Source organism: Streptomyces sp. Q2 (assembly GCF_056820935.1).
The window spans coordinates 149,512-200,510 of sequence record NZ_JBXEJE010000019.1 but is presented as its reverse complement, the minus strand read 5'-3'; the positions used below and the strand labels follow the sequence as shown (position 1 = coordinate 200,510).

At 70.9% G+C, this 50,999-nt stretch carries 46 protein-coding genes and 1 pseudogene; 19 read left to right on the top strand and 28 right to left on the bottom strand.

Going from position 1 to position 50,999, the window contains the following annotated elements; translation table 11 throughout:
* Positions 1-167 precede the first annotated feature (167 nt).
* On the bottom strand, positions 168-1,283 hold the full coding sequence (locus ACWBNA_RS22385) for an ADP-ribosylglycohydrolase family protein (RefSeq protein ID WP_482706222.1): 1,116 nt from the start codon (positions 1,281-1,283) through the stop codon (positions 168-170).
* Positions 1,284-1,584: 301 nt separating this feature from the next.
* Here ACWBNA_RS22385 and ACWBNA_RS22380 point away from each other — a divergent pair, with 301 nt between their 5' ends.
* A complete protein-coding gene (locus ACWBNA_RS22380; RefSeq protein ID WP_482706221.1) occupies positions 1,585-2,097 on the top strand; it encodes a DUF2165 domain-containing protein in 513 nt (170 codons plus the stop codon).
* Here ACWBNA_RS22380 and ACWBNA_RS22375 read toward each other — a convergent pair.
* The 8 genes from ACWBNA_RS22375 to ACWBNA_RS22340 all read right to left on the bottom strand — a co-directional run bounded on the left by ACWBNA_RS22375 (position 2,090) and on the right by ACWBNA_RS22340 (position 10,632).
* Positions 2,090-2,659 carry a hypothetical protein gene (locus tag ACWBNA_RS22375; RefSeq protein WP_482706220.1) on the bottom strand — a complete coding sequence of 190 codons (570 nt, stop codon included), beginning with the start codon at positions 2,657-2,659 and terminating at the stop codon, positions 2,090-2,092. The genes ACWBNA_RS22380 and ACWBNA_RS22375 overlap by 8 nt on opposite strands.
* Before the next feature lie 115 nt (positions 2,660-2,774).
* Positions 2,775-5,360 (bottom strand): bifunctional FO biosynthesis protein CofGH, encoded by a 2,586-nt coding sequence (locus ACWBNA_RS22370; RefSeq protein ID WP_482706219.1) that lies wholly within the window; start codon positions 5,358-5,360, stop codon positions 2,775-2,777.
* A gap of 141 nt (positions 5,361-5,501) precedes the next feature.
* A complete protein-coding gene (locus tag ACWBNA_RS22365) occupies positions 5,502-6,347 on the bottom strand; it encodes an LLM class F420-dependent oxidoreductase (protein ID WP_482706218.1) in 846 nt (281 codons plus the stop codon).
* Between the two features lie 107 nt (positions 6,348-6,454).
* Entirely contained in the window at positions 6,455-6,865 is a 411-nt protein-coding gene (locus ACWBNA_RS22360; protein ID WP_482706217.1) for a hypothetical protein, read from the bottom strand.
* A gap of 13 nt (positions 6,866-6,878) precedes the next feature.
* Complete coding sequence (locus tag ACWBNA_RS22355) at positions 6,879-7,394, bottom strand: protease inhibitor I42 family protein (RefSeq protein ID WP_482706216.1); 516 nt, start codon at positions 7,392-7,394, stop codon at positions 6,879-6,881.
* A 92-nt stretch (positions 7,395-7,486) separates the two neighbouring features.
* Positions 7,487-7,885, bottom strand: a complete 399-nt coding sequence (locus ACWBNA_RS22350) for a hypothetical protein (RefSeq protein ID WP_482706215.1) — start codon at positions 7,883-7,885, stop codon at positions 7,487-7,489.
* 125 nt (positions 7,886-8,010) lie between these two features.
* Positions 8,011-9,600 (bottom strand): peptidoglycan-binding protein, encoded by a 1,590-nt coding sequence (locus tag ACWBNA_RS22345; protein WP_482706214.1) that lies wholly within the window; start codon positions 9,598-9,600, stop codon positions 8,011-8,013.
* Positions 9,601-9,801: 201 nt separating this feature from the next.
* Positions 9,802-10,632: an endonuclease/exonuclease/phosphatase family protein gene (locus tag ACWBNA_RS22340; protein ID WP_482706213.1), complete on the bottom strand. Its 831-nt coding sequence runs from the start codon at positions 10,630-10,632 to the stop codon at positions 9,802-9,804.
* 99 nt (positions 10,633-10,731) lie between these two features.
* On the opposite strand from ACWBNA_RS22340, the gene ACWBNA_RS22335 reads away from it, so the two are divergent.
* The gene (locus ACWBNA_RS22335) at positions 10,732-11,127 is read left to right on the top strand and encodes a nitroreductase family deazaflavin-dependent oxidoreductase (RefSeq protein ID WP_482706212.1); all 396 of its coding nucleotides are present in this window, start codon (positions 10,732-10,734) and stop codon (positions 11,125-11,127) included.
* Positions 11,128-11,147: 20 nt separating this feature from the next.
* Here ACWBNA_RS22335 and ACWBNA_RS22330 read toward each other — a convergent pair whose 3' ends face one another.
* The 3 genes from ACWBNA_RS22330 to ACWBNA_RS22320 are packed head-to-tail and all read right to left on the bottom strand — an operon-like array spanning position 11,148 to position 12,189.
* Positions 11,148-11,426 carry a hypothetical protein gene (locus tag ACWBNA_RS22330; protein WP_482706211.1) on the bottom strand — a complete coding sequence of 93 codons (279 nt, stop codon included), beginning with the start codon at positions 11,424-11,426 and terminating at the stop codon, positions 11,148-11,150.
* Positions 11,423-11,698, bottom strand: coding sequence for a hypothetical protein (locus tag ACWBNA_RS22325; RefSeq protein WP_482706210.1), 276 nt, complete (start codon positions 11,696-11,698; stop codon positions 11,423-11,425). Before ACWBNA_RS22325 ends, ACWBNA_RS22330 begins: the two co-directional genes overlap by 4 nt.
* Positions 11,699-11,748: 50 nt before the next feature.
* Entirely contained in the window at positions 11,749-12,189 is a 441-nt protein-coding gene (locus ACWBNA_RS22320) for an ATP-binding protein (RefSeq protein WP_482706209.1), read from the bottom strand.
* A gap of 201 nt (positions 12,190-12,390) precedes the next feature.
* Between ACWBNA_RS22320 and ACWBNA_RS22315 the strand changes: the two genes are divergently transcribed.
* The 7 genes and pseudogenes from ACWBNA_RS22315 (at position 12,391) to ACWBNA_RS22285 (ending at position 21,864) form a co-directional block, all read left to right on the top strand.
* The gene (locus tag ACWBNA_RS22315; protein WP_482706208.1) at positions 12,391-13,245 is read left to right on the top strand and encodes a helix-turn-helix domain-containing protein; all 855 of its coding nucleotides are present in this window, start codon (positions 12,391-12,393) and stop codon (positions 13,243-13,245) included.
* 10 nt (positions 13,246-13,255) lie between these two features.
* Positions 13,256-13,438 (top strand): DUF397 domain-containing protein, encoded by a 183-nt coding sequence (locus ACWBNA_RS22310; protein WP_482706207.1) that lies wholly within the window; start codon positions 13,256-13,258, stop codon positions 13,436-13,438.
* 18 nt (positions 13,439-13,456) lie between these two features.
* A pseudogene (locus tag ACWBNA_RS22305) lies at positions 13,457-13,851 on the top strand (nitroreductase/quinone reductase family protein).
* Between the two features lie 174 nt (positions 13,852-14,025).
* Positions 14,026-15,237 carry a lipase family protein gene (locus ACWBNA_RS22300; protein ID WP_482706206.1) on the top strand — a complete coding sequence of 404 codons (1,212 nt, stop codon included), beginning with the start codon at positions 14,026-14,028 and terminating at the stop codon, positions 15,235-15,237.
* A complete protein-coding gene (locus tag ACWBNA_RS22295) occupies positions 15,234-17,456 on the top strand; it encodes a VMAP-C domain-containing protein (RefSeq protein WP_482706205.1) in 2,223 nt (740 codons plus the stop codon). Before ACWBNA_RS22300 ends, ACWBNA_RS22295 begins: the two co-directional genes overlap by 4 nt.
* Positions 17,457-17,466: 10 nt before the next feature.
* Complete coding sequence (locus tag ACWBNA_RS22290) at positions 17,467-18,414, top strand: AAA family ATPase (protein WP_482706204.1); 948 nt, start codon at positions 17,467-17,469, stop codon at positions 18,412-18,414.
* Positions 18,415-21,864 (top strand): SAV_2336 N-terminal domain-related protein, encoded by a 3,450-nt coding sequence (locus ACWBNA_RS22285; RefSeq protein ID WP_482706203.1) that lies wholly within the window; start codon positions 18,415-18,417, stop codon positions 21,862-21,864.
* Positions 21,865-21,978: 114 nt separating this feature from the next.
* On the opposite strand, the gene ACWBNA_RS22280 is transcribed toward ACWBNA_RS22285, so the two are convergent.
* From ACWBNA_RS22280 to ACWBNA_RS22255, 6 genes are all read right to left on the bottom strand, one after another.
* Entirely contained in the window at positions 21,979-23,430 is a 1,452-nt protein-coding gene (locus ACWBNA_RS22280; RefSeq protein WP_482706202.1) for an aldehyde dehydrogenase family protein, read from the bottom strand.
* The gene (locus tag ACWBNA_RS22275; RefSeq protein WP_482706201.1) at positions 23,427-25,157 is read right to left on the bottom strand and encodes an N-acyl-D-amino-acid deacylase family protein; all 1,731 of its coding nucleotides are present in this window, start codon (positions 25,155-25,157) and stop codon (positions 23,427-23,429) included. The genes ACWBNA_RS22280 and ACWBNA_RS22275 overlap by 4 nt, the downstream gene beginning before the upstream one ends.
* 94 nt (positions 25,158-25,251) lie before the next feature.
* Complete coding sequence (locus ACWBNA_RS22270) at positions 25,252-26,370, bottom strand: LLM class flavin-dependent oxidoreductase (RefSeq protein ID WP_482706200.1); 1,119 nt, start codon at positions 26,368-26,370, stop codon at positions 25,252-25,254.
* Positions 26,371-26,492: 122 nt separating this feature from the next.
* Positions 26,493-27,239, bottom strand: a complete 747-nt coding sequence (locus ACWBNA_RS22265) for an SDR family NAD(P)-dependent oxidoreductase (protein WP_482706199.1) — start codon at positions 27,237-27,239, stop codon at positions 26,493-26,495.
* 9 nt (positions 27,240-27,248) lie between these two features.
* Positions 27,249-28,178, bottom strand: coding sequence for a TIGR03619 family F420-dependent LLM class oxidoreductase (locus tag ACWBNA_RS22260; protein ID WP_482706198.1), 930 nt, complete (start codon positions 28,176-28,178; stop codon positions 27,249-27,251).
* 7 nt (positions 28,179-28,185) lie between these two features.
* Complete coding sequence (locus ACWBNA_RS22255; protein WP_482706197.1) at positions 28,186-29,418, bottom strand: amidohydrolase family protein; 1,233 nt, start codon at positions 29,416-29,418, stop codon at positions 28,186-28,188.
* Between the two features lie 200 nt (positions 29,419-29,618).
* On the opposite strand from ACWBNA_RS22255, the gene afsR reads away from it, so the two are divergent.
* Both afsR and ACWBNA_RS22245 read left to right on the top strand, forming a co-directional pair.
* A complete protein-coding gene (gene afsR / locus ACWBNA_RS22250) occupies positions 29,619-32,684 on the top strand; it encodes an SARP-family global regulator AfsR (RefSeq protein WP_482706196.1) in 3,066 nt (1,021 codons plus the stop codon).
* A 221-nt stretch (positions 32,685-32,905) separates the two neighbouring features.
* On the top strand, positions 32,906-33,106 hold the full coding sequence (locus ACWBNA_RS22245) for a hypothetical protein (RefSeq protein ID WP_482706195.1): 201 nt from the start codon (positions 32,906-32,908) through the stop codon (positions 33,104-33,106).
* A gap of 154 nt (positions 33,107-33,260) precedes the next feature.
* Here the strand turns inward: ACWBNA_RS22245 and ACWBNA_RS22240 are convergent, their stop codons facing one another.
* Entirely contained in the window at positions 33,261-34,859 is a 1,599-nt protein-coding gene (locus tag ACWBNA_RS22240; protein ID WP_482706194.1) for a FadD3 family acyl-CoA ligase, read from the bottom strand.
* 97 nt (positions 34,860-34,956) lie between these two features.
* Between ACWBNA_RS22240 and ACWBNA_RS22235 the strand changes: the two genes are divergently transcribed.
* From ACWBNA_RS22235 to ACWBNA_RS22225, 3 genes are read left to right on the top strand one after another with little or no spacing between them, the layout of a single operon-like run.
* Positions 34,957-36,114 carry a lipid-transfer protein gene (locus tag ACWBNA_RS22235; protein WP_482706193.1) on the top strand — a complete coding sequence of 386 codons (1,158 nt, stop codon included), beginning with the start codon at positions 34,957-34,959 and terminating at the stop codon, positions 36,112-36,114.
* 3 nt (positions 36,115-36,117) lie between these two features.
* Positions 36,118-36,537, top strand: a complete 420-nt coding sequence (locus ACWBNA_RS22230; RefSeq protein WP_482706192.1) for a Zn-ribbon domain-containing OB-fold protein — start codon at positions 36,118-36,120, stop codon at positions 36,535-36,537.
* Positions 36,516-37,307, top strand: coding sequence for an enoyl-CoA hydratase/isomerase family protein (locus ACWBNA_RS22225; RefSeq protein WP_482706191.1), 792 nt, complete (start codon positions 36,516-36,518; stop codon positions 37,305-37,307). Before ACWBNA_RS22230 ends, ACWBNA_RS22225 begins: the two co-directional genes overlap by 22 nt.
* Positions 37,308-37,314: 7 nt before the next feature.
* Here the strand turns inward: ACWBNA_RS22225 and ACWBNA_RS22220 are convergent, their stop codons facing one another.
* From ACWBNA_RS22220 to kbpA, 3 genes are all read right to left on the bottom strand, one after another.
* A complete protein-coding gene (locus ACWBNA_RS22220; RefSeq protein WP_482706190.1) occupies positions 37,315-37,857 on the bottom strand; it encodes a hypothetical protein in 543 nt (180 codons plus the stop codon).
* Between the two features lie 88 nt (positions 37,858-37,945).
* Positions 37,946-40,303, bottom strand: a complete 2,358-nt coding sequence (afsK, locus tag ACWBNA_RS22215) for a protein serine/threonine kinase AfsK (RefSeq protein WP_482706189.1) — start codon at positions 40,301-40,303, stop codon at positions 37,946-37,948.
* Between the two features lie 190 nt (positions 40,304-40,493).
* Positions 40,494-41,231: an AfsK-binding protein KbpA gene (gene kbpA / locus ACWBNA_RS22210; protein ID WP_482706188.1), complete on the bottom strand. Its 738-nt coding sequence runs from the start codon at positions 41,229-41,231 to the stop codon at positions 40,494-40,496.
* A 134-nt stretch (positions 41,232-41,365) separates the two neighbouring features.
* On the opposite strand from kbpA, the gene ACWBNA_RS22205 reads away from it, so the two are divergent.
* Positions 41,366-42,001, top strand: a complete 636-nt coding sequence (locus tag ACWBNA_RS22205) for a TetR family transcriptional regulator (RefSeq protein ID WP_482706228.1) — start codon at positions 41,366-41,368, stop codon at positions 41,999-42,001.
* 93 nt (positions 42,002-42,094) lie between these two features.
* Here the strand turns inward: ACWBNA_RS22205 and ACWBNA_RS22200 are convergent, their stop codons facing one another.
* Both ACWBNA_RS22200 and ACWBNA_RS22195 read right to left on the bottom strand, forming a co-directional pair.
* Positions 42,095-42,565: a nitroreductase family deazaflavin-dependent oxidoreductase gene (locus ACWBNA_RS22200; protein WP_482706187.1), complete on the bottom strand. Its 471-nt coding sequence runs from the start codon at positions 42,563-42,565 to the stop codon at positions 42,095-42,097.
* Positions 42,562-43,746: an acyl-CoA dehydrogenase family protein gene (locus ACWBNA_RS22195; RefSeq protein WP_482706186.1), complete on the bottom strand. Its 1,185-nt coding sequence runs from the start codon at positions 43,744-43,746 to the stop codon at positions 42,562-42,564. The genes ACWBNA_RS22200 and ACWBNA_RS22195 overlap by 4 nt, the downstream gene beginning before the upstream one ends.
* 136 nt (positions 43,747-43,882) lie before the next feature.
* Between ACWBNA_RS22195 and ACWBNA_RS22190 the strand changes: the two genes are divergently transcribed.
* From ACWBNA_RS22190 to ACWBNA_RS22180, 3 genes are all read left to right on the top strand, one after another.
* Positions 43,883-45,061, top strand: coding sequence for a thiolase C-terminal domain-containing protein (locus ACWBNA_RS22190; RefSeq protein WP_482706185.1), 1,179 nt, complete (start codon positions 43,883-43,885; stop codon positions 45,059-45,061).
* A gap of 235 nt (positions 45,062-45,296) precedes the next feature.
* Entirely contained in the window at positions 45,297-45,722 is a 426-nt protein-coding gene (locus ACWBNA_RS22185; protein WP_482706184.1) for a pyridoxamine 5'-phosphate oxidase family protein, read from the top strand.
* A 26-nt stretch (positions 45,723-45,748) separates the two neighbouring features.
* Entirely contained in the window at positions 45,749-46,414 is a 666-nt protein-coding gene (locus tag ACWBNA_RS22180; RefSeq protein ID WP_482706183.1) for a pyridoxine/pyridoxamine 5'-phosphate oxidase, read from the top strand.
* 70 nt (positions 46,415-46,484) lie between these two features.
* Here the strand turns inward: ACWBNA_RS22180 and ACWBNA_RS22175 are convergent, their stop codons facing one another.
* The 4 genes from ACWBNA_RS22175 to ACWBNA_RS22160 form a co-directional block, all read right to left on the bottom strand.
* On the bottom strand, positions 46,485-47,366 hold the full coding sequence (locus ACWBNA_RS22175) for a GNAT family N-acetyltransferase (RefSeq protein WP_482706182.1): 882 nt from the start codon (positions 47,364-47,366) through the stop codon (positions 46,485-46,487).
* Positions 47,367-47,428: 62 nt separating this feature from the next.
* Positions 47,429-48,040 carry a GNAT family N-acetyltransferase gene (locus tag ACWBNA_RS22170; RefSeq protein ID WP_482706181.1) on the bottom strand — a complete coding sequence of 204 codons (612 nt, stop codon included), beginning with the start codon at positions 48,038-48,040 and terminating at the stop codon, positions 47,429-47,431.
* Between the two features lie 466 nt (positions 48,041-48,506).
* Positions 48,507-48,917, bottom strand: coding sequence for a Zn-ribbon domain-containing OB-fold protein (locus tag ACWBNA_RS22165; RefSeq protein ID WP_482706180.1), 411 nt, complete (start codon positions 48,915-48,917; stop codon positions 48,507-48,509).
* Complete coding sequence (locus ACWBNA_RS22160; RefSeq protein WP_482706179.1) at positions 48,914-49,363, bottom strand: DoxX family protein; 450 nt, start codon at positions 49,361-49,363, stop codon at positions 48,914-48,916. The genes ACWBNA_RS22165 and ACWBNA_RS22160 overlap by 4 nt, the downstream gene beginning before the upstream one ends.
* A 368-nt stretch (positions 49,364-49,731) precedes the next feature.
* Between ACWBNA_RS22160 and ACWBNA_RS22155 the strand changes: the two genes are divergently transcribed.
* Complete coding sequence (locus ACWBNA_RS22155; RefSeq protein WP_482706178.1) at positions 49,732-50,949, top strand: flavin-containing monooxygenase; 1,218 nt, start codon at positions 49,732-49,734, stop codon at positions 50,947-50,949.
* Positions 50,950-50,999 lie beyond the last annotated feature (50 nt).

Here is a 50,999-nt window from a genome sequence, read left to right as displayed (position 1 = left end):
GGCGCTCCGGCAACCGGGCGGCACGCAGCACCTCGGCTCGACGGCCGGCCGGGCGGCACGGCGGCCCGGCGGCTGAGCAGCTCGGCGCTCCGGCAACCGGGCGGCACGCAGCACCTCGGCTCGACGGCCGGCCGGTTCGGCGGCAGGGCAGTGCAGCAGCCGGTTGGCTAGGCCCTCGGGTATCTGGTCAGCCATCCCGGGGAGGCCCCGGCCGGGCCGTGGAGTGCGGGCCCCTGGGTCATCTCCATCGCGAAGTCGTCGGCCAGTTCCAGCAGTGTGGGACGGCCCTCCAGCTCGGCCAGCCAGGCCGGCGGGAGGGCCGTCTCGCCGTGCAGGGCGCCGAGCAGGCCGCCGGTCAGCGCCCCGGCGGCGGCGGAGGGACCGTCGTGGTTCACCGAGAGGCACAGTCCGTGCCGTACGTCCTCTCCCACGAGCGCGCAGTACACGGCGGCGGACAGCAGCCCCTCGGCCGTACCGCCCCCGATGAGCTCCTCGACCCGGGCCGCGTCCGGCATCCCCTGGCGTACGGCGCCGAGTGCGTGCTGCAACCCGTCCGAGACGGGCTGGTGCCCGGGTCTGACGGCGAGCAGGGCGAGTGCCCGCTGCACGGCACCGTCGAGGCTCTCGCTGCGGGCGAGCGCGTGCACGATCACGGCGTAGGCGCCGGCCGCCAGGCACGCGGTGGGATGCCCGTGGGTCTGCGCGGCACACTCCACGGCGAGCTGTACGACCAGCTGCGGCTCCCACCCCACCAGCAGCCCGAAGGGCGCGGACCGGGCGGCGGCCTCCGGACCGGCCTCGGCGGGATTCTTGGGCGCGTCCAGGGTCCCCATGGTGTCGTCGCCGAGCCCGAGGAGCAGGGAGCGGGTGGGCTCCCGGCGGGCGTACAGCCACTCCTCCCGGGCGAGCCAGCCGTCGTCCTTGCGCCGCTCGTCGGGCCCCCAGTCGCGCTGGGTGGCGAACCAGCGCAGATACGCCCGGTGCACGTCGGTGGGCGGGTGCCAGGCACCGGTGTCGCGCCGCACCTGGGCGCGTATCAGCCCGTCCACGGTGAACAGGGTGAGCTGCGTGAGATGACTGACCGCGCCGCGCCGCCCGTACCCGAACCCGAGGTCGACCAGCCCTTCCGCCCCGTACGTCTCCCGGATCTCCGCCAGCCCGAGCCCGTCCACGGGCGCGCCCAGCGCGTCCCCGACGGCCGCCCCGAGCAGGGTCCCGCGCACTCGCCCCCGGAAGTCCTGCTGCTCGGAACGCCCCCAGACGGCCCCGGTCGTCGCACCCACCAAGACCTCCCACGGCAACCGTCCAGACGTACGACAGCTCAGCACTGTAATCGAACGGAGACGGGGGGTTCAGGGGCGAATCGGTATGCCGGGAGTAACCAAAGTGATCCCATGTGGCCGGATTTCAGCCACACCATGTCATTTCGACCCGGCGGCGGGCACGCCGCACCGGATCTTGTCGCGGCACCTCAAGTGGGCTGACAACGCGGACAGTTCGGCGTCCCCGTCACGGCATACCGGCCACCGTGATTCTGGCTCAATGCGTACCGGGTGACCGAACCGTGCGGGGAAGATAACCGCCATGGCCACTACAACCTCACGCAGCACTCTCTCCCTCACCGCCACTCTTCTCACCGCCACCGTCGCCCTCTACATGCTCCTGGTCGCCTTCGGGAACATCACGGACTTCGGTACCAACCAGCAGTTCGTGCGGCACGTGCTCGCCATGGATACGACGTTCAAGGACGACGACCTGATGTGGAGAGCCATCACCAGCAAGGGACTGCAGGACGCGGCGTACGTCGCGATCATCGTGTGGGAGACGGTGGCCGCGCTCGTCCTGCTCTACGGGACGTGGCTGTGGGCGCGCGGGGACCACGCGGGTGCCCGGCGCATCTCGACGTACGGGCTGCTGATGGTCATGCTGCTGTTCGGTGCCGGGTTCATCGCGATCGGCGGCGAGTGGTTCGCGATGTGGCAGTCCGGGGACTGGAACGGGCTGGACGCGGCGACGCGGGCCTTCGTGTTCAGCGGGATCGTGCTGCTGGTGGTGAACCTGCCGCTCGGTGACGCGGGCGCCCGCTCCGCTAGCTGACCACCACGACCGTCGTCCCCGTCTCGCCGAACGTCCACAGCGCGTCCCCGTCGGCCGTCCTCATGCGGATGCCGCCTGTCTGGACGCCCTCGGCCGGCGGGGGCGGCGAGGAGCCGTCCACGGCACTGGAGAAGGCGACGTTGACGCCGGAGGCGGTGGCGAAGTAGACGATGTGCTCGATCTGCACGCCGTCCGAGCCCGTCGTCGCGTCCGTGCGGGTCCCGACCGTGTAGGTGCCCGGGGCGGGGTCGACCGTGCCCGGCCACACCGCGAACGTACGGCGGGACGCCTCGCTCGCGTCGACCAGCCAGACCCGCTTCTGCCCGACGGAGTAGACGATGCGCCGCCCGGTGCCGGACCCGTCCGGCACCGCGGTCGGCGCCGCGGACTTCGTGGGCGTGGGCTGTGTGCCCGTCGCGGAGGCGCTCGGCCTGGCGGCCGTGGCGGTGGGGTGCGGCCCCTTGTCCGCCTGTACGGTCAGGACGGAGACCGCCACGGCCGCGCCCACCGTCAGACCGGTCACCCAGACCCACGAGGGAAGCCGTCGGGCAGGCACGGGCACGCATCTCCTCAGCTACGGGACCCCACCCATCGGGGGGTCCGATCATCGTACTGTGAGCCCACCGGCCGCGGATCCCACCGGCCCCACGTCAGCCCGCCCTTCCGCTGGGCGCTGGTCAGTCCAACACCGGCAACAACTCCGGCAGGTGCCCGTCCGACACCGTCGCCGCCCGCTGCCGTTCCTCGGACACCTCGCCGTACAGGGTGGTCCGGGGCCTGGCCGGGCGGCCGGCCGTCTCCGCGACCTCGATCAGGTCCTTGACGGACTTGTAGGAGCCGTAGGAGGAGCCCGCCATGCGGGAGATGGTCTCCTCCATGAGCGTGCCGCCGAGGTCGTTCGCGCCGGAGCGGAGCATCTCGGCCGCGCCCTCGGTGCCCAGCTTCACCCAGCTGGTCTGGATGTTGGGGATGTGCGGGTGGAGCAGGAGACGGGCCATCGCCGTCACCGCCCGGTTGTCCCGCATGGTCGGGCCGGGGCGGGCGATGCCGGCCAGATACACCGGCGCGTTGGTGTGGATGAAGGGGAGGGTCACGAACTCCGTGAAGCCGCCCGTCTGTTGCTGAATGCGGGACAGGGTCCTCAAGTGCCCCAGCCAGTGCCTCGGCTGGTCGACGTGCCCGTACATCATCGTCGACGACGAGCGGATGCCCAGCTCGTGGGCCGTGCTGACCACCTCGATCCAGGTCGCCGTCGGCAGCTTGCCCTTGGTGAGGATCCAGCGGACCTCGTCGTCGAGGATCTCGGCGGCCGTGCCGGGGATGGAGTCGAGGCCGGCCTCCTTCGCGGCCGTCAGCCACTCGCGGATCGACATCCCGGTGCGCGTCGCGCCGTTCACGACCTCCATCGGGGAGAAGGCGTGCACGTGCATCCCGGGGACGCGGGCCTTCACCGCGCGCGCGATGTCGAAGTACGCCGTCCCGGGCAGGTCCGGGTGGATGCCGCCCTGCATGCAGACCTCCACCGCGCCGACCTCCCATGCCTGCTGGGCGCGGTCGGCGACCTGGTCCAGGGAGAGGGTGTAGGCGTCGGCGTCCGTGCGGCGCTGGGCGAAGGCGCAGAAGCGGCAGCCGGTGTAGCAGACGTTGGTGAAGTTGATGTTCCGCGTGACGATGTAGGTGACGTCGTCGCCGACCACCGACCTGCGGACGTCGTCCGCGATGCGGGTGAGGGCGTCCAGCGCGGGGCCGTCCGCGTGCAGCAGCGCGAGGGCCTCCTCGTCGGTGAGGCGGGTCGGGTCGTCGGCCGCCGTCGCCAGTGCCTGTCGTACGTCCGTGTCGATGCGCTGCGGCACCATGCCGGGGGCGGCCGCTTCCCGCAGGGCGCCCCAGTCGCCGTACACCTCGTCGAAGTCGTCGCGGCGGTCGGACGTACGGCCCTCGGTGTCGATGGTGCGGTGCAGGTCCGTGCGGCCGGTCGACTCGAAGACCTCCTCGGGCTCCTGCCACGGGTGGCCCTCGACGACGGCGTCCGGGCGTGCCAGGCCGGTCTCCGGGTCCGCGAGCGCCCGTACGTGCGGACGCAGCCGCGGGTCCAGCCAGGGCTCGCCGCGCCGGACGAACTCGGGGTACACGCAGAGACGTTCCCGCAGCTCGAAACCGGCCGCGGCCGACCTTTCGGCCAGCTCCTCGATCTGCGGCCACGGGCGCTCCGGGTTGACGTGGTCGATCGTCAGCGGGGACACCCCGCCCCAGTCGTCTATGCCCGCCCCGATCAGACGCTCGTACTCGGAGTCCACGAGGTTCGGCGGGGCCTGGAGACAGGCCGCCGGGCCCATGATGTGCCGGGCCACCGCCACCGTCGCCACCAGCTCGTCCAGTTCCGCGTCCGGCATGCCGCGCATCGCGGTGTCGGGCTTGGCACGGAAGTTCTGGATGATCAGTTCCTGGACGGAGTGGTAGGCCCGGGACACCTTCCGCAGCGCGAACAGCGACTCCGCCCGCTCCTCGTAGGTCTCGCCGATCCCGATGAGGATCCCGGACGTGAAGGGCACGGAGGAACGGCCGGCGTCCTCGAGCACCCGCAGCCGTACGGCGGGCTCCTTGTCCGGGGAACCGTGGTGCGGGCCGCCGGGCTCGGACCAGAGCCGGGTGGCCGTCGTCTCCAGCATCATGCCCATGGACGGGGCGACCGGCTTGAGGCGCTGGAAGTCCGTCCAGGACATCACGCCGGGGTTGAGGTGGGGCAGCAGGCCCGTCTCCTCCAGGATGCGGATGGAGATGGCACGGACGTAGGCGATCGTGTCGTCGTAGCCGTGCGCGTCCAGCCATTCGCGCGCCTCGGGCCAGCGCTCCTCGGGCTTGTCGCCGAGGGTGATCAGGGCTTCCTTGCAACCGAGGGCGGCGCCCCGGCGGGCCACGTCCAGGACCTCGTCCGGGGACATGAACATTCCGTGGCCCTCCCGGCGCAGCTTGCCGGGGACGGTGACGAAGGTGCAGTAGTGGCACTTGTCCCGGCACAGCCGGGTGAGGGGGATGAAGACGCTCTTCGAGTAGGTGATGACGCCGGGGCGGCCCGCCGCCTCCAGGCCCGCGTCCCGCACCCGGGCGGCGGACGCGGTGAGGTCAGCCAGGGCCTCGCCCCGGGCCTGGAGCAGCACCGCGGCCTCGGTGGCGTCGAGGGCGACGCCGTCCCGGGCGCGTTTGAGGGCGCGACGCATGGAGTTCTCGGTGGGGCCGGTTCCGGAGGTCGCGGAAGTCGTCATCCTTCGAGCATACGGAGGGGCTCCGCCGGTTCAGCAGGGTCGGGGGGTGTTCGTGGGGGCTGTCGTGCGTTGCCCGGTGCGGGTTCGTTGTGGCTTGTCACGCAGTTCCCCGCGCCCCTGGGCTGGTTGCCGCCACCTCGGCTACAAGTACTCGGCGTATTCGTCCAGTACCCGCAGCACCTCCGCCTCCCCGGCCGGCGGGAGCTGGACCACGACCTCCTCGATGCCCAGCTCGGCGTAGTGCGCGAGCTTGCCCGGCGAGGGGTGGACCGCGTACGGCACGATCTGGAGGGCCGCCGGGTCGCGGCCGGCGTCCGCCCAGGCCGCGCGCAGCACGGGCAGTGACTCCGACAGGCCGCGTCCGCCGATCGGCAGCCACCCGTCGGCGTACTCGCAGATGTGGGCGAACAGCTTCGGTCCCGCCGCCCCGCCGACGAGCGTGCGCGGACCGACCACCGGACCGCGCGGCTCCTGTACGGGTTTGGGGTGGGCGAAGCTCGCCCGGACACTCCCGAACTCCCCCTCGTACGCCATCGGCTCGTCGCTCCACAGGGCCCGCATCAGCGCCATCCGCTCCCGGACGAGCTCGCGCCGGGTGCGCCAGTCGACGCCGTGGTCGGCAGCCTCCTCGACGTTCCAGCCGAAGCCGAGACCGAGGGTGAAGCGGCCGCCGGAGAGGTGGTCGACGGTCGCGATCTGCTTGGCGAGGTCGATCGGGTCGTGCTGGGCGACGAGCGTGATGCCGGTGCCCAGGCCGAGCCGCTCGGTCACCGCCGCCGCCTGGCCGAGCGCGACGAAGGGGTCGAGGGTGCGGCCGTACTCGGGCGGCAGCTCGCCGCCCGCCGGGTACGGCGTGGTCCGCTCGACCGGGATGTGCGTGTGCTCGGGCAGGTACAGCCCGGCGAACCCGCGCTGCTCCAGCTCACGGGCGAGCCGGGTCGGGGTGATCGTCTCGTCGGTCAGGAAGACCGTCACGGAGATACGCATGGCCCATCTGTACCGGGTCCGCGTTCATCTGTCCATACCGACTGGTCGGCATCTTTCCGGGCGCGGCGCCGACTTGGCCCGCGACGGGCAACGCCGCATGGATCGGGTCAGTTCCGCGCGGCGCGCGCCCTCGTCAGGTGCTTCAGTTCGATGATCGTCGCGACGGCTCCCAGCCAGCGGGCCGCCGTCTCGTCGGCGGGGGCGCCGCCCGCGAGCTGGGTGGCGGCCTCCAGCCAGTCGCGTACGACCGCGGCCGCCTCGGGGCGTGGCAACGGCTCGGGCAGCTCCGTGGCGTAGGCCAGGCCGCCCGCCCGGACCACCTCGGCGAGGAAGGCCACCGAGCGCGGCTGGGTGCCGAGGCGGTCGAGGATCACGGCGGCGGCCGCGGCGCCGTCGCCGAAGAGGGCGGTGCGGCGGGGGCCGGGGTCGGCGGTGAGGCCGTAGCGCAGGAGCACGCCGACGTCGAACCCGGCCAGTTCGTCGTCGGTGTGGGACGGGTGGTCTGGGGTCGTGTTCATCGCGGGCCTCGGCTCAGCTGACGGTGACGGTGTAGGTGACCCGCTCGGGCTCGGACGGGGTGGCGGACGCAGGGGCGGACGGGGATGGGGTCGGCGTCTGCTGCTGCGTCCGCGTCGGTTCCGGGGAGGGCGCGCTGTTGCCGTCGCCTTCGCAGTTCGTCGTCTTGAACGTGCAGTGCATCAGCACGATCTCGGTGCTGCCCTTGCCGGTGGCCTCGAAGGTGAAGGTGAGGTCGCTGCCCGCGCCGGGCAGCGGCTCGTCCCCGGAGTCCGACCCGCTCTTCTCGCCCTGACTCCGGACCACCGAGGTGTCGGGCTCGGGGTCGCCCAGGTACCAGTGCTCGCGGGTGGAGGCGTTCTCCTCGACGGTGAGCGTGAAGCGCTCCCCGACCTTGGCCGCGATACTGAGGTCCTGGGTGGGGTGACTCACGGGCGCGGTGGGCTCGCCGGGCTCGGCGGACTCGTCGGTGCCCTTTCCGCAGCCCGTCGCGAGTGCGAGGAGGGTGAGGAGCGCTACCCCGGTGACCACCGACCGGCTCTTGCTCCGGCTCCGGCTCCGGCCCCGGCCCCGGGAGGTGGACGCCGTACGCATCGTTGGGTTCACAGTTCGCTTCCTTGCCCTCAGTACTGGGACAGCACCGAGGGCCGCTCGCCGAAGGTCGGCATCGTGGACATCTCGCTGTCGGCCACGCTCACGCTGTTGACCCGGGTCTCGACGAGGCCGTCGCTGCCGGAGTACGCCCCCTTGGCCAGGTGCAGCTTGTCGGCGAGCTCGTGCAGCGCGTCCTCGATCGTGCGGGCCTCCGCCGTCCAGGCCCCGATGTAGGAGTTGATCGCCTCCGCGGAGACGGCACCGCCCAGCGCGTCCGTCGCGTAGCAGGCCCGGGAGTCGATCGCGGTACGGATCGTCCCCGCGTCGTCGCCCGCCTCGTTCAGCTCTTTCGCCTGGCCGGTGAGCCCGCTCTTGTGGACCGAGAAGTCCCGCGCGGACGTGGAGTCCTGTCCAGAAGGCATCATCATCCCCCGTATCCCCCGTTGATCACGTCGGCGGGGAGGCTAACACGCGGCGGCGGAGCGGACGTTCTCGCGTCACACGCCCCGCACGCGGCTCCCACACCATCCTCAAGACGTCGCCGACCGGCGCCCTACTGCGGGACGTAGACGCTGTACGCGTCGTCGAGTTCACCGTTGGACGCCTTGCCCATGTTGCCGTTGATGAAGTCGTCCTCGCTGACCCAGGTGGTGGTGCCCCAGGGGTTGTAGATCTGGAGCATGTCGCCCTCCTGGCCGATGATGGTCATCGCGTGGGCGCCGTCGTCGCTCCTGACGTCGACCGGGACCGGCTTGCCTTGTGCGACCGCCTTCTCGACGTCGGTCAGGACCTGCCTGCGCTCGTCGGCGTTGTTCATGTCGCGGCGCTGGTAGTCGTCGCCGGTGGCGCCGCCGATGGCGTCGTCGGCGATGCGTTCCTGCCCCTCGGGTCCCATGCCGGTCCACTTCTCGCCGCCGTCGCCTACCGTGTGCAGCCGGTGCTGTTCCTCCACCAGACGCTCCCGGAAGGCGCCGGGGTCGTCCTCCTGACCGCTGGGCCCGCCGGTGAGTTCGAGGGCGTAGAGGGGGTCGACCATGGCGCGCGCGGTGACGGTGGACGAGGCCACGCAGGTGCCCTCCGAGCCGTCGCCGCCCTGGACCCACTTCTGACCGTCGAACATCTGGTCGTCGATGTTGACGCTGGACCCGTCGGGGTTCGTCCCCTCGTCCTTCAGGCTGTCGCCCTCGGTGGTGATCGGCGACAGGTGCCGCTGCAGCCACGCCGGGTCCTTGCCCTGGATCTTGAAGGCGAACTCGTCGATCTCGTCGACGCCGCGGCCCGCGGCGAGGGCCTTCATGAGATACGCCTTCTCCTGCGGGGAGGAGGCGTTCGCCATGAGCAGTTCCATCCGGGTCCGGTCGGCCGGCGGGAGGTTCTCCATGGCCCGGCCCGAGCGCTCCAGCTCGGCCGCGGAGAGGATCTCGTTGTACTCGGCCGCGCCCTTCACATTGCTGGTGTCGGCGAGCATGAGACGGTCGACCGCGGACAGTTCGTCGGTGTCCATCTTCCCGGCGCGGGCCTCCGTGGCCCACTTGTTCAGGTCCCGGGCCGCCACGCGGCAGGCCTCGCCGGCGGCGAGAACGGCCTTGCGCATCAGACCGACGCCGTAGGAGGCGAAGTGGGCGGCGTTCGCCCGGTCCCACTCCTCCTCGTCGTTCTCGCGCAACTCGTCGAAGAAGCCTTCGCGGTCGCTGCCCATCTCCGACAGCGCCTGCTGCAACTTCCCCCGGCCCTCGCTGTCCTGGCGCTGGGCCTCCGTGATCGCGTCGGCCAGGACGATGAGCGCCCGGGAACCGCCCTCGAACGCCTCCGCCATCTCCGACACCGCCCGCGACACGGCACTCACCGCGTCCGAGGCGAGGACGCTCGTGTCGCCGACCCAGACCTCCGGCAGCCCCTTGCGGGCCACCCTGTCGACCCGCTCGTGCAGGCCCATGACCTCGTCGAGCTGGTCGCGGTACCGCATGCCCAGCGATTCCAGGGTCCCCGGGTCACCCTCCGGCGGGGGCTCGGCGAACGCCAGGTCGATCAGATCGAGCAGGTCGTTCTTGCTCCCGGCCTTCAGCATCCGGTCGCTCAGCCCGGCCAGCCGCTCGGCCCGCTCGGACGCGGACTCGTCGATCCGCCTCAGGACTCCTGTCATCGCCGGCCCCGTTCCCCCGTTTTCCGCCCCCGCGGTACCGGCGCCTTCGACGCGGCTGCCCGTGCGGGGCACTGAACATGATCATGCCCGCGGGACGTTAACACGGCGCCGGGCAGGGCGCTCCGAAGCTCACACGCCGTGCACAGGGCTCCCACGCCATCCCCGCGGGGCGGGTGCCATCCGGCAGTCGGGCAGGACCGGTCAGGTGCCGAGCTCGTCCGCCGCCAGGTCCGCCACCACCGCCGCGTGATCCGAGGCCCACACCCCGTCCACCGGCCCGTCGCCCGCCCGCCGTACGTGCCGGACATGGCCCTCGCCGACCGGGCCGGGTGGGCCCACGTGGATGTAGTCGATGCGGGTCGGTGGCTCCAACACCCTTGCCGCGTACGGGTTTTCAGGGGTCCAGGTGGCGGAGGGGGCCGCCGGGTCGGCGTACTCCCAGGCGTCGAGCAGGACTTGGCCGGGTACGGCCGGCTCGGTCTTGTACCCACCGAACAGGCGGACCGCGTCCGAGTCCGGCCAGGCGTTGAAGTCCCCGGTGACGACGGGCGGGAACGGGGTGTCGCCGCGGTGGCGGGCGACGAACCTCGCGAGGGCGGTGACCTGGCCGCAGCGCACCGCCGAGGCGTGCGGGGCCGAGGTGAGGTGGGTGGTGAAGAAGGGGACGTCGTAGGCGGGGGTGGCCAGGCGGGCGTACAGGGCTGTGCGGCCGTCGGCGAGTTCGGCCGGGGCGGGCAGTGCCAGCACCGCCTGCTCGACGACCGGCCAGCGGCTGAGGACCGCGTTGCCGATGTCGACCGTGGGGTCGCCGAGGCGTTGTCGCCAGCGTTCGGGGGACGGGGACGGCGCCCACGCCCAGTGCAGGCCCAGCTCGTCGGCGAGCCACTCGGCCTGGTTCTCCCCGCCCGCGGCCCACACCTCCTGCAGACCGACGACGTCGGGGCGCAGGTCTCGCAGCACCTCGATGATCGCCTTCTGGCGTGCTTCCCAGGGGCCGAAGCGCCACCAGAGGTTCCAGGTCACGACCCGCATCCGCAGCCACCGTCCTCGATTCCCGCCGAGTGGGCGACCATTGAAGCAGCCGTGCGAACGATCCCGCCGCCCCTTCCGTCACAAGGAGCCCCACCGACGATGCCCCGCCTCGCCGACCTCAGGTTCCGCGCCGCCACGGCCTTCCAGCGCCGCGTCGGTAACCCGGTCCTGCGCCGCCTCCCCCTCCAGACGGTCCTGGAGACCACAGGCCGCGTCTCCGGCCTGCCCCGCCACACCCCGGTCGGCGGCCGCCGCGTCGACGACTCCTTCTGGCTGGTGTCGGAGTTCGGCGAACGGTCCCAGTACGTCCGCAATATCAAGGCGGATCCGCGGGTCCGGGTACGGATCCGGGGCCGCTGGCACACCGGCACGGCCCACCTGCTCCCCGACGACGACCCGGTGGCGCGACTGCGCCGGCTCCCACGGGTCAACAGCGTCGGGGTCCGGGCGCTCGGGACGGATCTGCTGACGGTGCGGGTGGATCTGGGCACCTGAGGTCAGGGCCCGGGCAGGACTCAGTCCACCACCTGTGGGTCACGGAAGTAGTAAACGACTGTCACTCCCATGCCCGGCGTGTGCGTATACACGACCGTGATCGACTCGGCTGAGCCGCGTGCGAGGGGTGTCGTGTAGGTGTACTCCACAGACGGGGGCCGCCAGCCCGGGATCTCGCGGCCGACCGCCGGGTCGCGGCCGATGGTCACGAGTGCTTCCCGGACGACTTCACGCTCCCCCTCCGTCAGGTCGCCGAACGCCTTCCTCGCAGGCTCGGCCTCCTCCAACGGTTCGTTCACGTGGGGCCGCCTCCGGTGCGCGCCTCTTCGAGGGCGGCCATGATCTCGGGCGAGTTCCTGATCAGAACCCGGTGCCGGTAGGCGCGGACCACTGCGGCGGCGCCCTCGAAGTCGTTGGTCGGGGAAGCTCCTATGGCGGCGGCCAGCTCCTCCTCAAAGCGCTCCCGGTCACCCGGAAAGCCGTAGCGGCTGAGCGCACCGCGTAGGTCGTCCACGGTCCGGATCTCGGGCAGCGGCATCGCTCCCCAGCCGTGCTCGGGCTGTGCGCTCATGGTCTGCTCCTGGTGCAAGGGCATGGCTCCACGTCTCAGTATGGCCCGGCTCACCACGCCTGTGCCCCGCCTCCGCACTCGGCCCACAGCAGCTTGCCGCCCTTCGACGCGCCGAGCTCGCGGAACACCGAGGCGCCCCACGCGCTCGCGCAGGAACGGACAAGGTGCAGGCCACGGCCGCTCTCCGCGTCCAGTGAGGGCGTCGGGCTATCCCGCTCCGAGAAGCCAAGCGGGACTCGCGGGTCCGTGTCCCATACGGCCACCCGCAGCTGGCCGGGCTCCGCCGAGCGGACGCGGAGGGCGTACGGGCCCTTGGTGTGGCGGTGCGAGTTGGTCAGCAGTTCCGCCGCGAGCAGTTCCGCGGTGGGGGTGAGCTCGGGCATCTCGTGGGCGGCCAGGATCAGCCGGAGGGCGCCCTGCGCGATACCCGGTGCGCGGGGATCGTGCGGAAGGTGCAGGGTGCAGTTCCAGGACGGCGCTACGGTGGCCATGGGAAGTCTCCGGTCGGCGAGGGGAGTTGGACGGATGCCTGGTGTCTCTGCCGTGGCGTCCCACGGTGCGCTTCCAGGTGGGGCGCCTGGTTACGAAGGCAGTGGCTTCGCAAAGATTCTTTGCGAACTTTCGAAGGATCTCGGCACTTTCTCCCTCGTGTGGGTGACAAGCTCACTGGAAGCCATGCGCGAGGAGGACTCATGACTCCGAGGCCCGCACCAACAGCCCGACGTGTCCGGATCGCGGCCGAACTGCGCAAACTCCGCGAACGGGCTGGCCTGACATCGACCGAGGCCGCCCAGGTGCTGGGCACCAGCTCGGGTCAACTCAGCAATGTGGAGTCGGCCAGGTTCGGGGTCAGCCCCGATCGTGTCCGGGCGATGGCTCACGTCTACTCCTGCACGAACCAGCCCTACATCGACGCCCTCGTCGACATGGCCGGAGAGAAGACCCGTGGCTGGTGGTGGGACGCGTACCGCGAGGTACTCCCGTCGGGCCTGCTCACGCTCGCGGAGCTGGAGCACCACGCCACGGCCATCCGCACCGCCTTCACCGCGCACATTCCCGGCATGCTCCAGACCACCGAGCACGCCCGGGAGATCTTCAGCCAGGCGATTCCGACTCCCACCCCGCCGGAAGTCGAGCACCGCGTCTCGCACCGCATCAAACGCCAGGACGTCGTGTTCCGGGAGAACCCGAATCCCTACAGCACCGTCGTCCACGAAGCCGCCCTGCACATGCGGGTCGGCGGCCGACGGGTGGCCCGTGAACAGCTCCAGCATCTGATCGACATGAGCGAACGGGACCACATCACCCTGCGCGTACTGCCCTTCGACGTCGGGGCGTTCCCGGGATCAGGCCAGTCCATCAACTACCTGTGCGGGCCCGTACCGGAGTTGGACACCGTGCAGCTGGACCAGTTCCACGGTCCCGTACTTCTGGATGGCGAGGCCCACCTGGAGAAGTACCGGCGCCTCCTGGACGTCGTCGAAGCCACGGCCCTCGGCGCGGAGAAGTCCCGGGATCTGATCCGTTCCATCGCTCACAACCTGTGAAGGAGCAGACATGCCCACTCCCCTCTGGCAGAAGTCGTCCTACTGCCAAGAAGGTGAGGCCTGCGTCCACATATCCGCCCCCTCCCCCACCACCGTCCACGTCACCGAAAGCGCCGACCCCGCCCAAGCCGTCCTCACCGCCGATCCGGTCGCCTTCGGTGCCTTGCTGAACAGGCTCAGAATGTCGAAATGATGTCCCGCCCAATCTGAGATGAAGTGCCGGGCGGTCGCGGCCTTTCAGCGCGGATTGGCAACGCGATCTTGCGCCGCCTCCCGACCCAGACCTCCTGGAAACCACCGGCCACGCCTCCGGCTTGCCCCCGCCGAAAGCGCGTGGGGGACGCCGGGTCGGGAACTCCTTCTGGCTGGTCTCCGAGTTCGCCGAACGATCCCACTACGTCCGCAAGATCAAGACAGAACCGGTTTTGGGGCCGTGTCCGGGGCCGCCGACGCACCGGATCCGCCCGCCTCCTCCCCGATGACGACCCTGTCGCCCGCCTGCGCGGCCTGCCCCGGCTGCGGACCGTGCGGGGCTGGCCCTTCTCGCCGAGGAGCAGGGTGCGGGGTGGTAACAGTTCGCCGAGGCGCAAAAGGCGGGCGATTTGACGTCAGTCGCCCCAGGTGGCGAAGGCGAAGATGACAGCGAACTCCCCTCCGAATAGGCAGACGCCAACGCCGACGTCCAACTCAACACACGCGCCTTCGGATTCACCTGCCCGGGCCCTCAACCCTGTCGTACAGTGCTGCAGGGGACAGTGGGTGGGGCAGGCGGGGGAACAGGTGACGAGCGTCGTTTTCGTGCACGGCACGGGTGTCCGGATCGAATCCTACGAAAAGTCGTTCACCCGGGTCGCCCGCGGCATGGCCCGGGCTCGATCTGACGTCGAGATGGTCCGTTGCTATTGGGGAGACACCGCCGGTGCCGTTCTGGGCCTGGACGGCGCGTCAATCCCCGTACGGGACAAGACCCGCAGTGTGCTCGACGACGTGTCTATGGACGACCCTACGACTCTCTGGGCCATCCTGCTCGCAGACCCTTCCGCCGAACTCCGAGCGTACGCTGCCGAAGCGGAGGCGAGTGGAACAGCTTCGTTCGGCTTCGTGCCAGGACGGCGGGACCCGTGGGAGGTCTTCGCGGAACGCGTTCGGACTCTGTCCACCGAAGGCCTGGACGTGTCCTCCGACCTGGCTCCGTATCTCTGCCAAGCCCTGGAGCGAGTTGCGTCGGAACTCGCGATGCTCCCGGCCGGCACGCCCGAGGATGCCGGAGTGAGCGCGGTCACGGCCAGGGCGGTCACGGCCGTCGTCCTGCGCCTGGCGGATGACGCGGAAGGGGACAGCGACCCGCTACCCGTCGACGGCGCTGACCGAGACGCCCTCACCGAACAGCTCATCGAGCTGCTTGGCGGCACTGACCGAGGCTTGGGCCGTGCCAAGGCCTCGGCGAAATGGCTCGCGGGCCAGGCGCTTCAAATGTTCTTCTGGGATCACTCGGAGCTGGCCGTCAGATATCGCCGCGGGCTGACCGGCAATTCCGTCCCGGCTACCGGCGACATATTGCGTTACCAAGCTCGTGGGACTGAGCTGCGCTCCCGTATCGCCGACACCGTGCAGAAGACCCGCGCCGCTGAACCCGACCACCCAGTGGTGCTGATCGCCCACAGCCTCGGCGGCATCGCGTGTGTGGATCTGCTCGCCATGGACCCCTCGCTGAAGGTGGACGTGCTGGTCACAGTCGGCTCGCAGGCGCCTTTCCTCTACGAAATGGACGCATTGACCAGTCTGCGTTTCGGCGAACCGCTGCCGCAGTTCTTTCCCCGCTGGCTGAACGTCTACGACGAACGGGATCTGCTCGGCTTCGTGGCCTCCAAGCTCTTCCCCGGCCGGGCCGAGGACCACCGCGTGGACACTCGCCAGCCATTCCCCTGGTCCCACTCCGCGTACTTCGCTCACCGAAAGCTCTACGACTGGCTTGCCAAGGAGCTGCCGTGACGGCGCCGGGGCCTGACTGGAGCCGCACGCATGCGTTGGTCGTAGCGGTCGAGGAGTACGCGGAAGGCGGGAACTGGTGCTTGGACGGGCCGGCACGCGACGCCGCGAACATGATCGACTGGCTCACGGGCCAGGGGATGCCGCGGGAGAACGTCCATCTGCTGGCCTCCCCCCGACCGGAGAACAAGCACCTGCTCGACGCCGTCGGACTCCCTATGTACGACCAGGTCGACCAGGCGACCATCCGGCAGCTGTTCAAGCACCGGCTCGCCGGCCTTGTCGGCGACTGGCTATGGGTCTACTGGGCCGGTCACGGTGTTCAGGCCAAGGGCAGCCATTGGAGCCTGCTCTACCCCGAAGCCCGGAGCAATGACCTGATAGGCCTTGATGCGGGAGACCTGGTGGACCTGCTCCAGTCGGACGTCCTCAACCCACGGGATTTCCGGAGAGTCGCCGTGATCATCGACGCGTGTCGGCAACCCCTGTCCGCACGCCAGCAGATGAACGCGGCCGACCCCGACCGGCTGCTAGGAACCGCGACTTTCCAGAAGGCCCGGCAGGTCTTCGCCATGCACGCCTGCGAGCCAGGCGGATTGGCCAAGAACCGTGAGGGCGAGGGTTTGTTCACCCGTGTCCTGCTCAGTGAGCTGGCCGCGGAGAACGGGAGCGACGCTGGACCGGATCTCGAAGCAGTGTGGGGTCGAGTCCGGGACAAATTCGAACGTCTGCGCGACAGTGGGGCGGCCCAGCAGATCCCCACTGTGTCAGTGCGCAACTGGGCCGGCGACAGTCAAGAGTTCACCTTCGCCACCTGGCCGCCCCTGGACGCCATCGAGCAGCAGCTCTTCTTTGCCGTTACCGCGCTGGTCGACGGCACTCCCGGCGCGGCCGCCGCGTGCGGGGCGAGGCTGTCCGAGGAACTCGGCATTACGCCCACCTCCGAGGCCGCACCCACGGCACGTGACCTCATCAGCTGGGCCCTAGGCACCCACCATGGAATCACCACACTGCTTAACGTTCTCGCTGAGACCACCGGGGGCGGCGCGTCTTTGGAGGACGCCCGCAGGACCGCATTGAAAATGCGTCCCGGCGAGTGGTTACTGCGCGCCGAGTACGACGAGTTGGCAAGACTGCTGGGGGAAGATAATTCCCCGCTCCTGCGGACCTTCGTCCGCGCAGCACACAACGAGTTGCCTGGGGTTCGGGTCGGCGACGGCAGCGTACAGGTCGTAGTGGAAGGTTTGGAAAAGCTCGTCCAGACCCGGCCGCCCAGCCCACGGCAACTGTTGCGAGTGGTCGAGCGGGTGGCTGCAGCTGTCCCGGAGCCGGACCGGGGAGCGCTGCGCGCCTGGTCGGACCGGTGCGCGGAACGAAGTGGGACCGTCCGGGAAGCCCTGCTGACCTCTCGTGCATATGCCGAGGAGCGAGCGGACGCCATCCGCCCGGCCACTACCGCTTTCGAGCACCGCATCCAGATCAAGCTCTCACCACAGACAGACAGGGATCAGCGGCGCACTTACCAGATATGGACGACACACACCGGCCATGGAGCCGAGTCTCTGGCCAAGGTGGACACGCCGAGCCTTCCGGAAGACATACGGGTCAGGTTGGATGACTTGCTCGTCGAACACGGGCGGGTTCACGAGACACTGGTCGAGTTCTTCCTGCCGTCCGACGAACTCGACCTGGACGTGCACCGCTGGGGCATCACGACCGGCACCCCGTTGGAGCGCCCGCTGGGCATGGACTATCCGGTCGTGGTGCGTCCCGCCGACGAGCGCCCGAGGCCCGTCATGCCCAACTACCGGCGGCGGTGGGGCCGTGTGGCGGCGTCGACCACCCATGACCTGCATTGGCTTCCCGACGGCCTCGGCGAGGCCCTGGATCTGCACCGGGCACTGTCGGCGCAGACGAACGCCCCAGGGGTGGTCATGACCGCCCCACCCCGCGCCGCCCCCCGCGCCCGGATGTTCGCGGTTTGTGTGTACAGCGGCATCCCGGTAATGGTGTGGCATCGCGGCGAGGAGCGCAGTACCACCAAGAGCCAACTGGAGTTGGTCCTAAGTGACGGGCACCTGCCCTCGCTCCCTCACCGGCTACGCGAGTTTCGATGCGGAAGCGACCCGGAAGCGGACCGCCAAGGCAAGCATCTCGCCCTACTCTGGGACGACCCGGACCTTCCGCTGCCGCGCCCACTCGCCCTGTCCGCCCCCATGTGAGGAGCACCGTATGACGACCGACGACTGGCGAGTGTTCCGCGGTGACGGGCAGCCACACGACGTGACATGGCCCGAGCCCCCGCCATGGCGGCGCTTCGGCGACCCTGCGGCGGTTGTCCCTGCTGAGGAGCCATTCCCGTACGTCATCGCTGACAGCGACCGTGATGTGGTCAATACTGCCCTGCACCTGCACCGGCCGCTTCTCGTCACTGGCAAGCCCGGTACGGGCAAATCCACGCTGGCGCGGGCCATCGCTCGCGAGCTGCGCCTCGGAGAAGTCCTGCACTGGCCGATCAACAGCCGCACTACCCTTGCCGACGGCCTCTATCACTACGACGCCGTGGGCCGCCTACGTGACGCCTCCATGCAGGGGCGTGAAGCCGCCGAACCAGACATTGGCGACTACCTGCGTCTCGGCTCGCTCGGCACCGCCCTTCTGCCTCACGACAAGCCACGCGTTCTACTCATCGACGAACTCGACAAGGGCGACGTCGACCTCCCGAACGATCTCCTCACCGTCTTCGAGGAAGGCCGCTACCAGATCCCCGAGCTGTCCAGGCTGAGGGACGCTCAGGTCACGGTCCGAGTCACGGGCTCTGACGAGAAGGTTCCCGTGACCGACGGTACTGTCAGCTGCAGGACCTTTCCCGTCGTCGTCATCACCAGCAACGGTGAGCGAGACTTCCCTCCGGCCTTCCTACGGCGTTGTGTACGCCTCGACCTCAAACAACCCAGCGAGGAACAACTGCGTGAGATCGTCGCGATGCACCTGGGGGAGGTCAGCCCCGAAGCGGAGCGTCTTATCGCTGAATTCCTTGACCTCCGAGACAACCGGGCACTGGAACTCGCCACCGATCAACTGCTCAACGCCGTCCACTTGCGCACAACCGGCGTGCAGATGAGCTACGAGGCTCTTCAGGAGACGATCCTACGCTCTCTGGACGAAGTGGACGCGTAAATGATCCACCGGCTGAGGGCGGTCCTGGAAGACGCCGGCATCGAGCTGTCCACCCAAGAGTTGCTCGATGTCCTGTGGTTGGCAGCCAAGGTGACCGGCCGGCCCAGTGCCAGCCCGGCACCAGCCGACGGAGTCGAGCCGCCTGCGGATTCCGGACCAGAGCACACGCTGCCCCCGGCACCCGAGGACGACACCGCGACGGACGATAAGGACGGTGACGGCTCACCTGTACAGAACGGGGAGGCCCCCAGCGGCCTGTACGCTGCCGCCGGTCCTCAGGCCGGAACCTCGATGGTGCACGCACGCACTGTCGACATGCGCGGCGTACGCGCCCTCACCTCGCCGCGGCGTTTGAGCCGTGCCCTCCGCCCGCTGCGCCAACGCGTCCCCTCCCGCCGCCTTTTCCGGCTCGACGAGTCCGCCAGCGCCGATTGGATCGCCGAGAGCAGATTGCCGGACGCAGTGCTGCGCCCGGAGCGAGAGCGATGGCTGAGCATCGCCTTGGTCGTGGACGACGGCCTGTCCATGGTGCTGTGGCGCCAACTCGCCACAGAACTGCGCAGCATGCTCGAACACCAAGGGGCATTCCGTGAAGTCCGCCTGTTCGGCCTTGACACCTCCGAAGCCGAAGACCCGGTCCTTCGTGCCCGGCCCTTCACGCCCGATGCTCCCCGACGCTCATACGGTCAGATTGCCGATCCGTCCGGGCGTACGGCAGTGCTTGTCCTTTCCGACGGCGTTGGACCCGGTTGGAGCTCCGGAGCTGTCCACCGGCTGCTGACGCGCTGGGCCCGGCGCACACCAGTAGCAGTCGTGCAACCGCTGCCACTGCGCATGTGGCCCGAGACCAGCATGCCTGCCGAACGCCTCCTGCTCCGCACGGTCCGCCGCGCCGCGCCCAACCGGACGCTGTCTGTGTCGCATCCGTTGCTACCGCCGGGTCTGCAGTCACCGTACGACGGCGTGCCGATCCCTCTGTTGGAATTGACGGAGACGCAGATTGGCGCGTGGGCGGGGCTCATGGCAAGCGAGCAAGGTAGCGCTGCACTCCCGGTCATGCTCCTGCCGACACCTTTACAACCGCCTCCCTCCGGGGCCGAGGCACCACGCTCTCCAGGCCCTGAGGAACGTGTCCGCCGCTTCTATGAAGGTGCATCTCCGGAGGGTCAACGCCTTGCCGGCTCTCTCGCCTCCGTACATCCGCTGACCCTCCCGGTAATGCGCCTGATCCACCAGGCAAGCAGCGACCATTCAACCCGCTTTCATCCGGCTCAGCTCGCCGAGGTGTTCTTGGGTGGTCTCCTGAGTCAGCGGGATCACGCTCCAGGGGAGTACGAGTTCTACCCGGGAGTGGCAGATCTCCTTTTGGACAGGGTCCGCACGGACGACGCCCTGAGCACGGTGGACCTGGTGACTGCGTTCCTGAGGCAACGCCAGGGTACGGGCCCTGACTTCAAGGCCCGAGTCACCGGTGCGGGCGGTGGCAGATCCACGGTCTCGGATCAGGCTCGGCCGTTCGCGGCGGCATCAAGGGAACTCATGTATCGACTGGGTCTGCCGGAGCCTGATGAAGCCGCACCGGAAGGCGTGGAGTCAGTGCCCAGATTGGCATACGTTTCGGATCGTGTTCTGCCGCCGCTGATCCAGGTGTTGCAACGCTTCCATGACGATGGGACCTTGCCCGGCGCAGTCCGCCAGCAGGCCGCAACGGTCTTGGCAACAACCGATGACCGAAGGGCGGAGTCCGGTTGGGATGGCGTGCGCAAAGTGCAAAGCTTGGCCACTCTGCTCGTCGCCGCCAACCTGCAACGCGAAGCGGATGAACTGCGGACGGTCGTGCGGGAACAGCTCGCCAGCCTCCTCGGAGAGGATCTGGAAACCCGTAATCTGCGAGGTCATCTCGCGCTGGCTCTGAACCGGCTCGGTGACCATGACGAAGCAGTGGAGCACTTGCGCCGGGTGGTGGAGATCTCGGCGCGCGTCCACGGCTCGGAGCACGACTACACACTTTACGCCCGCAGTTACCTTGCCGACCTGCTGCAGGCAGCGAGTCGGTATGAGGAAGCCGAGGCGGAGCGTCGACATCTGCTAGAGCTGTACGCCCGTCGACAGCGTGCCGATCCGGCTTCAGTTCTGGGGGAGAGGATCGCGCTGGGGCACCTTCTCAACGACCAAGGGAGACACGAGGAGGCACTGGCCGAATACCGGATTGCGCACGAGGGCCGCCGGCAAACTCTGGGATCCGAGCATCCCGCCACATTGACTGCTCAGCGGTGGATGGCCTTTGGACTTGATCGAGCCGGCCGAAGCGAGGAGGCCGAGACCGAGTATCGGAAAGTTGTTGGCGGTTACAGCCGGTTGCGAGGTCCCGAGAGCGAGGAGACGCTGTCCGCCCGGTCTGGCCTCGCAGGCGTCTTGCGGCACCTGGGGCGGCACGACGAGGCGGAGCCCGAAATGCGTGCGCTGGTCGCTGCCCGCGTATCCGAGCTGGGTACGGATCACCCCAAGACCATTTCCGACCATAAGGACCTGGCCATACTACTGAGTGAACTCCATCGGCTGGACGAGGCCGAGGTCGAGATTCGCCAGGTGATCAACAACAGCATTAAGGCACTCGGAAACCGCCACTGGCGAACGTTCGACGCACGGCACATTCATGCCGGGTACTTGAACGATTTGGAGCGTCACTCGGAAGCGGAAGAAGAATATCGCGCCGTCTTGGCGGACAAGGAAAACTTCACCAGCTCCGAGCTGAGCATCCTCAACACGAGAAGCCGACTCGCTCACACCCTCCGTCTCATGAAACGACATGATGAGGCCGAATCGGAGTACCGAAAGGTGGCCGAGGACAGGTCCCGCATCCTCGGCCCAAACGACGCGGCGACACTCTACGCCTGGCTCAACTGGGCGTTGTGCATAAATTCCCTGGGCCGCCACGATGAGGCCGAGGCTGAAATTCTGCGCGTATTGGGGGAACGGACCCGTACTCTAGGCGCCGATCACCAAGACACCCTGGCTACGCGAGCAAACCTCGCAAGTTTTTTGAACGATCAGGACAGGGTCGAAGAGGCCGAGACGGAATATCGGGCTCTACTGGACCTGCATACGCGCTTGGAAGGTCCGGGCGCTCTCACAACCCTACGCGTCCGCCACGCCTTGGGATTTACCCTCAACAAGCTGCACCGGTTCGAGGAAGCGGAATCGGAAAACCGTGCCACGTGGAACTCTCGGAGGCGTGCACTCGGCGACGAAGCCCCCGCCACACTCGCGACCCGGCATAACCTCGCGTCGTCCTTGCACGGCCTCGGGCGTTACGACGAAGCAGAGGCCGAGTACGAGGCAGTGCTGGAGGCACGGTCTCGCAGCCTGGGCCCGGACAAGGAGGAGACGGTGAAAACACGGAATCGGCTGGCGAAGCTACGCCAGGAACGCGACGCGGCCCACCCCTGACGAGCTCATGCCGGCAGGTTTCTCACCGACGCCGACTGCAGCCGGTGTCGTGGAGGGCGTCGGTCCACACCTCACGGTCGAGAAGATCTCCGGCCCCATCACTGCGAGCCTGCCTCACCCCGGCCACACGATCGCCTGCACCTCGCTGTACGCGTGCAGCGCGTACGAGCCCACGTCCCGACCGACCCCGCTCCTCTTGAACCCGCCGAACGGCGCCTCCATGTTCCGCCCGACCGTGTTCACGCCGACCCCGCCGGCCCGCAGTCGCCGGGCCACCCGGAAGGCGCGGGCGACGTCCGCCGACCAGACGTAGTCGATGAGCCCGTAGTCGGTGTCGTTGGCGAGTTCCACCCCCTCCTCCTCTTCGTCGAAGGGGACGACCGACACGACCGGGCCGAAGATCTCCTCGCGGGCCACGCGCATGTCGTTGGTGCAGTCCGCGAGGAGGGTGGGGGCCACGTAGAAGCCGCGTTCCAGTGGCGGCCGTTCGCCGCCCGTCACCACCACCGCGCCCTCCTTGCGGCCGAGTTCGACGTACGACTCCACCCGGTCCCGGTGCGCGGACGAGATCACCGGGCCGACCACCGTGTCCGGCTCTCGCGGGTCGCCCACCTTCAACCGGCCTGCATACGCGGCCAGTTGCTCGACGAGACGGTCGTACACCCCTCGCTGCGCGAGCACCCGTGTCGGCGCCGTGCAGATCTGGCCGCTGTAGAAGGAGAACGTCGTCCCGATGCCGGCCACCGCCGACCTGACGTCCGCGTCGTCGAAGACGACCGCCGCGCCCTTCCCGCCCAGCTCCATCAACTGGCGCTTCATCCCCCGCCCGCACACCTCGGCGATGCGCTGTCCGACCGCCGTGGAGCCGGTGAAGCTCACCATGTCCACGTCCGGGGACTCCACGGCCGCCTCCCCCACCTCCACCGACCGTCCGGAGACGACGTTCACCACTCCCCGCGGCACCCCCGCCGCCTCCAGCGCCTCCGCCATCCGGTAGACGGAGAGGGGATCCTGCGGGGCGGGTTTCACCACCACCGTGTTGCCCATCGCGAGCGCCGGGGCGACCTTGCCGGCCGGGTTGGCCCAGGGGTTGTTGTACGAGGTGACGCAGGTGACGACGCCGACGGGCTGGCGTACGGCCAGCGCGCCCATCACCGCCGCCCGCCCCATCGGCCCGGCCTCGTTGATCTGCGGCGGGATCGCCCACTCGGCGGGCTCCACGCGCGCGTAGCGCCGGAAGCGGGCGGCGGCCACGCCGACCTGCATCCCGCGTGCCGTACCCGTCGTCGCCCCGGTCTCCGCCCGGGCCAGCTCCGCGTACGGCACCAGGCGGTCCCGGATGATGTCCGCGGCGCGCGCCAGCACCGCAGCCCGTTCCTCCGGTGGCGTACGTGACCACGGCCCGAAGGCCTCGCGGGCCGCGGCGCAGGCCGCGAGCACCTGATCCCGCGAGGCCTCCGGCGCCCGGCCGACGGTCTGTTCGGTCGCCGGGTCGACGACCTCGTAGTGACCGCCGTCCGGCTCGACCCAGGCACCGCCGACGAACAGCCGCTGTCCCTCGGTCACCTGGTCGCCACCGTCCGGGTGTCACGGCCCGAGCGCAGCACCTTGCCCGGTACGGCCCCGCTCACCGCGTCGTCCCGGATCGCCTCGACCCCGTTGACCCACACGGCCCGTATCCCGATGGCCTTGGAGTCCAGCCGGGGGCTGTCTCCCGGCAGGTCGTGCACCAGGGTGGCCGTGCCCGCGGCGATGCGCTCCGGGTCGAAGAGGACGAGGTCCGCATGCCAGCCCTCCCGTATCCGGCCCCGCTCCCGCAGGCCGAAGAGCCGTGCCGGATCGTCCGTCAGCATCTTCACCGCCTGCTCCAGGCCCACCAGCCGCCGCCCGCGCAGGCAGTCCCCGATGAAGCGGGTGGTGTACGGGGCCCCGCACATCCGGTCCAGATGCGCCCCGGCGTCCGACCCGCCGAGCAGGACGTCCTCGTGCTGCCAGGTCTCGGCGCGCAGGGACCAGGACGCCGGGTCGTTGTCGGTCGGCATGGGCCACAGGACCGTACGCAGTTCGTCGGCGGCGCAGATCTCGACCAGGCACTGGAACGGGTCCTGCCCGCGTTCCGCCGCGATGTCCCGCACCACCCGCCCGCTCAGACCCCGGTTCGCCTCGCTGTACGTGTCGCCGATGACGTACCGCCCGAAGTGCGCCAGCCGCCGGAAGACGCCCGCCTCCTTGGACCCGGCGCGCTCCAGCATCTCGGCCCGGACGGACGGATCGCGCAGCTTCTCGATCCGCTCCGGGACGGGCAGGGCGAGGATCGGGCCCCACCCGGGGATGAGGTTGAGGGCGCAGAAGGTGCCCAGGGACATGTTCATCGGCGTGAGGATCGGCATGGTGAGCGCGACGACCCTGCCGCCCGCCTTCCGTGCCCGCTCGCTCGCGAGGAGCTGCCTGGGCACCCGCTCGGGGACGGCCGCGTCGATCGTGAGGACGTTCCAGTTCAGGGGGCGTCCGGCCGCCGCGCTCATCTCGGCGAGCAGGTCGATCTCCGCGTCGCTGAACTGGTCGAGACAGCCGGCGACGATCGCCTCGATCTGCGTGCCCTCGTGGTCCCCGACGGCCCGCGAGAGCGCCAGCAGTTCGGCGGGCAGCGCGTGCCGGGAGGCGACCGGCTCGCCGTCGCCGTCGGAGTGGGTGGAGGACTGGGTGGTGGACAGGCCCCAGGCGCCGGCGTCCATGGCCTCGTGGAACAACCGGAGCATCGCCGCGAGTTGCTCCTCGTTCGGCTGTCCGCCGATCGCGTCCGGTCCCATGACGTACCGCCGCAGCGCGCAGTGCCCCACCATGAACCCGGCGTTGACGGCGATCCGCCCCTCCAGGGCGTCCAGGTACTCGCCGAAGCCGTGCCAGCTCCAGGGCGCCCCCTCCTCCAGCGCGACCAGGGACATGCCCTCGACCTTGGACATCATGCGGCGGGTGTAGTCGGCGTCCTCGGGGCGGGCCGGGTTCAGGGGCGCGAGAGTGAACCCGCAGTTGCCGGCCGCGACCGTGGTCACCCCGTGATTCAGGGACGGCGTCGCGTACGGGTCCCAGAACAGCTGGGCGTCGTAGTGCGTGTGCGGGTCGACGAAGCCGGGGGCGAGGACGAGCCCGTGCGCGTCCTCGGTGGTCCGGGATTCTTCGGTGATCTTCCCGACGGTCGCGATACGACCGTCCCGTATCCCGACGTCGGCGGTGTACGAGGTCGCGCCAGTCCCATCGACAACGGACGCGCCTTTGATGACGTGATCAAGCATGAGGCTCACCTCCTGGTTCGCGGTGGGACTATCTGCCTAGGGGCGCGGGGAACTGCGCGACCAGCCCTCACGAACCCGCAGCCGCCGACGACGCTCAGACACTCCTCCGGAACCGCGACGTCCGATGCACAGGATCCGTGTCGATCTTCGGAATCACGTGCTCCCCGATCAGCCGGATCGTCTGCAACGTCTCCTCCTTCGGCACCCCCACCGGCAGCCCGAAGCTCAGCTGATCGGCCCCCGCCTGCTCCCACCGCTTGCACTGCCGGAACACCTCGTCCGGGTCCCCGCAGATGAGCAGTTCCTCCTCGATGAGGAGCTCCACGAACTCCGCGGTGTACTCGGGCAGGGTCTCCGGCCACACCGGGAACCCCTCGGGACGGGGAAACGTGTCGTGGTACCGGAACACCAGCGAGGGCAGATAGTGCAGCCCGCCCCGCACCGCGATCTCGATCGCCTCGGCGTGCGTGGGCGCGCAGATCGCGGTGGTCGTCACCATGACGTTGTCGTTGACGAAGGCGCCGATCGGCTCGGCGTCCACGACCGCCGTCTTGTACTGCTCGAGCACCCACTCCATGTCGGAGACCTTCTGCACGCTGAAGCCGAGCACCCCGAGGCCCTTCCGCGCGGCCATGGCATACGAGGGCGGCGACCCGGCGGCGTACCACATCGCGGGGTGGGACTTCCCGTACGGCTTGGGGAGCACCTTCCTCGGCGGGAGCTGCCAGTGCTTGCCCTGGAAGCCCACGTACTCGTCCTGGAGCCACATCTTCGGGAACTCGGCGATGGTCTCTTCCCAGATCTCCTTGGTGTAGTTCATATCGGTCACACCCGGTATGAACCCGAGGATCTCGTGCGAGCCGGCGCCCCGTCCGCTGCCGAACTCGAAGCGGTTCCCGGTGAGATGGTCGAGCATGGCGACCTTCTCGGCGACCTTCACCGGATGGTTGACCTGGGCCAGCGGGTTGAAGATGCCGGAGCCGAGGTGGATGCGTTCGGTGGCGTGTGCGAGGTAGCCGAGGAAGACGTCGTTGGCGGAGAGGTGCGAGTACTCCTCCAGGAAGTGGTGCTCGGACGCCCAGGCGTACTTGAAGCCCGACCTGTCCGCCTGGATGACGTACTCGGTCTCCTCCATCAGCGCCTTGTGCTCGGCCAGCGGGTCGGTCTCGGCGCGCTTGCCCACGTATCCCTGTACAAAGAGCCCGAATTCCAAGGAGGTTCACCGTCCCCGGTTCTGGTTTTCATGGTTTCCCACATGGTTTCTGACGTACCGTCAGATTTGCTTGCCGCCGACTGTGGCACCGCGGGCATGGACCGTCAATAGCTGATGAACAGTCAGACGACGCTCACGCCGGCGAGCCAGCCCCCGTCGATCACGAACGGCTGCCCCGTGATGTAGGAGGAGTCCTCGGAGCTGAGGAAGAGCGCGAGCCGGGCCACCTCCTGCGGCCGCCCGATCCGCCCGAGCGGCACGAGCTTGCGGTACAGCGCGTCCGTCGCTCCCTCGGGGGCGGCACCCGGATTGCTCATCGCGGTGTCGATGGCTCCCGGACACATGGCGTTGACCCGTATCCCCCGGTCCGCCAGCTCCAGTGCGGCCACCCGCGTGAGCCCGACGATCGCGTGCTTGGTGGCCGCGTACGCCCCCACGTACGCCATGCCCGTCACCCCGGTGTAGGAGGCGGTGTTGACGATCGTGCCCCCGTCGGACATCCGGGATGCCACGGTCCTGATTCCGAGGAAGCAGCCGACCTGGTTGACCCGCAGGACCGTCATGAAGTCGGTGAGGGGCGTGTCGAGGAGGCTGTTGAAGCGGAGGATCCCGGCGTTGTTGACGAGACCGTCGACCCGGCCATACGCCTCCACGACGGTGTCGACGGCCGCCGCCCACTCCTCCTCCCGCCCCACGTCGAGGTGCACGTACAGCGCCCCGATCTCCTTCGCGAGGGCCTGCCCCTGCTCGTCGAGCACATCCGTCACGACGACCTCGGCGCCCTCCTCGCGGAACAGCCGCGCCTCCTGCTCCCCCTGCCCGCGCGCCGCCCCGGTGACGATCACGACGCGTCCGTCCAGCTTGCCCATGCGGCCTCCTCAAAGGTGCGGGGCGATCTCGACCCCGAACGCGGTCATCTGGTCGGTGAGTTCGGTACGGCTCCGGCTGCGGAACCGGACCTGGATCTGGTCGACGCCCATCGCGCGGTAGGCGCGCAGGGACTCGGCGAGTGCGTCGGGCGGGCCGGTGAGCGTGCGGCGCCCGACGTTCCAGCTCGGGGTGCCGAGGTAGAGCGGTTCGGCGATGGCGCCGACGGTGAAGGTCCCCTGCACGGCGGCCTCTTCCCTCAGGGTCCTGATCCGCTCGATCCGCGCGGGCAGCCGTTCGCGCGGGTCGCCCTGCGGCAGCCAGCCGTCGCCCCTGAGCGCGGCCCGGCGTACGGCGGCGGGTGAGGAGCCGCCGACCCAGAGGGGGACGCGGGTCTGGGCGGGCCTGGGCCGCTGGCCGAGGTCCTGGAAGTCGTAGAACGTGCCGTGGTGTTCGGGGAACTCGTCCGGCCCGAGCGCCTTCTTCAGTGCGTCGACGGACTCGTCGAGCACGGCTCCCCGCTGCCGGAAGTCCACACCGAGCGCCTCGAACTCCTCCGGGACGTGCCCGGCACCCACGCCCAGGACCAGCCGCCCGCCGCTCAGCCGGTCGAGGGTGGCGTACTGCTTGGCGGTCAGGAGCGGGTGCCGCAGCCCGACGACGGCGACGTGACTGAGCAGCCGTACGCGCTCGGTCGCGGCGGCCAGGAAGGCGAGCGTGGCCACGGGGTCGTACCAGACCGTGCTCATCGCGGGCGCGAGCCGGCGCGGGATGGCGACGTGGTCGCAGCAGGCGACGTAGTCGAAGCCCGCCCGGTCGGCGCTGCGGGCGATGTCGAGGAGGTCGTCGGGTCCGGCGGCGGCCTCCCACGGTTCGGCGTAGAGAGTGCTCTGGGACTGGACGGGGAGCTGGATGCCGTACCGGATCATCCCTTCGCTCATGCCTCGATCACCTCGGACCGTCCCAGAGTCCGTCCGGGGTCAGTTGGAGCAGGTCGATGGCGTTCCCTCGTACGATCCGCTCCACGACCTCAGGGTCCAGGTGCCCCATCTGGGCCTCGCCGACCTCCCGTGACTTCGGCCAGGTCGAGTCGGAGTGCGGGTAGTCGGTCTCGTACAGGACGTTCCCGACTCCGATGGCGTCCAGGTTCCGCAGCCCGAAGGCGTCGTCGAAGAAGCAGCCGTAGACGTGCTCGGCGAACAGCTCGGACGGCGGCCGGTGGACCTTGTCGGCGACTCCGCCCCACCCGCGGTTCTCCTCCCAGACGACGTCGGCGCGCTCCAGGATGTAGGGGATCCAGCCGATCTGGCCCTCCGCGTACATCACCTTGAGGTTCGGGAAGCGCTCGAACTTGCCGCTCATCAGCCAGTCGACCATCGAGAAGCAGCAGTTGGCGAAGGTGATGGTGGAGCCGACGGCGGGCGGTGCGTCGGCGGAGGTGGACGGCATGCGGCTGCTGGAGCCGATGTGCATGGCGACGACCGTGCCGGTCTCGTCGCAGGCGGCGAGGAAGGGATCCCAGTCGTCGGTGTGGACGGACGGCAGCCCCAGGTGCGGGGGTATCTCGGAGAACGCGACCGCGCGGACACCGCGGGCGGCGTTGCGGCGGACCTCCGCGGCTGCCAGTTCGGTGTCCCAGAGAGGGATGAGGGTGAGCGGTATGAGGCGGCCGTGCGCCTCGGGGCCGCACCACTCCTCCACCATCCAGTCGTTGTAGGCCTGGACGCACAGGAGGCCGAGCTCGTGGTCCTTCGCCTCCGTGAAGGTCTGGCCGCAGAAGCGGGGGAAGGTCGGGAAGCAGACGGCGGACTGGACGTGGTTGACGTCCATGTCGGCGAGGCGGGCCGGGACGTCGTACGACCCCGGCCGCATCTGCTCGTAGGTGATGACCTCCAGCTTGATCTCGTCCCTGCTGTAGCCGACGGCGGTGTCGAGGCGGGTGAGGGGGCGGTGCAGGTCCTCGTAGACCCACCAGTCGCCGATGGGGCCGTCGTCGCCCGGCCTGCCCATGACGGGCTTGAAGCGGCCGCCGAGGAAGGTCATTTCCCTGAGGGGGGCGCGGACGGTGCGGGGCCCGGTGTCGAGGTACTTCTTCGGGAGCCGGTCCTGCCAGACGGTGGGGGGTTCGACGGTGTGGTCGTCGACGGAGATGATCGGAGGAAGAGGTGAGTTGGTCTCCATGGGGGCACGGTAGCGCCGATCTGACGGGCCGTCAGCTAGTGGGATGGGGCTTCCGGGTTCCCGGGCGGGTGGGGAGAGAGCGTGAGGGCCTTGTGATATCCCGCGCGCCCAGCTGTGATCGGTCTCTCCACAGCTGACGCATCTGCCATGAACAAGGCAAACTGGCGGGGTGGCTCAGGACATCTAGGGGGACGACGGCGATGGACGGTGTACCGCGAGTGCCGGAGGTACCGCGTGTACCGGAGCAGAGGCGGCGTCCCGGCTTCCCCGAGGAGGGGGCGGTGGTGTCGGGTACGGGCGTGCGGGGGGCCGAGGCGGCGACCCTGACTCAGGGATCCGGCGGACCCGGGGCTGCCGAAGTAACCGCCGTGGCACTGCGCTTCGGGGTGCTCGGCCCGGTGCGCGCCTGGCGGGGCGAGGAGTCGCTGAGCACCGGTTCTCCCCAGCAACGCGCCCTCCTGGCCGCCCTGCTGCTCCGCGAGGGCCGCACGGCCACCGCCGCCGAGCTGATCGACGCCCTGTGGGGTGAGGAGCCGCCCTCGCAGGCACTGGCGGCGCTGCGGACGTACGCCTCCCGGCTGCGGAAGGTACTGGACCCCGGCGTCCTGGTGAGCGAGTCCGGCGGGTACGCGGTCCGTGGGCTGCGCGACGGCGCGCTGGACCTCTCCGTCGTCCAGGACCTGGCGGCCGAGGCGGAGAAGGCCCGGTCGGCCGGAGACCTGTGCCATGCGCGGGACGTCCTGGACCGGGCACTGGCCCTCTGGGACGGTGAGGCACTGGCCGGGGTACCGGGCCCGTACGCGGAAGCGCAGCGGGTCCGCCTGGAGGAATGGCGGCTCCAACTGCTGGAGTCCCGCCTGGACATGGACCTGGACCAGGGCTGCCACGCGGAGGCGGTCTCGGAGCTGACGGCGCTGACGGCGGCGCATCCGCTGCGGGAGCGGCTGCGCGAACTGCTGATGCTGGCGCTGTACCGCAGCGGACGCCAGGCAGAGGCGCTGGCGGTGTACGCGGACACGCGCCGCCTGCTGGCCGACGAGCTCGGCGTGGACCCACGCCCGGGACTGCGGGAGCTGCAGCAGCGGATCCTTCAGGCCGACCCCGGCCTGGCCGAACCGTCGGCGCCCAGGGCGGAGCCGGCCGCCGCGCCGGTACGCCCGGCCCAGCTCCCCGCCACCGTCCCGGACTTCACCGGCCGGGCCGCCTTCGTCTCGGAACTCGGCGAGGTACTGGCCCTGGCGGAGGGCCGGGTCATGGCGGTGTCGGCCGTGGCGGGCATCGGCGGCGTCGGCAAGACGACCCTGGCGGTCCACGTGGCGCACCAGGCGCGGGGGGCGTTCCCCGACGGCCAGTTGTACGTGGACCTGCAGGGCGCCGGCGCGCGGGCGGCGGAGCCGGAGACGGTACTCGGCTCCTTCCTGCGCGCACTGGGCACCGCCGATTCCGCCATCCCCGACTCCCTGGAGGAACGGGCGGCGCTGTACCGCTCGATGCTGGACGGCCGCCGGGTCCTGGTGCTGCTGGACAACGCCCGCGACGCCGCCCAGGTACGCCCGCTGCTCCCCGGCATGGAGGGCTGCGCGGCCCTGGTCACCTCCCGGGTCCGGATGGTGGACCTGGCGGGGGCCCACCTCGTCGACCTCGACGTGATGTCCCCGGACGAGGCCCTGCAACTGTTCACGAAGATCGTCGGCGAGGAACGCGTGCGCTCGGAGCGCAAGGCCGCCCTGGACGTCGTGGCCGCCTGCGGGTTCCTGCCGCTCGCGATCCGCATCGCCGCGTCCCGTCTGGCGGCCCGCCGCACGTGGACCGTCTCGGTCCTCGCGGCGAAGCTGGCGGACGAACGCCGTCGCCTGGACGAGCTGCAGGCCGGCGACCTCGCGGTGAAGGCCACCTTCGAACTCGGGTACGGGGCCTTGGAGCCCGCGCAGGCACGCGCGTTCCGGCTGCTCGGGCTGGCGGACGGACCCGACCTCTCGCTGGCGGCGGCCGCGGCGGTGCTGGACCTGCCGGTGGAGGAGACCGAGGACCTGCTGGAGTCCCTCGTCGACACCTCGCTGCTGGAATCGGCGGCGCCCGGCCGCTACCGGTACCACGATCTGGTCCGGCTCTACGCGCGTGCCTGTGCGGAGCGGGACGAGTGGCCGCCCAGTGAGCGGGAGGCGGCGATGTCCCGGCTGCTGGACTTTTACCTGGCCACCGTCGCGGGGGTCTACCTGATCGAACGGCCCGAGGACCGGCTCGTGGACCACCTGGAGCGCACCGCGTACCCGGGGCTGACCTTCTCCGACCGCCACGCGGCCCAGGACTGGCTGTACGCGGAGGCGGTGTCCCTGCTCGCGTGCGTACGCCAGTCCGCCCGGCCCGCGACGCTGCGGCGCGCCGTCGACATCCTCTGGGCGGCCGTCGACCTGGCCGAGTCGGGCGCCAACTCCAAGGAGTACGAGGCCGTCGCCGGGCTCCTGCGGGACGCGGCGCAGGAGGCCGGGGACTCCCGCACGGAGGCACGGGCGCTGACGATGCTGGCCTTCGTCCACCACATCTCCGGCAGCAGGTTCGACGTGGCCGTCCAGGAGGCCGAGCGGGCCACGAAGCTGGCCCGGGAGGCCGACGACCCGCTCACGGGCTGCTGGTCGTCCAACATCAGCGGTGTGGTCGCGCTGTACCAGAACCGGCACCAGGAGGGCGAGGAGCACTTCACCCGCGCCATCGGGAGTTTCCGGGCCGTCGGCGACCGGCCCGGCGAGGCCAGCGCCCTGTGCAACCTGTCCCGCATCCATCTGGCCACCGGCCGGACCGAGACCGCGGTGGCGATGGCCCAGCAGGGCGCGGCGATGTACGACGACATGGGGCACGCCCTCAGGGGCGCCAACGGCCGGTACGCGCTGGGCCTCGCCCTCACCCAGAGCGGGAAGCTGTCCGAGGCGACCGAGTGCCTGCACCAGGCCCTCCAGGTGTTCCGGGACAGCCGCCAACGCCTGTGGGAGGGCATGACCCTGTTCCGTCTCGCCGAACTCGACCTCGCCGCGCGTCGCCCGGCCAAGGCCGCGGTGAACGCCGAGACGGCACTGACCCTGCTGCGCGGCATCGGCGGCGAATGGCGGCGCGGAAACGTCCTGACGGTGCTGGGGCAGGCGCTCGACGGGATCGGGCAGCGCGACCGGGCGCAGGTGTGCTGGCGTGAGGCGCTCGACATCTTCGAGGCGTTGGGCTCGCCGGAAGCGGCCGAGGTCAGGGGCCTGCTGAAGCCGACGGCCGTCGTCTGAGGCGGTGGCGCCGGCCGACCCGCGGTCCGCGTTCATCATTCGTTTATCGCCGCCCGGCACTCTCGATCCTGTCGAGCCGTCGCGTCGGGGGGCAGGCGGAGCGACGAGCGGCCGGACCTCTTAGGGTGAACCGGCCCAGCGGATCCGTCCGGCAACCCTCGGGGGAGTTGCCGGACGGATCCGTCAGTCCATCGCACAACACTGTCAGGGGAGTCAGCGACATGACCGACGAGAACAGCACCGACAACGTCCACGCCACGGACGAGCCGACCGGTGACGCCACGACGGACAACGTCCACGCCACCAGCGAGCCCATCAGGACCAAGAACGTGCACGCCACCACCGAGCCGCTCAAGGTGACCGGCGAGGACACGGGCGACGCGTCGACGGACAACGTGCACGCCACCGACGAGCCGGTCTGACCAGACCTTCCCGGACGGGGGATCGACCGCGGCGGCGCGGAGGGGAGGCCGCCGCGGTCGAGGCATGTCCAGCCTCCGCATTTGGACATGCCGTGACCGCGCGGGCCGCGCCGACCCGTCCCGGCGCGCACGGCCTCCACCGTCCCCTCCGCCCCTACCGCCCCCGCAACTTCCCCTTCACGACCTTCCCCCCGGCGTTCCGAGGCAGCTCCGCCAGGAACTCCACCGACCTCGGCACCTTGTAGTTCGCCATCTCGCGTCGCGCCCAGGCGATCAGGTCGTCCCCCGTCAGCACCGCCCCGGGCCGCCGGACCACGAACGCCTTGCCGACCTCCCCCAGCCGGGGATCCGGTACGCCGATCACCGCCACGTCGGCCACATCGGGGTGCAGGCCCAGCAGTTGCTCGATCTCCGCCGGGTAGGCGTTGAAGCCGCCGACGATGAACATGTCCTTCAGACGGTCGGTGATGCGCAGGTTGCCCGCCTCGTCCAGCACGCCCACGTCTCCCGTGCGCAGCCAGCCGTCCTCCCCCAGTACCTCCGCCGTCGCGCCCTCGTCGTCGTAGTAGCCGCGCATGACGGTGAAGCCGCGGACCAGGACCTCGCCGGGGACACCGGGCCCCGCCGTCCGTTCCCCGGCGTCCACCACCCGCACCTCCGCCCCCGGTATCGCCCGGCCCGACGTCGACGCGATGACCGAGGGGTCGTCGCCGCGGCGGCACATCGTGACGATGCCGCTCGCCTCGGACAGGCCGTAGGCCGTGAGGACCGTGCCCACGCCCAGTTCGCCCCGCAGGCGCTCGACCAGGCGCAACGGCACCACCGCCGCGCCGGTCACGACCAGGCGCAGGGCGGAGAGGTCGTGGGCGTCCCTGGCCGGGTGGTCCAGCAGCGACTGGTGCAGGGTCGGCGGGCCGGGCAGGACCGACACCCGTTCCGCCGCGATGTTGGCCAGCACGGTGTCGACGTCGAAGACCGGCTGGGGGATCATCGTCGCGCCCCGCATCAGGCAGGCGATCACGCCCGCCTTGTAACCGAAGGTGTGGAAGAACGGGTTGACGATCAGGTAGCGGTCGCCCTGCCGCAGACCGGCCAGGTCGCTCCACACCTCGTACGCCCGCAGGGTCTGCGCGTGGGTGATCACCGCGCCCTTGGGCCGGCCGGTCGTACCGGAGGTGTAGATGATGTCCGAGGGTGCCGAGCCGGGGATCGCCGACGCCCGGGCACGGACCCCGGCCTCCCCCACCGCGTCGCCGCTCGCCAGGAAGTCCTTCCAGGTGCGGAAGTCGGCCGGGGCGTCGTCGGACAGGACGACCACCTGCTCCAGTGCCGGCAACCCCGGCAGCACTCCGTCACCCGCCCCCTGCCCCGCCGCCCTGCGCAGTGACGCCACGTACGACGTCCCGAGGAACGTGCCCGTCACGAACAGCAGCCGGGCGCCGCTGCGTCGCAGGACGTCCGCCGCTTCCGTCCCCTTGAAGCGGGTGTTCAACGGCACCAGGACCGCGCCCGCCGAGACCGCGCCCAGGGCGGAGACGATCCAGTCGAGGGTGTTCGGGGCCCAGATCCCGACCCGGTCGCCGGCCGCGACGCCGTTCGCGAGGCACGCGGCCGCCGCGCGGTCCACGCGGGCGCCCAACTCGCCGTACGAGATCCGGGTACGGCCGTCCACCACCGCCTCGACGTCCGGGTACCGCTCGGCCGCCCACCTGACCAGCCCCGGAATGCTGCCCCACTCCAAGTCACCGCGCACGGGAGGCCTCCAGTCCCACTAGCTGACTACCCGTCAGATTAGCTGTACTCTGACGGTCTGTCAGCCGCCCAGCGAGCGTGTGGAGGTAACGCCCAGCATGGCCGGAGCAGCAGGAATCAAGGACGCCACCGCCATCGTCGGCATCGGTCAGACCCCCTTCGCCAAGCACCTCCCCGAGGACGAGAAGACCCTCGCCTGCCGTGCCGTACTCGCCGCTCTCGACGACGCCGGGATCGCGCCCGGTGAGGTCGACGCCCTCGCCTCGTACACGATGGAGGAGACCGACGAGGTCGAGCTCGCGAAGGCCGTCGGCTTCGGTGACCTCACCTTCTTCAGCAAGATCGGGTTCGGTGGCGGCGGTTCGTGTGCCACCGTCGCCCATCTCGCCGCCGCCATCGCGACGGGACAGGCCACCGTCGGCGTCGCCTGGAGGTCGCGGAAGCGGGGGTCCGGCCCCCGGCCGTGGAAGAACACCACCGCCCAGCTCCCCACCCCCGCCCAGTGGACGCGGCCCTTCGGTCTCCTGCGGCCGGTGGACGAGATAGCCATGCTCGCCCGCCGTTACCTGCACGAATACGGCGCCACCCGCGATCACCTCTTCAACGTCGCCCTCGCCTGCCGGAACCGCGCGAACCAGAACCCCGCCGCGATCATGTACGACCGTCCCCTCACCCGGGAGATGTACATGACCTCCCGCTGGATCAGCGAGCCCCTCTGCCTCTTCGACAACTGCCTGGAGACCGACGGGGCGTTGGCCTGCGTGATCGTCAGCAGGGAGCGGGCCCGGGACTGCCGGCGCAGACCCGTCTACGTCCACTCCGCCGCCCAGGGACTCCCGGCCCAGCACCACGGCATGGTCAACTACTGGAACGACGACCCGCTCACCGGTCCCGCCTGGACGGCCGCCCGGCACCTGTTCAAGCACGCGGACTTCACGCCCCAGGACGTCGACGTCGCCCAGATCTACGACGCGTTCACGCCCCTCGTACCGCTCTCCCTGGAGGGCTACGGCTTCTGCGACCGCGGCGAGGGCGGCGCCTTCACCGAGGGCGGCGCCCTGGAGATCGGCGGGCGGCTGCCCCTGAACACCGGGGGCGGCGGACTCAGCGAGGCGTACGTCCATGGCTTCAACCTGATCAACGAAGGCGTGAAGCAGCTCCGGGGAACCAGCACGGCCCAGGTCCCGGGCGCCGCCACCTGCCTCGTCACCGCGGGCGAGGGTGTCCCCACCTCCGCCCTGCTGCTGAGGAGCTGACCCGTGCTGACCCCCGTCACCGACGCCGACGGCGCCCCCTTCTGGCAGTACGCCGCCCAGGGCGAGCTCCGCGTCCAGGCCTGCGCCGACTGCGGCGAGCCGCGCTTCCCGCCCCGCCCGTGCTGCCCGCACTGCCGGTCCTTCGCGAGCGAGTGGCGGGCGATGTCCGGGCAGGGACGCGTCTGGTCGTACGTCGTTCCGCATCCGCCGCTCCTGCCGGACTACGCGGCGCTGGCGCCGTACAACGTCGTCGTCGTCGAACTCGCCGAGGCACCGCGCATACGGCTCGTCGGCAACCTGGTCAGCGAGCCCGGTGCCCCTCTCGACTCCCTTGATCCGCACGACATCCGGATCGGCGCCAAGGTGTCCTTCGCGTACGACGGGGCGACCGGGCTCCCGCAATGGATCCCGGAGCGGTCGTGAGCGTGCGCGTCGACGCCGACCAGGACACCGGCGTCGCCGTCGTCACCCTCGACCGGCCGGACAGGCTCAACGCCATCGACCTCGCCATGGCCGACGAACTCAGGAACGTGTGGCGCAAGTTGCGGTTCGACGACTCGGTGCGGGCCGTCGTCCTCACCGGCGCCGGGGAGCGGGCGTTCTGTACCGGGATCGACCGGGACGCCGTGGTGCCGCAGCCGACGTCGCCGTACATGCAGGACGATCCGCTGCTCACGGTCGGGCCGAAGGCGAACGACCTGTGGAAGCCGGTCGTGGCAGCCGTGTCCGGGATGGCCTGCGGGGGCGCCTTCTATCTGCTCGGCGAGTCGGAGTTCGTCGTCGCGGACACGACCGCCACGTTCTTCGATCCGCACACCACCTACGGCATGGTCAGCGCGTACGAGTCGGTGCTGATGGCGCAGCGGATGCCGTACGGGGAGGTCGCGCGGATGGCGTTGATGGGCACGGCCGAGCGGATCTCCGCGCGGCGCGCCCACGACATCGGGCTGGTCTGCGAACTCACCGAGCCGGGAGGCGCGTTGGCGGCGGCGACCGCCTGCGCCGCCGTCATCGCCGAGTGTCCGGCCGAGGCCACCCAGGGGACGGTCCGTGCGCTGTGGGCGGCGAAGGAGGCGGCGCGGGCGCAGGGGTTCGCGCAGGCGCCGCATCTCATCTCGCTGGGGAACCTGCCCGCCGAGCGGCAGGCGGAGCTGTTCGCCGGACGGCGAAGCGGCAGGTTCCGGTCGCGTTGAGCGTCCGTCAGCCGGCGGGCGCGTACGGGTCGGGGTCGCAGTGGTCGACCTTGGCCGCCAGGCCCGGGCTTGCCAGGGGCACCCGCACCTTCACCTCGTCGTTCGCGGTGACGTACTCGTCCACGCTCCGCACGTCCACCTGCTCGGATGCGGCGTCGAGGAACCTGACGGTGACGGTGAAGTAGGCGGCGCGGGAGTTCGGGTTGGAGACCTCGACCGTGGCGTACGCGTCGTCCTTCGTCACGCAGCTCACCAGCTTGACCCTGGCGTCCGTCAGCCGCTTGGAGGTGCTCGTGGAGGAACTGCCGGAGGAGCTTCCGGTGTCGTTGTAGTCGTCATCGTCGTCGTGGTCGCGGTAGGTACTGCCGCCGGACGTCGACGACGAACTGTCGTGGTTCTGGCTGGAGCTGCTGCAGCCCCCGCCTCCGCCGTCGCTGCTGCCACTGCTGCCGCTGCTGCCGTGACCGCGTCCCGATGAGAACCCGGTGAGCGACAGCACGACCAGTACCGCCACCGCTGTGAACTTGATCCTGCGTCCCCGTAGATGCATGCCGTCACTCTACGCAACGCCTGTCACGGTCATGTCACCGCGTGGCGATGGGCGCGTACCCGGCGTAGCCGGGCCGGTTCCCGCCGCGTCAGGTGGCCCTGGCCGTCCCCGTCCCCTTCTCCGCGTCCAGCGCGTACACGCACCGGTCCTTGCTGCACGCGTACACGACCCCGTCCTTCACGACCGGGGAGCCGGTGATCTCGCCGCCCGTGGCGAGCTTCCACCGCAGACGCCCGTCGTCGGCCTTGAGGGTGTAGAGCAGGTGGTCGGTCGAGCCGAAGTGGATACGGCCCTCCGCGACCGCGGGGGCGCCCACGATGTCGCCGCCCGCCTGGAAGCGCCACTTGGGCGTGCCGGTGACCGCGTCCAGGGTGTAGAGCCCCTTGCCGCTGCCCACGTGCACGTGCCCGGCGGCCACCAGCACCGAGTCGACGGAGGACCGGGCCTCGGTGGCGATGCGCCAGCGGTCACGGCCGTCGGTGGCGTCCAGGGCGTAGACCGTGCCGAGGTAGTCCGCCAGGTACACGCCCCCGCCGGTGACCGCGGGGCCCGGCACGAAGGTGGGCGCGCAGAGGAAGACTGCCGGGGCCTCGAAGTGCCAGCGGACGTGGCCGCTCACCACGTCGAGCGCGAGAACCCGGGTGCCCGCGGACACGTAGACGTGGCCGTCGTGCGCCTGGGCCACCCGGACCGGTACGCCGCCGCAGGAGGCCGCGTCGCCGATGGGGTACGACCAGCGCTCCTCGCCCGTGCGGGCGTCCAGGGCGCGCAGGCGGCCGTCGTGCCAGACGTACACCGTGCCCTCGTGCAGGGTGGGTCCGGCCTCCGGGGACTCGAAGTCGGTCTGGCAGCCGGCGAGCTCCCACAGCTTCTGGCCGCCGGAGGCCTCCCAGGCCTGGACGCCGCCGCCGCGGGTCCCGGTGATCACGGTTCCGCGGTCGGCCTTGAGGGAGTACACCCAGGCGTCGGTGGACAGCCGCCACAGGTCCCCGCCCTCGCGGGCGTCGAGGGCGAACAGGGTGGGCCCGTCGGAGGCGTGGATCCGGCCGTCCGCGACCGCCATCGACCAGGCCACGTCCCGCGTCTTGAAGCGCCGGCGGCCGGTGGCCACGTCCAGCGCGTGGACCTCGAAGGAGGTGACGTAGACGAGGTCGCCGGCGACGGAGGGGGTCCCCCAGACGTCGTTCGACATGCGGAAGCGCCAGGGGCGCCAGCCGGCCGCGGTCTCCGCGGGCACGGGAGGCGGCGCCGGTACGGCGGGGTCGGCGCCGTTGACGCCGGGGCGGGGCCTGGACCAGGAGGCGACCAGACCGGCCTCCGGCGGGGGCGCCTTCACGGCGGCGGCGCGGGCGTCGGCGACGCGCGGGCCGGGCCCGATGGGCACCTGGGCGCCCGCGAGGCGCACCGGGCCGGTGTCGGGGGCGGCGGACACGGACACGGGGCCCGGGACCGGCCCCGGGACCACGGGGTCACGGGACGGCGGGGGCGGGACGGGAGCGACCCGTCCGCCGCCGCTGCGTCCGCCGCTCTGCGGCTGCTGCACCGGCGGCCGGCCGCCGCGCCGCGTCTCGATGAGGCCCACGGCACGCTCGGGCAGCCACGCCGACGCCGTACCGCTGTCGTCGGAGCCGGAGCCGAAGAGGTGGGGGGCCAGCTGGGACTGGAGGTCGGCCGGGTTGGGGCGGGCCGTCGCCTCCATCTGCATGCAGGACTCGATGAGGGGGCGCAGTTCGTCCGGGAGGCCTTCGAGGTCCGGCCCCTCGCGGAGCAGCATGAACACGGTCTCGACGGGGTTGGCGCCGTGGAAGGGCGGGTGGCCGGTGGCGGCGAAGACCAGCATGGAGCCGAGCGAGAAGACGTCGCTCGCGCCGGTGACGCTGCGGGAGTCCTTGGCCTGCTCGGGGGACATGTAGGCGGGGGTGCCCACGGCGACGTTCGTCATCGTCAAACGTGTGTTCGATACGCCGGACGCGATACCGAAGTCGATGACCCGGGGGCCGTCCTCGACCACCAGGACGTTCGACGGCTTCAGGTCCCGGTGCACCAGCCCGGCGCCGTGAATCGACTGCAGGGCTTCCGCCACGCCGGCCGCCAGCCAGCGCACCGCCTGGGCCGGCATCGGCCCGCACTCGTTCACTATCTCCTCGAGCGAGGGCGCGGGGACGTACGCGGTGGCCAGCCACGGCACGGCCGCACGCGGATCGGCGTCGACCACGGCCGCCGTGTAGAAGCCGGAAACGGCCCGGGCCGCTTCCACCTCCCGGGTGAAGCGGACGCGGAAGAGCTGGTCCTCGGCGAGCTCCGTCCGGACCGTCTTGATCGCCACGCGTCGCCCGGACGCCGAGCGCGCCAGATAGACCAGCCCCATGCCGCCGGCACCCAGCCGTCCCAGCACCTCGAACGGCCCGATGCGCCGCGGATCGTGCTGCGTCAGCTGATCCACCACTTGCCTGCCACCTCCCCGTACGGGCCGCGTCATGCCACATGTGTACGCGACCCCGTGCAGCGTCTCACCACCGCACCGCCATGGCGGCACGCACCCCGATTCTTCCTGGCCCGGCCGCTGGTTGCGAACCCGGAAACAAATGGGGTGTCTCACATCAAAGCAGCATTCTTCCTCGCGCCGGCCGTGCGCTTCACCGCTCCAGCAGCGCGAACGACGCTCCCTGATTGTCGGTGACGACGGCCACCCGCCCGTACGACGTCTCGAAGGGCGGCGCCTGGGCGCGTCCGCCGAGCCGGTTCACGGTCCCGAGGGCGGCCGTGCAGTCCTCGACGCCGAAGTGGACGAGGAAGTGGGGCGGCATCTCGGCGGGAAAGACGTCCAGGACGGGGGCGCGGCCGAAGTCGGGCCGGGCCCCGGGGCCGAAGAGGGCCTCGTGGAAGAGCCCGCCGTAGAAGGTGTTGGCGGCCTCGGTGTCCCGGGTGTACAGCTCGGCCCAGGCGAAGGTGCCCGGCTCGTGCCGCCTGCCGAAGCCGCGGTGCGTGCCGGGCTGCCAGAGGCCGAAGACGGCCCCCTCCACGTCGGTGACCAGCGCGGCCGTGCCCAGGTCGCCGACCGGCACGGGCGCGGTGACGACCTGCCCGCCGGCCGCCCAGACACGGTCGGCGAGTCCTTCGACGTCCGGGGTGGCGAAGTACACCGTCCAGACGGTGGGCAGCCGGCCGTCCGCCTTGCGGGCGAGCGCGGCGACGGGCTCGCCGTCCCTGAGGGCCCGCGTGGATCCGCCGTACGCCTCCTCGAAGGTCCATCCGAAGAGCTCACCGTAGAACCGCTTGCCCGCCTCGACGTCGGGGAGCTGTGCGTCCACCCAGCAGGGGACGCCCTCTCCGTAGACGTCCTCTCCGTACCCGGATGCCCTGTTTTCGGCCATGCCGCCAACGTAACGGCGTCTCCCGCACCCCGCAGACCAGGCACACCCGTCCCCGCCCGCCCGTGCACCCCATTTGCAGTCGGCCGAATCGCGCTCCCATCACCCCTCGGTAAGCTGACGACATGACAGGACAAGTGCGTACCGTTGACGGCCGCGTGGCCGGTCGGCGTGGGCAGGCGACCCGGCAGAAGCTGCTCGACTGCCTCAGCGAGATGCTCAGCTCCTCCCCTTACCGGGACGTCAAAGTCATCGATGTCGCCCGGAAGGCGGGGACTTCGCCCGCGACCTTCTACCAGTACTTCCCGGACGTCGAAGGCGCCGTCCTGGAGATCGCCGAACAAATGGCCGCCGAGGGCGCCGGGTTGGCCGAGTTGCTGGCGGGCCGCTCCTGGGTCGGCAAGGCCGGCTGGCAGACCGCCCAGGAACTCGTCGACGGCTTTCTGGAGTTCTGGCGCCGCAACGACGCGATCCTCCGGGTCGTCGACCTCGGGGCCGCCGAGGGCGACAAGCGGTTCTACAAGCTCCGCATGAAGATCCTCAACTCCGTGAACAACTCTCTCTCCGACGCGGTGGCCGAACTGCAGGCCAAGGGCAGGGTCGACAAGGATGTCAACCCGGCGGCCGTGGCCGGTTCGATCGTCGCGATGCTCGCGGCCGTCGCCTCGCACCAGAAGGGGTTCCAGACGTGGGGTGTGAAGCAGGCTGAACTCAAGCCGAACCTCGCGTTGTTGGTGCACCTCGGCGTGACCGGCAAGAAGCCGACGAAGTAACTCACATCCTTTGTACGGTCCCCAAGTCCTGTCTGGCAGGCGGTAGTTCACTCGGGTGGGCTACCGCCTGCGTGCTGTAAGAGAGTCCGGGACTCACCTCCGTACGATCCTGAAGAGCCGTATCTCCCGCTCCACCCGCCTCTGGTACGTGGCGTACGGCGGCCAGAAGGCCAGTACCGCCGTCCAGGCGGCCGCCCTCTCCTCCCCCTCCAGCAGCCGGGCCGTGACGGGGACGTCCTGCCCCTTCCAGCTGACCGTGGCGTCCGGGTGGGCGAGGAGGTTGGCGGTCCAGGCGGGGTGGCCGGTCCGGCCGAAGTTGGAGCCGATCAGGATCCAGCTCTCGCCGCCCCCCTCCGGCATGCAGGCCAGCGGCGTACGCCGGGCCTGCCCGCTCCTGGCCCCGGTCGAGGTGAGGATCACCCCCGGCAGCAGCTGGGCGCTGAGCAGGAACTTCCCGCGGGTCAGCCGGTGCACGGCACGGTCGAGCGCCGGGATCACGTGGGGCGCGACCTTGGCGAAGCCCCGCGTCGACGACACCTTCTGGACCACTCGCTCACCGATCACACCGCCACCTCCACGCTCGCGAAAAGGTGCGCCGCGTCGGCGGCGTGCGCCCGGAGCCGGTGCGCCGGCCCGAACAGCAGCTCGTCGCCACATGCGCGCTTGAAGTACAGGTGAGCCTCGTGCTCCCAGGTGAAACCGATACCGCCGTGCAGCTGGATGGCCTCCGCGGACGCCGACCGCAAAGCCTCCAGAGCCTGGGCGAGGGCAAGCCCTCCCACTCGCTCTCCGTGCGCCGCCGCCCACGCCGCGTAGCAGGCCGCCGAGCGGGCCGCCCGCACCTGTACGTAGACGTCGGCGAGCCGGTGCTTCACCGCCTGGAAGGACCCGATCGGGCGTCCGAACTGTTCCCGCTGCCGCACGTACCCGACGGTCAGCCCCAGCGCCTGGTCGGCGGCACCGACGGCCTCGCCCGCGAGGACGGCGGCGGCGCCGTCGCCGACGGCGGCGAGGGCGGCGAGCACGTCCGCCTCCTCGTCGCCCAGCAACTCGGCCTCCACGTCCCGCAGCTGGACGCGCGCCTGCGGCCGGGTGGCGTCCAGGGTGGTCTGCCGGGTCCGCACGAGCCCGGCCGCGTCCCCGCGCACGAGGAACAGCAGCGTCCGCGAGCGCGCGAACCCGCCCGCGTGCGCGGCGACCAGCAGAAGCCGCGCACTGTGCCCGTCGAGCACCTGGTCTGCCTGCCCGTACAAGCGCCAGCCGTCCCCCGCCCGCCTGGCCTGCACGCCCCCGGCCCGGCCGCCGCCCGCCCAGTCGCCGGCGTTGTCGCCGGTGAGGGCGAGGGCGGTGGCGAGGCGGGTGCCGGGTACGGCGAGGGTGGCGGTGAGCGTGCCGGAGGCGATCCGCGGGAGCAGCTCGGCCCGCTGGGCGTCCGTGCCGAGGGCGAGCAGCAGCGGGGCGACGAGGGCCGCGGTGGCGAGCAGGGGCGAGGGGGCGAGGAAGCGGCCCGTCTCCTCGCAGGCGAGGGCGAGTTCGGTCACCGAGCAGCCGACACCGCCGTAGGTCTCGGGGAGGGCGAGGCCGGGCAGCCCGAGGCGTTCGGCGAGGGCGGTCCACAGGGCGGGGTCGTGTCCGGCCGGGGTGTCGACTGCGGCCCGGAGCTCGGCGGGCCCGCAGCGCGCCCGCAACAGCTCGTGGAGGGTACGGCGGATCTCGTCCTGCTCGGCGGTGAAGCCGGCGTCCATGGGGCCCTCCTCGAAGCCGTCCGTCACCGGATCCCGATCCGGATCTGACGGTCCGTCATATTAGGGCGGGGAGGACGGGAAGCCCAGCCCCGCGACACCTGCCGCGCACCACCTAATCTGATGTACCGTCAGATTCATGAGGACGGGATCCCGGAAAGTGGCGATCGTCGGCGTCTCCCTCTCCGACTGCGGCCGCGTGGACGACGCGACCCCGTACGCCCTGCACGCCCAGGCGGCCCGCCGGGCCCTCGCCGACGCGGGACTCGGCAGGGAGGTGGTCGACGGCTTCGCCTCGGCGGGCACGGGCACCCTCGCGCCCGTGGAGGTCGCCGAGTACCTGGGCCTGCGCCCCACCTGGGTCGACTCGACGTCCGTGGGCGGCTCGACCTGGGAGGTCATGGCGGCGCACGCGGCGGACGCGATCGCCGCCGGCCACGCGAACGCGGTGCTCCTGGCCTACGGCTCGACGGCCCGCGCCGACATCAAGGCCGGCCGCCGGACCGGCACCCTCTCCTTCGGCGCCCGCGGCCCCCTCCAGTTCGAGGTGCCGTACGGCCACACCCTCATCGCCAAGTACGCCATGGCGGCCCGCCGCCACATGCTCGAACACGGCACGACGATCGAGCAGTTGGCCGAGGTCGCCGTCCAGGCCCGCGCGAACGCCGCCCTGAACCCCGAGGCGATGTTCCGCGACCCGGTCACGGTCGACGACGTCCTGTCCGGCCCGATGATCGCGGACCCCTTCACCAAGCTCCACTGCTGTCTGCGCTCCGACGGCGGCGCGGCGGTGCTGCTCGCCGCCGAGGAGTACGTACGGGACTGCCGTACGGCACCGGTGTGGATCCTCGGCACCGGCGAGCACGTCTCGCACTCCGCCATGTCGGAGTGGCCCGACTTCACGACCTCCCCTGCGGCGGTGAGCGGACGACTGGCCTTCCAGCGGGCGGGAGTGCGGCCCCAGGAGATCGACTTCGCCGAGATCTACGACGCCTTCACCTACATGACGTTGGTGACGCTGGAGGACCTCGGCTTCTGCGCGAAGGGCGAGGGCGGGCCGTTCGTGGAGAAGGGACGGCTCAGGGTCGAGGGCGGGGACCTGCCGGTGAACACGGACGGGGGCGGGCTGTCGGCCCAGCATCCCGGGATGCGGGGCCTGTTCCTGCTGGTGGAGGCGGTACGACAGCTGCGGGGCGAGGCGGAGGGCCGCCAGGTGCGCAAGAACGGCGGACGGCTGCCGGAGCTGGCGGTGGCCTCGGGGACGGGCGGGTGGTTCTGCTCCTCGGGGACGGTGGTGCTGGGGCGGACTCGGCCGTAGGGAGGGTGTTTCGTCCGGTCACGTCGGCCGGGGACACAGGACGCGCCGGTCGGTCTCGCGGTCCGACCCAGCGCTGACCATGACCTCGCCGGTCGGTGTCGAGGTCCGGCGGGACGGGAACACGGGCCTCGCCGGTTGGGTGTCGCGATCTGGCAGAGGCGGGAACACGGGCCTCGCCGGTCGGTGTTGCGGTCTGACAGAGGACGATGACGCCCGAGCCGCTGGAGGAGTTCGCATGGCCCTGACCCGCGAAGATCGTGAGCAGTTCCTGGCCGAGCCGCACATCGCCGCCCTCGCGGTCGACGCGGGAGCGGGGCGCGCTCCGCTGACCGTGCCGATCTGGTACCAGTGCGAGCCGGACGGCACGGTGTGGATCATGACGGCGCTCGACTCCCGCAAGAACGAACTGATCCGCGCCGCGGGCCGTTTCACGCTCATGGTCGACCGACTGGAACCCACCATCCGGTACGTGTCGGTCGAGGGCCCGGTCATCGACACGGCTCCCGCCACCATCGAGCAGCTCCGGGAGATCTCCGCGCGCTACCTCCCGGCCGACAAGGTGGACGGGTACGTCGACGTGGCCTGGAAGGAGCACGGCGAGCAGGTCGTGATCCGGATGCGGCCCGAGCGCTGGGTGTCGTCGGACCTCGGTACGGTCTGAGGCCCGACAGGCGTGACAATCGGGGGATGGGAACGGATCTTCATGAACTGCTGAGGTCACTGCGCGTGTGGGACCCGGAGGTCACCACGCTGCCGGCCTTCGACCCGAGCACCGCCCCGGTCGACCCCCTCCCCCTGTTCACCACGTGGTTCGCCGAGGCGGTGGCGGCCGGGCAGACCGAGCCGCACACCATGTCCCTCGCCACGTCGGACGCGGAGGGCCGGCCGGACGTACGGACCGTGATGCTGCACGGCGCCGACGCGGACGGCTGGTCCTTCGCGACCCACGTCACCAGCCGCAAGGGCGCGCAGCTGACCGCCCGGCCGTACGCCGCGCTCGGCTTCTACTGGCCGGTCCACGGCCGCCAGGTGCGCGTCCGCGGCCCGGTCACGGCGGCCCCGTCCGGGGAGGGCCAGGCGGATCTGCACGCCCGCTCCACCGGGGCGCTGGCGGCCGCCCTCACCGGGCGGCAAAGCGAGGTACTCGCCTCGCTCGACGAGCTGGAGCGGGTCTCGCGGGCCGCCTGGGAACGGGCGCAGGACGAACCGGAGGCCCCGGTGCCCTCCTGGACGCTGTACCGCCTCCGGCCGGAGGAGGTGGAGTTCTTCCAGGGGGACGTGCGACGGCAGCACGTACGGCTGGTGTACCGGCGCGGGGAGGATGCCTGGGCGAGGGAACTGCTCTGGCCCTGACGGGTCCACGGCGAGAACCTGACGGCACTGTTCCTGGAACCTGACGGCCCTGTTCCTGAACCTGACGGCCCTATCGCGAGAACCCGTACACCGCGAAGTCGGCGACCGGCCGGTACCCGATCCGCTGGTACAGCGCGTTGCTGGTGGGGTTGTCCAGGTCCGTGAAGAGCAGCACCTCGTCCGCGCCCGCCTCCCGCGCCGCCCGGCTGACCTCGGCGGTGACGGCACCGGCGTATCCACGTCCGCGCAGGTGCGCCGGTGTGTAGACGGGGGCCACCCGGACCTGGCCGGCGACCGTCGGAGTCACTCCTGCCATGGCGACGGGCGTACCGTCCGGGCTCTCCCAGAAAGTGACGCCGCCATAGGCGATACGGGCGTCGACCCAGGCATCGGCGTTCGCGGGGGTGCGCTCACCGACGGCCTCCGCGAACTCGCCGTGCCACCGCACGAGTCGGGCCCGGTCGGGCTCCGCGGCGACCCTGGCCCGGCCCTCCGGGACCGGCTCCGGCATCGTCAACTTGCCCAGCCTGTACAGCCGTTGGCGCTCCTCGAGCGTGACGTCGGCTCCCGTGCGGGCCCGCCACGCCTCGGCGAAGGCCTCGGCGGTGTCGCGGTCCGCGCCGACACCGGGGAGTGGTCGCCCGACCTCGGCCAGGTGGGCGGCGAGGGAGTCTGCCTCCTCGGCGGTGAGCGCGGTGAGCTGCAGCCGGCGGGGCGGTGTCCGGAAGTAGGCCGCCCGTATCGCCCCCTCCCGCTCCAGGAGCCCGAAGACGGGCTGTCCATCGCCGTACGCGTGCCGGCCTCGGGTACGGAGACTCTCGGTCACCGTCAGGGCGAGAGTGTGGTGGGCGGGCCGGGAGCGCAGGAAGTCTCCGCCACGGGCCATGAAGGCGTCGAGGTCTTCGGTGCGGTGCCAGGTGCCTGCGGCGCGGGGTCGGTCGTCGGGGCGCATGCCTTCATGATCCCGCCGACCGTCTGACAACTCCCTTGATTTTTCCGCGACCTGGAGAGGGACTACGGCACGGGCTCCGGGTCCGGGTCTGACGCCAGGCGTGCGTGCAGGTGTACGTCCCGGAAGGCGTCCTTCCGGCCCGCCTCGAACATCGCGTCCCGCAGCGTGCCCTCGTGGCGGAAGCCGCACCGCTCGGCGACCCTGCAGGAGGCGTCGTGGCCGACGGCGTGGCCGAGTTCGAGGCGGTGGAGGCCGAGGTCGGTGAGGGCCCAGCGGGAGGTGAGGGCGAGGGCGCCGGAGGCGACGCGACGGCCGCGGGCCTCGGGGAGGACCCAGTAGCCGACGCGGGCCAGGCGCAGGTTTCGGTCGATCGCGTTGACGCCGATGTGGCCGAGAGGCGTACCGGTGTCGGCGTCCGTCACGCAGTACGACACCGAGGTCCCCTCGATCGCCTGCACCGCCTTGGAGCGCAGCGACTCGCGAGCGCCGTCGATGTCGGTGACCGGCCTGAGCGGTGTGTTCCAGCGCCGGACCTCCGGGTCGGTCGCGCCGCGGAGATAGGCCGCGACGTCGGCTTCGGACCGGGGGTCCCAGGGGCGCAGACGTATGTGGGGGGTGAGCAGGTCGGGGAAGGGGCGGGTGCGGCTGCCGTGCTGGTCGTCGACGTGGGTCATCGGCCCATTGAAGCCCCTCGGCGTGCCCCGCCGAAGCCACTCGGGGTCACCGGAGCGTCCGCGGCCCGCCGAAGCCGCGCGGGGGCCGCCGACGCGCCCACAACCCGGACAGGCCCGCCGGGATCACCGGTGCGTCCGCGGACCGCCGAAGCCACCCGGCCTCACCGGTGCGTCCAACAACCCGCCGAAGCCGCCCGGGGCCACCGACGCTCCCGCAGGCCGCCCAAGCCCGCCCGAGCTCACCGGTGCCTCCACGACCCGCACAGGCCGCTCGGCCTCACCGACGCGTCCACAACCCGCCCAGGCCGCTCGGGATCACCGGTGCCTTCGCGGCCGCCGGAGTCGCCCGACCTCCCTCGTGTGCCCTGACCCCGCCCAAGCCCTCCGGCCTCACTGGTGAATCCCGATCCCGCCCAAGCCCCCCGGCCTCACTCGTGAATCCCGATCCCGCCCAAGCCCCCCGGCCTCACTCGTGGATCCCGATCCCGCCCGGCGGCCGGAACACCGGCACCCCCTCCCGGAAGGCGACCTCCAGCTCCATCCCGGCCCGCAGCCGGTCGGGCGGGCACTCCACGACCTCCGTCATCATCCGCGGGCCCTCGGCGAGGTCGACGACCGCGGGGACGTACGGGGTGCGGGCGGCGAAGGGCGGCAGGTCGTTGCGGTGGACGACGGACCAGGTGTAGAGCGTGGCCCGGCCGCTCGCCCGCTCCCAGTCGACGTCCTCACTCCAGCAGTGCGGGCAGAACTCGCGCGGGTAGTGGTGGGGCCGCCCGCACGCCTGGCAGCGCCGGATCAGCAGCCGCCCCTGTGCCGCCGCGTCCCAGTACGTCCGGGTGAAGGCGTCCGCCTCGGGGACGTCGTACCGCGCGGTCACGGGAACAGCCCGAGCGCGCTGTCCAGCGACCACGTCTGCCACGACATCCCGAACAGCGCCACCACCGAGATCAGCGCCATCATCGAGTTCTGCCCCTGCTCGGCCCAGTCGTGGATCATCAGCACGAGGTAGAGCAGGTTCAGCAGTAGTCCGCCGACCAGGGCGACCGGGGTGAGGAAGCCGAGGATCAGGCCGAGGCCGAGGGCGAGCTCCGCGTAGACGACGACGTACGCCATCGTCCTGGGACGCGGCGTGACGACGACGTCGAAGCCGCCGCGCACCGCCTTCCACCGGTGCTTGGCCGCCACGTCCGCGGCCCAGGCGATCCCGGCTCCCTCGAACCACGCCTTCTTGTCCTTGTGCCGCCAGCTCTCCAGCCACCACAGCCCGAGTCCAATGCGCAGCACGGCCAGCCACTGCGCACCGGTGAGCCAGATCGAGTCCATGAATCTGACGGTACGTCAGCTAACGGCCTTCGGGAACCCCGCGTCGGCCGGGAGGGACGGACCCGCCTCACCGGAAGGGACGCCCGCGACACCCGAGAGGGACGGCCCCCGCCGACCCGAAACAGTCCCCGAAGCAGTCCTCGCCCCCGAACGCGGCCCCGGTTTCCCGTCAGAACTCCGGCCGCCGCCCCCGACGCCGAGCCCACCGCACCCTGTGGGCTCGGCGTCGCGGCCTGTCCCGAGTCCTGCACAACCACGCGCGCCACACCACCGGTCCCACCCACTCCCCATACAGCCGTGATCAATCCGCAACCAATTCCGGTCTTGACCGAGACCCATCAACCCGGCATGTGATTACGCTCGCGCTCATGGCCGACTCCACAGCGTCCTCCCCCGCCTCCGCGAGTCCCGCGGAGCCGAACCAGGCAGACCGCCCCGTGTACGTCATCGGCGGCGGCCCGGGCGGACTCGCCGCCGCGTACGCACTGCGCGCCCAGGGCCTGCGCGCTGTCGTCCTGGAGAAGTCCGACCACGTCGGGGCGTCCTGGCGGCGCCACTACGACCGGCTGCACCTGCACACGACCCGCCGCCTTTCGAGCCTGCCGGGGCTGGCCATGCCACGCCGGTTCGGGCGCTGGGTCTCCCGGGACAACGTGGTGCGGTACCTGGAGAAGTACGCCGAGCACCACGAGCTGGAGATCGTCACCGGCGTCGAGGTCTCCCGGATCGAGCGCTCCCCCGACGGCACCGGCTGGCTGCTGCACGCCACCGGCGGCCGGGAGCTGACCGGCGCCGCGGTGGTCGTCGCCACCGGCTACAACCACACGCCCCGGGTGCCCGACTGGCCGGGACGCGACACCTTCAAGGGCGGCCTCCTGCACGCCGGCGACTACCGCAACGCCGAGCCCTACGCCGGCCGTGACGTCCTCGTCGTCGGCATCGGCAACACCGGCGCCGAGATCGCCGTCGACCTGGTGGAGGGCGGGGCCGCGCGGGTGCGGCTGTCGGTGCGCACGGTCCCGCACATCCTGCGCCGCTCGACCGCCGGCTGGGCCGCCCAGTACACGGGCGTGCTCGTACGGCGTCTGCCGGTGTCCCTCGTCGACCGGCTCGCGGGACCGGTGGGCAAGCTCAGCGTGCCCGACCTCTCCGCGCACGGCCTGCCCCGCCCCGACACCGGCCTCTACTCCCGCGTCAACGAGGGCTCGATCCCCGTCCAGGACGTCGGCCTGATCGACGCCGTCCGCAAGGGCGGGGTCGAGGTCGTGGCCGCCGTCGAGGCCTTCGAGGACGGCAAGGTCGTCCTCGCCGACGGCACCCGTATCGAACCGGACACGGTGATCGCGGCCACCGGGTACACCCGTGCCCTGGAGGGCCTGGTCGGCCACCTCGACGTGCTCGACGCCCGCGGCAAGCCGGTCGTGCACGGCGCCCGCTGCCCGGACAACGCCCCCGGCCTCTTCTTCAGCGGCTACACCAATCCCATCAGCGGCATGTTCCGCGAGCTGGCCATCGACGCGCAGAAGATCGCCAAGGTCATCGCCAAGGACGGGACAGGACGGGTGTCCCGTCTCCCCGTGACGTAGAAGACGTCAACTCGCTTACGTAGAGCCCCTGTTGCGTCTGGGTCAGATGT

Coding starts and splice junctions, on each gene's coding strand:
- ACWBNA_RS22365 (WP_482706218.1), bottom strand. CDS start 6,347: ATGCGTATCTCCGTGACGGTCTTCCTGACCGACGAGACGATCACCCCG.
- ACWBNA_RS22235 (WP_482706193.1), top strand. CDS start 34,957: ATGGCCGGAGCAGCAGGAATCAAGGACGCCACCGCCATCGTCGGCATC.
- ACWBNA_RS22220 (WP_482706190.1), bottom strand. CDS start 37,857: ATGCATCTACGGGGACGCAGGATCAAGTTCACAGCGGTGGCGGTACTG.
- ACWBNA_RS22290 (WP_482706204.1), top strand. CDS start 17,467: ATGACGACCGACGACTGGCGAGTGTTCCGCGGTGACGGGCAGCCACAC.
- ACWBNA_RS22185 (WP_482706184.1), top strand. CDS start 45,297: ATGGCCCTGACCCGCGAAGATCGTGAGCAGTTCCTGGCCGAGCCGCAC.
- ACWBNA_RS22255 (WP_482706197.1), bottom strand. CDS start 29,418: ATGGAGACCAACTCACCTCTTCCTCCGATCATCTCCGTCGACGACCAC.
- ACWBNA_RS22380 (WP_482706221.1), top strand. CDS start 1,585: ATGGCCACTACAACCTCACGCAGCACTCTCTCCCTCACCGCCACTCTT.
- ACWBNA_RS22275 (WP_482706201.1), bottom strand. CDS start 25,157: ATGCTTGATCACGTCATCAAAGGCGCGTCCGTTGTCGATGGGACTGGC.
- ACWBNA_RS22190 (WP_482706185.1), top strand. CDS start 43,883: ATGAGGACGGGATCCCGGAAAGTGGCGATCGTCGGCGTCTCCCTCTCC.
- ACWBNA_RS22245 (WP_482706195.1), top strand. CDS start 32,906: ATGACCGACGAGAACAGCACCGACAACGTCCACGCCACGGACGAGCCG.
- ACWBNA_RS22160 (WP_482706179.1), bottom strand. CDS start 49,363: ATGGACTCGATCTGGCTCACCGGTGCGCAGTGGCTGGCCGTGCTGCGC.
- ACWBNA_RS22285 (WP_482706203.1), top strand. CDS start 18,415: ATGATCCACCGGCTGAGGGCGGTCCTGGAAGACGCCGGCATCGAGCTG.
- afsR (WP_482706196.1), top strand. CDS start 29,619: ATGGACGGTGTACCGCGAGTGCCGGAGGTACCGCGTGTACCGGAGCAG.
- ACWBNA_RS22320 (WP_482706209.1), bottom strand. CDS start 12,189: ATGGCCACCGTAGCGCCGTCCTGGAACTGCACCCTGCACCTTCCGCAC.
- ACWBNA_RS22350 (WP_482706215.1), bottom strand. CDS start 7,885: ATGATGATGCCTTCTGGACAGGACTCCACGTCCGCGCGGGACTTCTCG.
- ACWBNA_RS22225 (WP_482706191.1), top strand. CDS start 36,516: ATGGATCCCGGAGCGGTCGTGAGCGTGCGCGTCGACGCCGACCAGGAC.
- ACWBNA_RS22175 (WP_482706182.1), bottom strand. CDS start 47,366: ATGCGCCCCGACGACCGACCCCGCGCCGCAGGCACCTGGCACCGCACC.
- ACWBNA_RS22195 (WP_482706186.1), bottom strand. CDS start 43,746: ATGGACGCCGGCTTCACCGCCGAGCAGGACGAGATCCGCCGTACCCTC.
- ACWBNA_RS22370 (WP_482706219.1), bottom strand. CDS start 5,360: ATGACGACTTCCGCGACCTCCGGAACCGGCCCCACCGAGAACTCCATG.
- ACWBNA_RS22310 (WP_482706207.1), top strand. CDS start 13,256: ATGCCCACTCCCCTCTGGCAGAAGTCGTCCTACTGCCAAGAAGGTGAG.
- ACWBNA_RS22340 (WP_482706213.1), bottom strand. CDS start 10,632: ATGCGGGTCGTGACCTGGAACCTCTGGTGGCGCTTCGGCCCCTGGGAA.
- ACWBNA_RS22180 (WP_482706183.1), top strand. CDS start 45,749: ATGGGAACGGATCTTCATGAACTGCTGAGGTCACTGCGCGTGTGGGAC.
- kbpA (WP_482706188.1), bottom strand. CDS start 41,231: ATGGCCGAAAACAGGGCATCCGGGTACGGAGAGGACGTCTACGGAGAG.
- ACWBNA_RS22335 (WP_482706212.1), top strand. CDS start 10,732: ATGCCCCGCCTCGCCGACCTCAGGTTCCGCGCCGCCACGGCCTTCCAG.
- ACWBNA_RS22315 (WP_482706208.1), top strand. CDS start 12,391: ATGACTCCGAGGCCCGCACCAACAGCCCGACGTGTCCGGATCGCGGCC.
- ACWBNA_RS22345 (WP_482706214.1), bottom strand. CDS start 9,600: ATGACAGGAGTCCTGAGGCGGATCGACGAGTCCGCGTCCGAGCGGGCC.
- ACWBNA_RS22170 (WP_482706181.1), bottom strand. CDS start 48,040: ATGACCCACGTCGACGACCAGCACGGCAGCCGCACCCGCCCCTTCCCC.
- ACWBNA_RS22155 (WP_482706178.1), top strand. CDS start 49,732: ATGGCCGACTCCACAGCGTCCTCCCCCGCCTCCGCGAGTCCCGCGGAG.
- ACWBNA_RS22260 (WP_482706198.1), bottom strand. CDS start 28,178: ATGAGCGAAGGGATGATCCGGTACGGCATCCAGCTCCCCGTCCAGTCC.
- ACWBNA_RS22325 (WP_482706210.1), bottom strand. CDS start 11,698: ATGAGCGCACAGCCCGAGCACGGCTGGGGAGCGATGCCGCTGCCCGAG.
- ACWBNA_RS22265 (WP_482706199.1), bottom strand. CDS start 27,239: ATGGGCAAGCTGGACGGACGCGTCGTGATCGTCACCGGGGCGGCGCGC.
- ACWBNA_RS22360 (WP_482706217.1), bottom strand. CDS start 6,865: ATGAACACGACCCCAGACCACCCGTCCCACACCGACGACGAACTGGCC.